Source organism: Aeromonas sp. S2(2024), assembly GCF_041402505.1.
Taxonomy (GTDB): Bacteria; Pseudomonadota; Gammaproteobacteria; order Enterobacterales; family Aeromonadaceae; genus Aeromonas; species Aeromonas media.
Map to the genome: position 1 here is coordinate 170346 of NZ_JBGLRL010000004.1, position 56876 is coordinate 227221.

52 protein-coding genes and 9 tRNA genes (1 of these 61 only partly in view) are annotated in these 56876 nt (G+C 60.7%); 32 read left to right on the plus strand and 29 right to left on the minus strand.

The window, feature by feature from the left end; all coding sequences use genetic code 11:
- The 15 genes from ACB039_RS06465 to ACB039_RS06535 form a co-directional block, all read left to right on the plus strand.
- Positions 1-197: the end of a pilus assembly protein PilP gene (locus tag ACB039_RS06465; RefSeq protein ID WP_041206835.1), read on the plus strand. Its footprint begins 331 nt before the window's first position; only the last 197 of its 528 coding nucleotides appear in the window; the start codon falls outside the window, past its left edge; it ends in the stop codon at positions 195-197.
- Positions 198-213: 16 nt separating this feature from the next.
- The gene (locus tag ACB039_RS06470) at positions 214-2439 is read left to right on the plus strand and encodes a type IV pilus secretin PilQ (RefSeq protein WP_371165333.1); all 2226 of its coding nucleotides are present in this window, start codon (positions 214-216) and stop codon (positions 2437-2439) included.
- Positions 2440-2630: 191 nt separating this feature from the next.
- Complete coding sequence (gene aroK, locus ACB039_RS06475; RefSeq protein WP_005329951.1) at positions 2631-3149, plus strand: shikimate kinase AroK; 519 nt, start codon at positions 2631-2633, stop codon at positions 3147-3149.
- Between the two features lie 16 nt (positions 3150-3165).
- Positions 3166-4248: a 3-dehydroquinate synthase gene (gene aroB, locus ACB039_RS06480; protein ID WP_371165334.1), complete on the plus strand. Its 1083-nt coding sequence runs from the start codon at positions 3166-3168 to the stop codon at positions 4246-4248.
- Positions 4238-5776, plus strand: coding sequence for an SPOR domain-containing protein (locus ACB039_RS06485; protein ID WP_371165335.1), 1539 nt, complete (start codon positions 4238-4240; stop codon positions 5774-5776). Before aroB ends, ACB039_RS06485 begins: the two co-directional genes overlap by 11 nt.
- 70 nt (positions 5777-5846) lie before the next feature.
- Positions 5847-6719, plus strand: coding sequence for a Dam family site-specific DNA-(adenine-N6)-methyltransferase (locus tag ACB039_RS06490; protein WP_042649565.1), 873 nt, complete (start codon positions 5847-5849; stop codon positions 6717-6719).
- Between the two features lie 438 nt (positions 6720-7157).
- On the plus strand, positions 7158-7829 hold the full coding sequence (rpe, locus tag ACB039_RS06495; RefSeq protein WP_041205203.1) for a ribulose-phosphate 3-epimerase: 672 nt from the start codon (positions 7158-7160) through the stop codon (positions 7827-7829).
- A complete protein-coding gene (locus tag ACB039_RS06500) occupies positions 7819-8484 on the plus strand; it encodes a phosphoglycolate phosphatase (RefSeq protein WP_043129422.1) in 666 nt (221 codons plus the stop codon). Before rpe ends, ACB039_RS06500 begins: the two co-directional genes overlap by 11 nt.
- Before the next feature lie 17 nt (positions 8485-8501).
- Positions 8502-9506, plus strand: a complete 1005-nt coding sequence (gene trpS, locus ACB039_RS06505; RefSeq protein WP_041205201.1) for a tryptophan--tRNA ligase — start codon at positions 8502-8504, stop codon at positions 9504-9506.
- Between the two features lie 123 nt (positions 9507-9629).
- On the plus strand, positions 9630-9845 hold the full coding sequence (locus ACB039_RS06510; RefSeq protein ID WP_005329964.1) for a hypothetical protein: 216 nt from the start codon (positions 9630-9632) through the stop codon (positions 9843-9845).
- Positions 9846-10214: 369 nt separating this feature from the next.
- Positions 10215-10796 carry an aminodeoxychorismate synthase component II gene (locus ACB039_RS06515; RefSeq protein ID WP_371165336.1) on the plus strand — a complete coding sequence of 194 codons (582 nt, stop codon included), beginning with the start codon at positions 10215-10217 and terminating at the stop codon, positions 10794-10796.
- Positions 10797-11074: 278 nt separating this feature from the next.
- Complete coding sequence (locus ACB039_RS06520) at positions 11075-12292, plus strand: aspartate aminotransferase family protein (RefSeq protein ID WP_371165337.1); 1218 nt, start codon at positions 11075-11077, stop codon at positions 12290-12292.
- 75 nt (positions 12293-12367) lie between these two features.
- The gene (gene astA / locus ACB039_RS06525; RefSeq protein ID WP_025326162.1) at positions 12368-13387 is read left to right on the plus strand and encodes an arginine N-succinyltransferase; all 1020 of its coding nucleotides are present in this window, start codon (positions 12368-12370) and stop codon (positions 13385-13387) included.
- Between the two features lie 65 nt (positions 13388-13452).
- Positions 13453-14922 (plus strand): succinylglutamate-semialdehyde dehydrogenase, encoded by a 1470-nt coding sequence (astD, locus tag ACB039_RS06530; protein ID WP_371165338.1) that lies wholly within the window; start codon positions 13453-13455, stop codon positions 14920-14922.
- Positions 14923-15071: 149 nt separating this feature from the next.
- On the plus strand, positions 15072-15869 hold the full coding sequence (locus tag ACB039_RS06535) for a DUF1338 domain-containing protein (RefSeq protein ID WP_371165339.1): 798 nt from the start codon (positions 15072-15074) through the stop codon (positions 15867-15869).
- Positions 15870-15960: 91 nt separating this feature from the next.
- Here the strand turns inward: ACB039_RS06535 and ACB039_RS06540 are convergent, their stop codons facing one another.
- Complete coding sequence (locus ACB039_RS06540; protein ID WP_371165340.1) at positions 15961-16557, minus strand: HAD family hydrolase; 597 nt, start codon at positions 16555-16557, stop codon at positions 15961-15963.
- 171 nt (positions 16558-16728) lie between these two features.
- Here ACB039_RS06540 and ACB039_RS06545 point away from each other — a divergent pair, with 171 nt between their 5' ends.
- Entirely contained in the window at positions 16729-18093 is a 1365-nt protein-coding gene (locus ACB039_RS06545; RefSeq protein ID WP_371165341.1) for an MDR family MFS transporter, read from the plus strand.
- Positions 18094-18197: 104 nt separating this feature from the next.
- Here ACB039_RS06545 and ACB039_RS06550 read toward each other — a convergent pair whose 3' ends face one another.
- The 3 genes from ACB039_RS06550 to yqfB form a co-directional block, all read right to left on the minus strand.
- Complete coding sequence (locus ACB039_RS06550; protein WP_371165342.1) at positions 18198-18584, minus strand: DUF1622 domain-containing protein; 387 nt, start codon at positions 18582-18584, stop codon at positions 18198-18200.
- A gap of 61 nt (positions 18585-18645) precedes the next feature.
- Positions 18646-19566, minus strand: a complete 921-nt coding sequence (locus ACB039_RS06555; RefSeq protein WP_371165343.1) for an alpha/beta hydrolase — start codon at positions 19564-19566, stop codon at positions 18646-18648.
- 87 nt (positions 19567-19653) lie between these two features.
- Positions 19654-19986 (minus strand): N(4)-acetylcytidine aminohydrolase, encoded by a 333-nt coding sequence (gene yqfB / locus ACB039_RS06560; RefSeq protein WP_268419890.1) that lies wholly within the window; start codon positions 19984-19986, stop codon positions 19654-19656.
- A gap of 269 nt (positions 19987-20255) precedes the next feature.
- Here yqfB and ACB039_RS06565 point away from each other — a divergent pair, with 269 nt between their 5' ends.
- Entirely contained in the window at positions 20256-22088 is a 1833-nt protein-coding gene (locus ACB039_RS06565) for an SLC13 family permease (protein WP_371165344.1), read from the plus strand.
- Between the two features lie 195 nt (positions 22089-22283).
- Here ACB039_RS06565 and ACB039_RS06570 read toward each other — a convergent pair.
- The 15 genes from ACB039_RS06570 to lolB all read right to left on the minus strand — a co-directional run bounded on the left by ACB039_RS06570 (position 22284) and on the right by lolB (position 30073).
- A tRNA-Leu gene (locus ACB039_RS06570) sits at positions 22284-22367 on the minus strand.
- A gap of 8 nt (positions 22368-22375) precedes the next feature.
- Positions 22376-22452, minus strand: a tRNA-Met gene (locus tag ACB039_RS06575).
- Positions 22453-22490: 38 nt separating this feature from the next.
- Positions 22491-22565: transfer RNA gene (locus ACB039_RS06580), tRNA-Gln, on the minus strand.
- A gap of 47 nt (positions 22566-22612) precedes the next feature.
- Positions 22613-22687 (minus strand) — tRNA-Gln (locus tag ACB039_RS06585).
- A gap of 17 nt (positions 22688-22704) precedes the next feature.
- Positions 22705-22781, minus strand: a tRNA-Met gene (locus ACB039_RS06590).
- Between the two features lie 35 nt (positions 22782-22816).
- Positions 22817-22891 (minus strand) — tRNA-Gln (locus tag ACB039_RS06595).
- A 47-nt stretch (positions 22892-22938) separates the two neighbouring features.
- A tRNA-Gln gene (locus ACB039_RS06600) sits at positions 22939-23013 on the minus strand.
- 13 nt (positions 23014-23026) lie between these two features.
- Positions 23027-23103 (minus strand) — tRNA-Met (locus ACB039_RS06605).
- A 235-nt stretch (positions 23104-23338) separates the two neighbouring features.
- Positions 23339-24430 carry a redox-regulated ATPase YchF gene (gene ychF, locus ACB039_RS06610; RefSeq protein ID WP_005330171.1) on the minus strand — a complete coding sequence of 364 codons (1092 nt, stop codon included), beginning with the start codon at positions 24428-24430 and terminating at the stop codon, positions 23339-23341.
- 91 nt (positions 24431-24521) lie between these two features.
- The gene (pth, locus tag ACB039_RS06615) at positions 24522-25118 is read right to left on the minus strand and encodes an aminoacyl-tRNA hydrolase (protein ID WP_005330168.1); all 597 of its coding nucleotides are present in this window, start codon (positions 25116-25118) and stop codon (positions 24522-24524) included.
- Positions 25119-25299: 181 nt separating this feature from the next.
- The gene (locus tag ACB039_RS06620) at positions 25300-27330 is read right to left on the minus strand and encodes a bifunctional UDP-sugar hydrolase/5'-nucleotidase (protein ID WP_371165345.1); all 2031 of its coding nucleotides are present in this window, start codon (positions 27328-27330) and stop codon (positions 25300-25302) included.
- Positions 27331-27423: 93 nt separating this feature from the next.
- Positions 27424-28371 carry a ribose-phosphate pyrophosphokinase gene (locus ACB039_RS06625; RefSeq protein WP_042652671.1) on the minus strand — a complete coding sequence of 316 codons (948 nt, stop codon included), beginning with the start codon at positions 28369-28371 and terminating at the stop codon, positions 27424-27426.
- Positions 28372-28544: 173 nt separating this feature from the next.
- Positions 28545-28619 (minus strand) — tRNA-Gln (locus ACB039_RS06630).
- A complete protein-coding gene (ispE, locus tag ACB039_RS06635; RefSeq protein WP_371165373.1) occupies positions 28599-29495 on the minus strand; it encodes a 4-(cytidine 5'-diphospho)-2-C-methyl-D-erythritol kinase in 897 nt (298 codons plus the stop codon). The genes ACB039_RS06630 and ispE overlap by 21 nt, the downstream gene beginning before the upstream one ends.
- On the minus strand, positions 29495-30073 hold the full coding sequence (gene lolB, locus ACB039_RS06640) for a lipoprotein insertase outer membrane protein LolB (protein ID WP_043133024.1): 579 nt from the start codon (positions 30071-30073) through the stop codon (positions 29495-29497). The genes ispE and lolB overlap by 1 nt, the downstream gene beginning before the upstream one ends.
- 125 nt (positions 30074-30198) lie before the next feature.
- On the opposite strand from lolB, the gene hemA reads away from it, so the two are divergent.
- The 7 genes from hemA (at position 30199) to ACB039_RS06675 (ending at position 37149) form a co-directional block, all read left to right on the plus strand.
- The gene (gene hemA, locus ACB039_RS06645) at positions 30199-31458 is read left to right on the plus strand and encodes a glutamyl-tRNA reductase (protein WP_226171907.1); all 1260 of its coding nucleotides are present in this window, start codon (positions 30199-30201) and stop codon (positions 31456-31458) included.
- A 51-nt stretch (positions 31459-31509) separates the two neighbouring features.
- Positions 31510-32598, plus strand: coding sequence for a peptide chain release factor 1 (gene prfA, locus ACB039_RS06650; protein ID WP_041205238.1), 1089 nt, complete (start codon positions 31510-31512; stop codon positions 32596-32598).
- Positions 32598-33431, plus strand: a complete 834-nt coding sequence (gene prmC / locus ACB039_RS06655; protein ID WP_371165346.1) for a peptide chain release factor N(5)-glutamine methyltransferase — start codon at positions 32598-32600, stop codon at positions 33429-33431. Before prfA ends, prmC begins: the two co-directional genes overlap by 1 nt.
- A gap of 42 nt (positions 33432-33473) precedes the next feature.
- Entirely contained in the window at positions 33474-33857 is a 384-nt protein-coding gene (locus ACB039_RS06660) for a SirB2 family protein (RefSeq protein ID WP_182788140.1), read from the plus strand.
- 11 nt (positions 33858-33868) lie between these two features.
- Positions 33869-34669: a SirB1 family protein gene (locus ACB039_RS06665; RefSeq protein ID WP_182788143.1), complete on the plus strand. Its 801-nt coding sequence runs from the start codon at positions 33869-33871 to the stop codon at positions 34667-34669.
- A 37-nt stretch (positions 34670-34706) separates the two neighbouring features.
- Positions 34707-35561: a 3-deoxy-8-phosphooctulonate synthase gene (kdsA, locus tag ACB039_RS06670; protein WP_182788144.1), complete on the plus strand. Its 855-nt coding sequence runs from the start codon at positions 34707-34709 to the stop codon at positions 35559-35561.
- Between the two features lie 304 nt (positions 35562-35865).
- Positions 35866-37149 (plus strand): dicarboxylate/amino acid:cation symporter, encoded by a 1284-nt coding sequence (locus ACB039_RS06675; RefSeq protein WP_171273417.1) that lies wholly within the window; start codon positions 35866-35868, stop codon positions 37147-37149.
- A 100-nt stretch (positions 37150-37249) separates the two neighbouring features.
- Here the strand turns inward: ACB039_RS06675 and grcA are convergent, their stop codons facing one another.
- Positions 37250-37630, minus strand: coding sequence for an autonomous glycyl radical cofactor GrcA (grcA, locus tag ACB039_RS06680; protein WP_005330139.1), 381 nt, complete (start codon positions 37628-37630; stop codon positions 37250-37252).
- A 591-nt stretch (positions 37631-38221) separates the two neighbouring features.
- Between grcA and ung the strand changes: the two genes are divergently transcribed.
- Positions 38222-38908 (plus strand): uracil-DNA glycosylase, encoded by a 687-nt coding sequence (gene ung, locus ACB039_RS06685; protein ID WP_268434397.1) that lies wholly within the window; start codon positions 38222-38224, stop codon positions 38906-38908.
- Between the two features lie 183 nt (positions 38909-39091).
- Positions 39092-39640, plus strand: a complete 549-nt coding sequence (locus ACB039_RS06690; RefSeq protein ID WP_041205240.1) for a hemerythrin domain-containing protein — start codon at positions 39092-39094, stop codon at positions 39638-39640.
- A 95-nt stretch (positions 39641-39735) separates the two neighbouring features.
- On the opposite strand, the gene ACB039_RS06695 is transcribed toward ACB039_RS06690, so the two are convergent.
- Positions 39736-39915, minus strand: a complete 180-nt coding sequence (locus tag ACB039_RS06695; RefSeq protein WP_025326190.1) for a DUF3545 family protein — start codon at positions 39913-39915, stop codon at positions 39736-39738.
- A gap of 192 nt (positions 39916-40107) precedes the next feature.
- A complete protein-coding gene (gene tal / locus ACB039_RS06700; protein WP_226171915.1) occupies positions 40108-41058 on the minus strand; it encodes a transaldolase in 951 nt (316 codons plus the stop codon).
- A 744-nt stretch (positions 41059-41802) separates the two neighbouring features.
- On the opposite strand from tal, the gene ACB039_RS06705 reads away from it, so the two are divergent.
- From ACB039_RS06705 to yidZ, 4 genes are all read left to right on the plus strand, one after another.
- Positions 41803-43242 (plus strand): sodium:alanine symporter family protein, encoded by a 1440-nt coding sequence (locus tag ACB039_RS06705; protein WP_041205244.1) that lies wholly within the window; start codon positions 41803-41805, stop codon positions 43240-43242.
- Positions 43243-43490: 248 nt separating this feature from the next.
- Positions 43491-44642, plus strand: coding sequence for a CMY-1/MOX family class C beta-lactamase (gene blaMOX / locus ACB039_RS06710; protein ID WP_371165374.1), 1152 nt, complete (start codon positions 43491-43493; stop codon positions 44640-44642).
- Positions 44643-44912: 270 nt separating this feature from the next.
- Positions 44913-46082, plus strand: coding sequence for an MFS transporter (locus ACB039_RS06715; RefSeq protein WP_371165347.1), 1170 nt, complete (start codon positions 44913-44915; stop codon positions 46080-46082).
- 13 nt (positions 46083-46095) lie between these two features.
- Positions 46096-47115 (plus strand): HTH-type transcriptional regulator YidZ, encoded by a 1020-nt coding sequence (gene yidZ, locus ACB039_RS06720; RefSeq protein ID WP_005330566.1) that lies wholly within the window; start codon positions 46096-46098, stop codon positions 47113-47115.
- 27 nt (positions 47116-47142) lie between these two features.
- Here the strand turns inward: yidZ and ruvX are convergent, their stop codons facing one another.
- The 7 genes from ruvX to metK form a co-directional block, all read right to left on the minus strand.
- The gene (gene ruvX / locus ACB039_RS06725) at positions 47143-47565 is read right to left on the minus strand and encodes a Holliday junction resolvase RuvX (RefSeq protein WP_025326196.1); all 423 of its coding nucleotides are present in this window, start codon (positions 47563-47565) and stop codon (positions 47143-47145) included.
- A gap of 452 nt (positions 47566-48017) precedes the next feature.
- A complete protein-coding gene (locus ACB039_RS06730) occupies positions 48018-48572 on the minus strand; it encodes a YqgE/AlgH family protein (RefSeq protein ID WP_005330563.1) in 555 nt (184 codons plus the stop codon).
- 207 nt (positions 48573-48779) lie between these two features.
- On the minus strand, positions 48780-49730 hold the full coding sequence (gene gshB, locus ACB039_RS06735) for a glutathione synthase (RefSeq protein ID WP_042650729.1): 951 nt from the start codon (positions 49728-49730) through the stop codon (positions 48780-48782).
- Positions 49731-49781: 51 nt separating this feature from the next.
- Positions 49782-50513, minus strand: coding sequence for a 16S rRNA (uracil(1498)-N(3))-methyltransferase (rsmE, locus tag ACB039_RS06740; RefSeq protein WP_371165348.1), 732 nt, complete (start codon positions 50511-50513; stop codon positions 49782-49784).
- Positions 50514-50715: 202 nt separating this feature from the next.
- Entirely contained in the window at positions 50716-51408 is a 693-nt protein-coding gene (locus ACB039_RS06745; RefSeq protein WP_005330560.1) for an endonuclease, read from the minus strand.
- Between the two features lie 73 nt (positions 51409-51481).
- On the minus strand, positions 51482-52009 hold the full coding sequence (locus ACB039_RS06750; protein WP_218409424.1) for a SprT family zinc-dependent metalloprotease: 528 nt from the start codon (positions 52007-52009) through the stop codon (positions 51482-51484).
- A 68-nt stretch (positions 52010-52077) separates the two neighbouring features.
- Positions 52078-53229, minus strand: coding sequence for a methionine adenosyltransferase (gene metK, locus ACB039_RS06755; RefSeq protein ID WP_371165349.1), 1152 nt, complete (start codon positions 53227-53229; stop codon positions 52078-52080).
- 341 nt (positions 53230-53570) lie between these two features.
- Here metK and tkt point away from each other — a divergent pair, with 341 nt between their 5' ends.
- Together tkt and ACB039_RS06765 are read left to right on the plus strand one after the other, a co-directional pair.
- Entirely contained in the window at positions 53571-55562 is a 1992-nt protein-coding gene (gene tkt / locus ACB039_RS06760) for a transketolase (protein WP_371165350.1), read from the plus strand.
- 560 nt (positions 55563-56122) lie between these two features.
- A complete protein-coding gene (locus ACB039_RS06765; RefSeq protein ID WP_139435597.1) occupies positions 56123-56803 on the plus strand; it encodes a site-specific DNA-methyltransferase in 681 nt (226 codons plus the stop codon).
- Positions 56804-56876 lie beyond the last annotated feature (73 nt).

Below are 56876 nucleotides of genomic sequence, written 5' to 3' on the forward strand. Positions count from 1 at the left end.
TATGGGCGCTGATCAGGACCCCGGACGGGCAAGCCGTGCGTGTGGGGCTCAATCAGTACATGGGACTGGATCAGGGCAGAGTCATCAAGATAACGAATACTCATGTTGACTTGATGGAAACGGTACCGGATGGCAAAGGATGCTGGGTCACCCGAGAAACTCAGCTGGCCATGGCCAATCTCGACGCAAAACTATGATCAGGGATGAGCAGAGATGAGAACAACAATAAGAAGGATGAGCGGTGTGGCGCTGTTGTGGCTGGGCGCATGCGCTCAGGTGTGGGCGGTGCCAGCGTTGCAGGAGGTCAGGGTAAATCCGCTGTTGGCCGATCAGCTCTTGCTCGAGCTGAGTTTCAGCGAGCCTGTGAGCGGATTTACCGACAGGCTGTCGTATGAACCCAATCAACTCTTGCTGCACGTGCCCGGAGCCATAGGCGCGCTGACGGTCAACCCGCTGCCCATCAAGCAGCAAGGGGTGGACAACCTCAAGGTGGAGGGCAAGGGGGAAGGGCTCGATATCAAGATAGCGCTCGATCAGCTGACCCCTTACCAGGTCCATCAACAGGGCAACAAATTGCTGGTGTCATTGGGAGAGAAGGCCGGTCAGCCAGTGGCTGCGACGACGACCTCTCCAAGTGCCAGTCCGTCAGCGCTTGTCAGGAGCCAGCCAGTGACCCAGTCGGCGCTGATTGATACGCAGCGGGTCGCTCAGAACCAGTCTCAATATCAGGCCCAGCCCGTCTCTGTCTCCTCTCCCGTTGCTGTTCCCGTCCCCGTTGCAGCCAGCAAACCCGTGCTGTCCGTCTCGCAGGCAAACGCGGGAGGTGCCTACTTCAACTCGGTCAAGGGGGTGGATTTTCGCCGTGGCAAGGAGGGGCAGGGGGAATTTCTCGTGACCCTGGATAACAGTTCGGCTGCAGTGGATGTGAGCAGCCGTGGCCAGAAGGTGCTCGCCAAGTTCCATGGTACCCGGATCCCGGATGAGCAACTCAATCTTATCAATGTGCAGGATTTTGCGACCCCGGTCTCCCAGGTGGAGGTGTTCCGTCAGGGCAATGACACCCTGTTTGAACTTTCGGTCAATGGTCAGTTTGATTATCGCTACGACCAGGCCGACAAGATGTTCATCATAGAGGTGAAAAAACGCGTCGCCACCACGACCGCGAAACAGTATCAGGGCAAGCCAATCTCGCTGAACTTCCAGGATATTCCTGTTCGAACCGTGCTGCAGATCATCGCCGACTTCAATAACCTCAACCTGGTGACCACGGATTCCGTTTCCGGCAACATCACCCTGCGCCTTGATGGCGTGCCCTGGGAGCAGGCGCTCGACATCATCCTCAAGGTCAGAGGGCTCGACAAGCGGCTGGACAACAACATCCTGCTGGTGGCCCCGGCGGACGAGATTGCCGCACGAGAGAAACAGCAACTGGAGAGCCGCAATCAGGTGGCCGATCTGGCGCCGCTCTATACCGAATATTTGCAGATCAACTATGCCAAGGCATCCGAAGTGGCGGCCCTGCTCTCCTCCGAGAGCACCAAGCTGCTCTCTCCCAGAGGCGCAGTGAGCGTGGACGAACGCACCAACGTGCTGGTGGTCAAAGACACGGCGGATGTCATCGGCAACGTCAAGCGGATGCTGGACATCCTCGATATCCCGGTCAAGCAGGTGGTGATCGAGGCGCGCATGGTGACCATAGACGACGGCTTCGACGAGGCATTGGGCGTGCGGTGGGGGGTGACCAAGACGGATGGTCATGGCAATGGCACCTCTGGCACCATAGAGGGCAATGATGGCGCGGGTAATAATGACGGCAGCTCCACCATCACGCGCCCCGGCGTGGAAGACAGGCTCAACGTCAACCTGCCGGTGACCAACGCCGCCGGTACCCTGGCCTTCCAGGTTGCCCGTCTCGCCAATGGCACTCTGCTCGACCTTGAACTGTCGGCGCTGGAGAAGGAGAGCAAGGCCGAGATCATTGCAAGCCCTCGGGTCACCACGGCGAACCAGAAACCGGCTTTGATCGAACAGGGGACCGAGATCCCCTATGTGGAGTCCTCTTCCAGCGGGGCGACCTCGGTCACCTTCAAGAAGGCGGTGCTGAGTCTCAAGGTCACGCCACAGATCACCCCCGACAACAGGGTCATCCTGGATTTGACCGTGACCCAGGATACCAAGGGGGAAACCGTCCCGACCGGTACCGGGGATGCAGTCTCCATCAACGCCCAGTCCATCACCACCCAGGTGCTGGTCAACAATGGTGAGACCCTGGTGCTGGGCGGCATCTATCAACAGACCATCAAGAACGACGTCAGCAAGGTACCGCTGCTGGGGGATATTCCCGGCCTCGGTTATCTGTTCAAGAAAACCACCAGTGAGAACAAGAAGCGTGAACTGCTGATCTTCGTGACCCCGAGGATAGTCACCGACGCCCTCTGAAAACTTTACATGTGAGGGTAAAACACATATAACCTTACGCCCCGATGAGGCTGGGGCGTAAGGGCTGCGGTTGCCAGTCCTGGTTTCTATTGAGATAATCCCCCTCCTGATCCATCGCAAGATAAGGTTCATAGGTACCCCGGTCGAGTAGTTACCGGGGCCATACAGTTTGTAATTACTAACGAAAAGACATGGCTGAGAAACGCAATATTTTCCTGATAGGTCCCATGGGTGCGGGCAAGAGCACCATAGGTAGACATCTGGCAGAACAACTGCACATGGAGTTTTTCGACTCAGATCATGAGATTGAGCGCCGCAGTGGTGCCGATATCGGCTGGGTGTTCGATGTTGAAGGCGAAGAGGGTTTCCGGATCCGCGAAGAGAAGGTGATCGGTGAACTCGCCGAGCAGCAGGGTATCGTGCTGGCAACGGGCGGCGGCGCCATCAAGAGCCGTGAAACCCGCAACAAACTCTCTGCGCGCGGTATCGTGGTCTACCTAGAAACCACCATTGAAAAGCAACTGGCGCGTACCCAGAGAGACAAGCGTCGCCCCCTGTTGCAAACCGAAGAGCCGCCCCGCGAAGTGCTGGAGCGTCTGGCCCTCGAGCGCAACGCCCTGTATGAAGAAGTCGCAGACTTTGTCATCCAGACGGATGATCAAAGTGCAAAAGTAGTAGCTAATCAAATCGTTAAGTTGATTGGTATGTAATCAATAGAGGACGTCCATGGAAAGGTTGAAGGTCGAACTGGGTGAGCGCAGCTACCCGATTGAGATAGCTGCTGGTCTGTTGCAACGCCCCGAGGTGCTGACGCAGACGATCAAGGGCAAGCGGGTCATGATAGTGACCAACACCGTCGTCGCCCCCTTGTATCTTGAGCAGATCATTCAGTTGCTGCCCGGTTTTCAGGTTGAACACCTGATCTTGCCGGATGGCGAGGCCTACAAGACCCTGGCTACCTTCGAGCGGATCATGTCTGCTCTGCTGGAAACCAGTCATGGTCGTGACACCACCCTCATCGCCCTGGGGGGCGGCGTGATAGGCGACGTTGTCGGCTTTGCTGCGGCAAGCTATCAACGAGGCATTCCGTTCATTCAGGTGCCTACCACACTGCTTTCCCAGGTTGACTCCTCCGTCGGCGGCAAGACCGCCGTCAACCACCCTCTTGGTAAAAACATGGTGGGCGCCTTCTATCAGCCCAAGCATGTGATCATCGACACCGATTGCCTCAAGACCCTGCCTGCGCGGGAATTTGCAGCCGGCATTGCCGAGGTGATCAAGTACGGCATCATCTGGGATGAGGCCTTCTTCTCCTGGCTCGAAGTCAACATGGCGCGGCTGCAACGCCTTGACGCAGATGCCCTTTCTTACGCCATTCGCCGTTGCTGTGAAATCAAGGCCGACGTGGTCGGTCAGGACGAGACCGAGCACGGCGTCCGTGCCCTGCTGAACCTGGGCCACACCTTCGGCCATGCCATCGAGGCCGAGAAGGGCTATGGCAACTGGCTCCATGGTGAGGCGGTGGCGGCGGGCATGATGCTGGCGGCCGAGACAGCCCTGGCCCGTGGCGACATGACGGCGCAAGAGGTGGCTCGAGTCCGCGACCTGTTGCTGGCGGCGGACCTGCCGGTGCTGGCGCCGCCCGAGATGGATTTTGCCGCCTTCATTCGCCACATGCGCCGTGATAAGAAGGTGCTGGAAGGCAAGCTGCGGCTGGTGTTGCCAATCGGGATCGGACAGGCCCAGGTAGTGGCCGATGTGACGGATGCGCAATTGATGGCGGTGATCGAGTCTGGTCGTGACCAATAACAAATTGCTGAAATTGCCTTCCCAGCGGCAGCTGGTTGACCGGCTGCTGCATCTGATTGAGTTCAATCACCCCTTTGTTTTTCTCTCCGGCAAGCCCGGCAGCGGCCGTGGCACCCTGTGTGAATCCCTGCTTGCCCAACTGCCTGACCAGGTGCGGGTGGTGAGCCTCATCGGCAGTCCGGCCATGAAGATGGCAGACGTGCGCCAGTTGCTGCTTCAGCAGGTGGTGGCGCGCCCCCTGTTCAATGCGCAGGATGCGCTGGCCGACAGCTTCTTCCGCATGCTGGAGGGCAAGCCTTCCACCCTGCTGCTCATGATCGAGCGTGCCGACACTCTGCCGACCGAACTGGTGGGGGAGCTGTGGGCGCTCGGTCGCCACAACGATACCCTGGCCTCTCCCCATAAACTGGCCATTCTGCTCTCGGGTAGTGACGTCTGGTGTCGCGATCAGAAGAACGCCCTCAAGGGGCGTGCCATGCCCGCGCTCGAGCTGGAAGTCGCGCCACTGAGCGCACCGGAGCAGCGCATCTTCTTGTATGAGAAGGCCAAGGAGCTGAAGATCCCGGCGGCCCTCTTGCCCAAGCCCAAAGTGGAAGAGATCCTGAAGGAGGCGGGGGGACACCCTTCCGCCATCATGCAGTCATTGGAGGATGTCATGACCGACAGAAGGCCCAAGAAACGTCAGGCCGAGTTGCCCGTCAAGAAGATTGCGACCGTGCTGGCCCTGGCGGCCGCCGGTTTGCTGGCGCTGAGTTACCTCCCTCTGTTCGAGGAGGCGGGCAAGGAGCAACCCCAGACCTCGACCCAGGGGATGGCGTTGCCCGACCCCGTCGCGACCGATCCGCTGAGCGTCGGCGCGGCGAGCGGTGCCCAGGGGAGCCAGGCGAGCAGTGGCGCCGAAGCCAGCGTCTCAGGCAACCAGGTCGCCCGGGATTGGCAGCCCGATGCCAAGACTTTGCCCAAGAAGGTCGAGAGCGAGACGGTCACCACGGAGTCGAGCAATTACGAGGGGCGCCGGGTCGTCATCTCCGACGAAGTGGTTGAGAAATTGATGACACAGCCCAACGTCAGCGGTGCCCTGCCGACGGCCGTGGTGGACGAGCTGGTCGGAGGGAGTTCCCGTGCTGCTCCGACCGGGGCGGCGGCACAGGCACAGAGCACGGCGCCCGTTGTCAAGGCGACGCCCACTCCTGCCGCGACTGCGCCCGCCGCAGCGCCGGCTCCCAAGGTGGCCCTGACGCCGGTAGCGACCCTCAACAAGAAGGCGAAGAACCACTACAGCATCCAGCTGATGGGGGCCAGCAACACCCAGGCGGTTGACAGCTTCGTGGCCGAGCATGGGCTGGCGGGCAAGGTCTGGGTCTACAAGACCCGCTTCCGTGGCAGCCCCTGGTACGTGGTGGTGCAGGGTGACTATGCCAACAGCACCCAGGCCAAGGCGGCGATCCGCAAGCTCACCCCCGCCTTGCTCAAGGGACAACCCTGGCCCAAGTCATTTGCCCAGATACAAAAAGAATTGAAGCAATAGCCAGTCGCCTGGGGAAGGGGGTAGAATCGTCCCCCTTTTTTGGGCATTGCCTTCTTAACACCGGACTTCCATGAAAAAAACACGCGCGTTTTTAAAATGGGCCGGGGGAAAATACTCCCTGGTCGAAGAGATTGCCGAGCGCTTGCCGGCCGGGCGTGTGTTGCTGGAGCCTTTCGTCGGAGCGGGCTCGGTGTTTCTCAACACGGATTACGATGCCTACGTGCTCAACGACATCAATCCGGATCTGATCGGTCTCTACAATCATCTCAAGCGGCAGCCGGACAACTTCATCCGCGAGGCGCGCAAGTTGTTTGTGGCCGAGCACAACCACAAGACCGCCTATTATCGGCTGCGCACCCAGTTCAACCAGACCGAAGCCGGGTTCGAAAGGTCTCAGCTGTTCCTGTTTCTGAATCGCCACGGGTTCAACGGCCTGTGTCGTTACAACAAGAAGGGCGGTTTCAACGTGCCGTTCGGCTCGTACAAGAAGCCCTATTTCCCGGAGAAAGAGCTGTGGGCCTTCGCCGAGAAGGCACAGAAGGCCACCTTCATCTGCGAGAGTTATGCCGATGCCATGGCCAGGGCGGAGGAGGATTGGGTGATCTACTGCGATCCCCCCTATGCGCCGCTCTCCACCACGGCGAGCTTCACCACCTACTCGGCCGGCGGCTTCACTCTGGATGACCAGGCGCTGCTGGCCAGGCTGGCCCGTCATACCGCCGCCCACAAGGGGGTGCCAGTGCTCATCAGCAACCACGACATCGAGCTGACCCGGGAGCTCTACCGCGGGGCCCGGCTGGACGAGATCCTGGTCAAGCGCACCATCAGCCGCAACGGCGGCAGCCGCAACAAGGTAGCCGAACTGCTGGCACTTTACCCGCCCGGCATCGCTCCCGAGCAGGGCCATTACCCCGGTGAGGCCGAACTGGTCTCAGTCGGTTGAATCATGAACGGTCCCTGCGGGGACCGTTGTCGTTTCTGACTGGGCGAGAGCGAGATCCGGGTCGGCTGTACGAGCGGGTCATTGTCATCGCGTGTATTGCGGCAGGACTCGCGGTCTGCGTCTTCTGCACTTGCGGGTCGTTTTCATTCCACGTTTGCGGTGAGACTCGCGGTCCGCATCTTCTGCAGGTGCGGGTCATTTTCATTCCGTGTTTGTGGTGAGACTCGCGGTCCGCGTCTTCTGCACTTGCGGGTCGTTTTCATTCCACGTTTGCGGTGAGACTCGCGGTCCGCATCTTCTGCAGGTGCGGGTCGTTTTCATTCCGTGTTTGTGGTGAGACTCGCGGTCTGCGTCTTCTGCACTTGCTGGTCGTTTTCATTTCACGTTTGCGGTAAAATTGCGCCGCTTTTTCTGCCACGCTGCCAATGGATGACGCTGATGAAAGACTTTCTGATTGCCCCCTCTATCCTCTCCGCCGACTTTGCCCGTCTGGGTGAGGATGTGGCCAAGGTGCTGGCCGCCGGGGCCGACGTGGTGCACTTCGACGTGATGGACAACCATTATGTCCCCAACCTGACCATAGGCCCCATGGTCTGTCAGGCCCTGCGTGACTACGGCATCGAAGCCCCCATCGATGTGCACCTGATGGTCAAGCCGGTGGATCGCATCGTGCCCGATTTTGCCAAGGCGGGTGCGAACCTGATCACCTTCCACCCGGAAGCCTCCGATCACGTGGATCGCACTCTGGGTCTCATCAAGGAGCAGGGTTGCCAGGCCGGTCTGGTGCTGAACCCGGCCACGCCGCTCACCTGCCTCGAGTACGTGATGGACAAGCTGGACGTGATCCTGCTGATGTCGGTCAACCCGGGTTTCGGTGGTCAGAGCTTCATCCCCGGCACCCTCGACAAGCTGCGTCAGGTGCGTCGCCTGATCGATGAGAGCGGTCGTGACATTCGCCTCGAGATCGACGGTGGCGTCAAGGTGGAGAACATCCGCGAGATCGCCGCCGCCGGGGCTGACATGTTCGTGGCGGGCTCCGCCATCTTCGGCAAGCCGGATTACAAGGCGGTGATCGATCAAATGCGGGCGGAGCTGGCTCATGTCCGTTGAACGTCCCTTCGATCTGGTGCTGTTCGATCTGGATGGCACCCTGATCGACAGCGCTTCCCAACTGGCGTTGGCGGTCAACCGCACCCTGACCGATCTGGGGCTGGCCGAGGCCGACGAGGCAGTGGTGCGCACCTGGGTCGGCAATGGCGCCGACAAGTTGATCCAGCGTGCGCTGGACTATCGCGAGGCGCCCGAGCTGTTTGCCAGGGCCCGCCCCCTGTTCGACCAGCACTATCAGGCCTGCCTGCTGCAAGGGCTGGCCATGTATGACGGTGTGGAGCAGAGCCTGCGCCGCCTGCAGGCGCTCGGCTACCGGCAGGCCGTGGTGACCAACAAGCCGAGTCACTTCGTGCAGCCCATTCTGGATGCCCTCGGCATCGGTGACTGTTTCGCTCTCTGGCTGGGGGGCAACTGCGTGCCCGTCAAGAAACCGAGCCCGGATCCGCTGCTGCACGCCTGCCACGAGCTTGGCGTCAGCCCGTCCCGCACCCTGATGGTGGGGGACTCCGAAAATGATGTGCTGGCCGCCCAGGCCGCCGGCATGAAGGTGGTGGGGCTCACCTACGGCTACAACTATGGCCGTCCCATCGCGGATTCCCGCCCTGACTGGGTATGCGAGCAGTTTGCAGAGCTCGATGCCCTGTTGGCTGAATAACAAGGATCAACACATTCATGGCTAAACCAATCGTATTGAGCGGGGCCCAACCCTCGGGCCAGCTGACCATAGGCAACTACATGGGCGCCTTGCGTCAGTGGGTCAACATGCAGGATGACTTCGACTGCCTCTACTGCATCGTCGATCTGCACGCCATCACCACCCGCCAGGAGCCTGCCGCCCTGCGCAAGGCGTGCCTGGATGCCGCCGCCCTCTATCTGGCGGTCGGCATCGATCCGGCCAAGAGCACCGTCTTCATCCAGTCCCACGTGCCGCAGCACGCCGAGCTCGGCTGGATCCTCAACTGCTACACCCAGATGGGCGAGCTGTCGCGCATGACCCAGTTCAAGGACAAGTCCGCCCGTTTCGAGAACAACGTCAACGTCGGCCTGTTTGGCTATCCGGTGCTGATGGCGGCGGACATCCTGCTCTATCAGGCCAACCAGGTGCCGGTCGGCAACGACCAGAAGCAGCATCTGGAGCTGACTCGCGACATCTGCACCCGGTTCAACAACCTGTACGGTGAGGTATTCACCCTGCCTGAGCCCTTCATCCCGACCGACGGTGCCCGGGTGATGAGCCTGCAGGATCCCACCAAGAAGATGTCCAAGTCTGACGACAACGAGGCCAACTTCATCGGCCTGCTGGAAGATCCCAAGCAGATCGTCAAGAAGATCAAGCGGGCGATGACCGATTCCGACGAACCGGCCGTGGTGCGCTTCGATCCCGAGAACAAGCCGGGGGTCTCCAACCTGCTGACCCTGATGTCCGGTGTGACAGGCCGCTCCATCCCCGAGCTCGAGCAGCACTTCGAGGGCAAGATGTACGGCCACCTCAAGAGCGAGACGGCCGATGCCGTGGTCGCCCTGCTGGAGCCCATCCAGGCACGCTTCCGCGAGCTGCGTCAGGATGAGACTCATCTGCAGGCCATTTTGGCGGCTGGCGCACAAAAGGCGCGGGAAAGGGCTGAAAAAACCCTGACCAGCGTATATGATGTCGTCGGCTTCGTTCCTCGAGCCTGACATACTGGGAAGGTGTAGTCGTAGAGAGCTGGGTATTTGCCTGGCTTTCTTTGTTTTACCCGACCCCTGGTTCGTCAATTCAACTTCCAATGTCAAACGCGGGTTCTTGCCCCAAGAGAAAGCATGTCTGTCGAATCACATACCCCGATTGAAGAACTGAGTGACAAGGGCAACTGGCTGCGCAAGTTTCGCAAGGCCAAGAACCTCAACACCCTGCAGCTGATGGTCTCCAATGCCATCGACAAGCACCACAAGACCCCGGCCATCGCTGCCGCCATCTATCTGGCCGAGTGCCAGCGCGAGCGCGAGCTGGAGCAGGGACGTTATCTGGATCGCTGAGGTGCTCTCCCGGCTTCTGCCCATCTGCTGGGTTGCCATGCCACACCCCGCTTTCGGCACTTAAGCCGTGCCCGCCTTTCCCCCTTCCTGCTCCCGAGCCCAGCCCATGGGCTATCCGGTGTCTTCTGCCTGTTCTCGTCCGTTTCCCCGTCGAGGGGCACAGGTTGGTCAGCCTCATGGGGACAACGTCTTCGAGATGGCAGAGATGTTTTGCTGAGTAAAAACCAGAAGCTGCCATCCATGCCCGCGTGATGACCCCTCAGCGGTTTATTAACGGGGGCAGACATGCCAGAATGCGCGGCGTTTGTCCGTGGACGGCCGGCAGGCGCAGTCTGCTTACCGTCTCTGTTCTATTCCCAGGGCTCTCTCATGCTGCTACTCATCGACAACTACGACTCCTTTACCTGGAACCTGGTGCAATATTTTGGCGCCCTGGGGCAGGACGTGGTGGTCAGGCGCAACGACGAGCTGAGTCTGGAAGAGATAGCCCGGCTTGCCCCAAGCCATCTGGTGATCTCTCCCGGTCCCTGCACACCGAACGAGGCGGGCATCTCGCTGGCGGCCATCTCCCGTTTTGCCGGTGAGATACCCATTCTCGGCGTCTGCCTCGGCCACCAGTCCCTGGCTCAGGCGTTCGGCGCCCGGGTGGTGCGTGCCCGTCAGGTGATGCACGGCAAGACGTCCCTCATCCGCCATACGGGGGAGGGGGTATTCAAGGGACTCAAGGATCCGCTGCGGGTCACCCGCTACCATTCGCTCATCGTGGCGCATGACTCCCTGCCCGATTGTTTCGAGATCACTGCCTGGAGCGAACATGACGATGGCTCCATGGACGAGATCATGGGGCTGCGGCATAAAACACTGGCACTGGAGGGAGTTCAGTTCCACCCGGAGAGCATTTTGAGCGAGCAGGGACACCAGTTGCTGGCCAACTTTTTGGCCGTTTCCTGAAAAAATCGTGATCCTCGTCTCATAATCGAAATGAGGCCAAAAAAATTTTCCCTGACACTTTATTCACCCTCCTTCCTGCCCAAATTATCTCTTGCCAACACCCCCTGAGCCGTTATGCAATGCGGTTGCCTAAAATCTCACAGGCAATCGAACATTGTTCCTCATTGGCGGTTAAGTTACAGACTTTTTACTTTTTTTCTGTGATAATTCCGCCACGTTTACACGGATTTAACTTTTGAGCGGTGGATTATTCTGCCGCGATATAGCAGGAGAGCAATATGTCAGAGTTGTTGGCAGTGACACGTGAAGTGTTTGATGAAGTGATGGTTCCCAACTATGCGCCGGCCAAGATCATTCCGGTACGCGGGGAGGGATCACGTGTCTGGGATCAGGAAGGCCGCGAGTATGTCGACTTCGCGGGCGGGATCGCGGTCAATGGCCTGGGCCATTGCCATCCCAAGCTGGTCGAAGCCCTGAAAACCCAGGGCGAGAAGCTGTGGCACCTCTCCAACGTGATGACCAACGAGCCGGCCCTGCGTCTGGCCAAGAAGCTGGTCGCCGCCACCTTTGCCGAGAAGGTCTATTTCTGCAACTCCGGCGCCGAAGCGAACGAAGCGGCGCTCAAGCTGGCCCGTCGTTACGCCATCGAGAAGTTCGGTGCCCACAAGACCCAGATCATCGCCTTCCATCAGGGCTTCCACGGCCGCACCTTCTTCACCGTCAGCGTCGGCGGCCAAGCGGTCTACTCCGATGGCTTCGGTCCCAAGCCGGCCGACATCACCCACGTCGCCTACAACAACCTGGAAGAGCTGGCCTCCGTCATCTCCGACAATACCTGTGCCGTGGTGATGGAGCCGCTGCAAGGGGAGGGTGGCATCATTCGTCCCACCGACGAGTTTGCCAAAGGGGTGCGTGAGCTGTGCGACAAGCACAATGCCCTGCTCATCTATGACGAGGTGCAATCCGGGGTCGGTCGTACCGGCGAGCTGTTTGCCTACATGGGTCTGGGGGTCACGCCGGACATCCTCACCAGCGCCAAGGCGCTGGGCGGCGGTTTCCCCATCGGTGCCATGCTGACCACCACCGAGATCGCGTCTCACCTGAAAGTGGGCACTCACGGCTCTACTTACGGCGGCAACCCGCTGGCGTGTGCGGTGGCCGAGGCGGTGATCGACGTGGTCAATACCCCGGAAGTGCTGAGCGGCATCAAGCAGCGCGAGCAGCTGTTCCGCGACGGTCTGGACGCCATCAACGCCAAGTACCACTGCTTCAGCGAAGTGCGCGGCAAGGGCCTGCTGCTCGGCGCCGTGCTCAACGATGACTTCAAGGGTCGCTCCCGCGACTTCCTGCTTGCCTCCATCGATCAGGGGCTGATGGCGTTGGTAGCGGGCACCAATGTAGTGCGCTTCGCTCCCTCCCTGGTGATCCCGGAAGCGGACATCAAGGAAGGGCTGGCCCGGTTCGAGAAAGCGGTTGCTCAGGTGGTTAACGCCTGATCCAAATTGAGGTGGGGAGCCCTCCCGGCAGGAGCCGGGACCCCACCTGTCGTCAATGAAAGGGAGTTGTCATTTATGTTGGTTATCCGTCCTATCGAGCAGCGCGACTTCGCCGGCCTCAAGACCTGTGCCATCGAATCCGGCACCGGCATGACCTCGTTGCCGGTCAACGATGAACTGCTGCAACGCAAGATCGATGCCTCGACCCAGACCTTCCTGGACAAGCCCGCCGGCAAGGGCGATTGCCTCTATTTCTTCGTGGCCGAGGATCTGGAGACCGGCGAGATGGTCGGTACCTGCGCCATCGACGCGGCCGTCGGCCTGTCCCAGCCGTTTTACAACTATCACATCGGCAAGGTGGTGCACTCCTCTCCCAAGCTCGGCATCTACAACGTGGTTGAGACGCTCACGCTGTCCAACGACTACACCGGCAACTCCGAGCTGTGCACCCTGTTTCTGCGTGAATGCGCCCGCGAGGGGCTCAATGGCCGCCTGCTTTCCAAGCACCGTTTCCTGTTCATGGCCGAGCACCCCGAGCTGTTTGACAAGACCGTCTTCGCCGAAATGCGCGGCGTCTCTGATGAGAACGGTCACAGCCCCTTCTACGAGTGGCTGCAAAAGCATTTCTTCTCGATGGACTTTCCCACCGTCGACTACCTCACCGGCATCGGCAAGAAGCGCTTCATCGCCGAGCTGATGCCCAAGTACCCCATCTACGTCAATCTGCTGAGCAACGAGGCACGCGCCGTCATCGGTCAGACTCACGAGAAGACCCGTCCGGCCATCAAGATGCTGCAGGACGAGGGCTTCGTGAACCGTGGTTATGTCGACATCTTCGATGCCGGCCCCACCGTCGAGTGTGATGTGAAACACATCCGCAGCGTACGCCGCAGCCAGAAACTGGCGGTGCTGGTGGGTGAGCCCATCGGCGGTCACACCTATCTCGTCTGCAACGCCAGGTTTGAACAATACCGCGCTTGCTACGGCAACATCCGGGTCGATCTGGACAAGCACGAAGCCATCATACCGCCCAAGATGGCGGCCGCCCTCAAGGTTGAGAGTGGCGACATGGTTCGGGTCGTCGATCTGGAATAACGGATCCATATCACCGCATTGAAGCAGGCTGCCAAGGCGGCCTGTGCACCACAGGGAGTGAATTGATGATGTCTTTAGTCCAGTTTATCGATGGCCAGTGGCTGGCCGGTGAAGGCAAGCCGTTCGAATCAAAAGATCCGGCCAGGAACGAAGTGATCTGGCGCGGGAAGGCGGCGAGCGCTGCTCAGGTGGATGCCGCCGTCAAGGCGGCCCGCACGGCCTTCTACCATTGGTCTGATCTGGCCCTCGAGGATCGTCTGGCCATAGTGCGCCGTTATGCCGATCTGCTCGGTGAGCACAAGGAGGCGCTGGCCCTGACCATAGCCCGGGAAACCGGCAAGCCGCTGTGGGAGACTCGCACCGAAGTGGCGGCCATGCAGGGCAAGATCGCCATCTCCATCCGCGCCCATGACGAGCGCACCGGCACGGTGGAGAACCCCATGCCGGGCGCCAAGGCGTTCGTGCGCCACAAGCCCCATGGCGTGGTCGCCGTGTTCGGCCCCTACAACTTCCCGGGCCACCTGCCCAACGGTCACATAGTGCCTGCGCTTATCGCGGGTAACGCCGTGGTGTTCAAGCCCTCCGAGCTGACCCCCATGGTGGCCGAGGCCATGCTCAAGGTATGGCAGGAGGCGGGGCTGCCCAAGGGCGTGCTCAACCTGGTGCAGGGCGAAGTGGAGACCGGCAAGGCGCTGGCGGGCAATCCGGACATCGATGGCCTCTTCTTCACCGGCTCGTCCCGCACTGGCCACTTCCTGCACCAGCAATTTGCCGGCCAGCCTGGCAAGATCCTGGCCCTGGAGATGGGTGGCAACAACCCTCTCATCGTCAAGGATGTGAGCGACATCGACGGCGCCGTCCATGCCATAGTCCAGTCTGCCTTCATTACTTCCGGCCAGCGCTGCACCTGCTCCCGTCGCCTGTTTGTCGAGCGTGGCGAGCGCGGCGATGCCCTGGTCAAGCGGCTGGTGGAGGTGGTCGGCCAGATCAAGGTCGGTCATTACGATGACGAGGCTCAGCCCTTTATGGGCGCCATGATCAGCGAGCGTGCGGCGCTTGGCATGGTCGAGGCGCAGGCCAAGCTGCAGCAACTGGGGGGCGAGAGCCTGCTCGCTCTCAAGCATCTGGAGGCGGGCACCGGTTTCGTCTCTCCGGGCATCATAGATGTGACCGCGGTCAAAGCGCTGCCGGACGAAGAGTACTTCGGCCCGCTGCTGCAGCTCATTCGCTACGACGACTTCGATGCCGCCATCGACCAGGGCAACGCCACCAGCTTCGGCCTCTCGGCTGGCCTGCTCGGTGACAACGAGGCGGACTGGAACCACTTCTTCAAGCGGATCCGTGCTGGTATCGTCAACTGGAACAGGCCCATCACCGGCGCCTCCAGTGCCGCGCCATTCGGTGGCATCGGTGCCTCCGGGAACCACAGAGCGAGCGCCTACTACGCCGCTGACTACTGTGCCTATCCGGTTGCCTCGGTGGAAGATAGCAAGGCCGCGATGCCGGATCAGCTGTCCCCGGGTTTGACCTTCTAATCGAGAAGGAGGGGGTTGATGTGGCAGGAGAGGCCCAACGCTGCCGACCACTGCGTCATACCCCCGGTCTGATCTTCTGATAGCAAGAAAATAAAAGAGGGGCACTGAACAGGTGCCCTTGTCTGTACCCGCAATCAAAGGAAAGAGAGATGCAAAAGGATATCGAGACCCTGTTTGGCCATCTGTGGGACAACTACATTCAAGTCACCCCCAGTGCCCACAAGGTTCACCAACTGCTGGGCGGCGGTGCCCCCATCATCAACGATCACGTGGCGTTTCGTACCTACAACCTGCCCAAGCTCGGCCTCGAGAAACTGGCGGCCCACTTCCGTGCCCTGGGCTACGAGGAGAAAGGCGAGTATGTGTTCAAGGCCAAGAAGCTCTATGCCAAACACTTCGAGCATAAAGATCCTGATGCGCCCAAGGTGTTCATCAGCGAGCTGAAGGTGGAAGAGCTCTCCGAAGGTGCCCAGGCCATCATCCACAAGCTGGTGGATCAGGTGCCCGATCACCTGACCGACACCCCGGCCTTCCTCTACGCCGGTGCCCCCTGGCAGGTTTCCCACGCCGACTACCAGACGCTGCTGGCAGAGAGCGAGTACGCGGCCTGGATGGCCGCCTGGGGTTATCGTGCCAACCACTTCACCGTCAACATCAACCGCCTGAAGGACTTCGATACCATCCAGCAGGTCAATGCAGCCCTGAAAGCGGCGGGCTTCGTGCTCAACACCGTCGGCGGCGAGGTGAAGGGGGATCCCGAGGTGATGCTGGAGCAATCCTCCACCATGGCGGACAAGGCCGAAGTCCCCTTCAGCGACGGCGTGCGCACCATCCCAAGCTGCTTCTACGAGTTCGCCCTGCGCTACCCCCAAGCAGACGGCGTGCTCTACCCGGGCTTCGTCGAAGCGTCGGCCGACAAGATCTTCGAATCTACCAACGCCATGTAAGCTGTGTGCCGGGTCATGCCTGCACCGCTTTATGAAAAACGCCTCCCTGTCGGAGGCGTTTTTGTTGGCGGCAGGGGCTCATTTGCCCACTCTAGCGAGGGTAAAGTGCGCCCTGATCGACCAGCAAGGTGGTCATGCCGGCGGCCTTGCCCGCCTCCAGACCTATTCGGGTATCTTCAAACACCAGACAGTTGGCCGGGTTGGCGCCGAGCTGTTCGGCCACTCTCAGGAAGGTGTCGGGATGGGGCTTGTGGTTGGTCACGTCGTCGGCACTCACCAGCACGGGGATGAAGGCATCGAGGCCGGTATTTCTCAGTATGTGCGTCGCATGATCCCGGGTTGAGCCTGTGCCTATACCCATGGGCACCTTGCCGTGGCAGCGCTTGACCAGCTCCCACATGGCGGGGAAGACTCGGACCTTGTCAATCCGCTCCAGATAGAGGGCAACCTTGCGGCGAGCGAAGGCCTCTATGTCGATGGCCAGCCCGTGCTGCTCGGCCAGCATGGCCACTATCTTGCGGGTGGGAATGCCGCCGTACTCGTTGAGCTGGGCCCGATCGAACGGCAAGCCGAACTCGGCGCTGGTGGTTTCCCAGGCATCCAGGTGCAGGGGCATGGAGTCCACCAGGGTGCCGTCCATATCGAAGATCAGGGCGTCGTATTGCTCAAACTGGAACTGCTCGGACATGGGGTACTTCCTCCTCGGCCAAAAGAGTACAGTACCAGATCCGCTCCCCGGATGCCGCGACCGTCGTCATGGCCTGGGCAGGCGGCGGGTTTGACCATGGGCTGCTGATTTATGAGACAATCATGCGCTCTGCGCCTCGGGTGCCGGCAACTCACAGTAGCGAGCCTCTCTATGTCCCCAAAAACCGTCTTCTCAAGCGTGGCCCTGGTGATCGCCCTGGGCTCACTGGAAAAGAGCATAGTCACCACCCCCTTGCCCATCATAGGAGCCGAGCTGAACGCCGGCGCTGCCCTCACCTGGGTGGTCACCGCCTACCTGCTGGCGGCCACCGCCGCCCTGCCCATCTACGGCAAGCTGAGCGATCTGTTCGGTCGGGTGCGAATGCTCAACATCGGCATAGGCCTGTTTCTGGCAGGGTCGGTGGCCTGCGCCCTGGCCCAGGATCTGCCGACCCTGCTGGCAGCCCGCGTGCTGCAAGGGTTGGGGGGCGGTGGCCTGATCGCGCTCGCCTTCACCGTCATCGCCGACTGCATTCCCCCGCGGGAGGTGGGCAAGTATCAGGGCTACATCTCGGCGGTCTATGCGGTCTCCAGCATCGCCGGGCCCCTGCTCGGGGGTTATTTCACCGAGCAGCTGAGCTGGCGCTGGATCTTCTGGATCAACCTGCCCCTCGGGGCCCTGGCGCTCTGGCTAGTGAACCGCAACCTGGGCCACCTCAATGTGCGCCGTCACAGCCGCTTCGACTGGAAGGGGGCGGGGCTGCTCATCACCGTCACCACACTCTCTCTGCTGCTGCTCTCGCCGGAAGCCACGCTGTCCGCCATCTGGCTGGCGGCGGGGCTGGCTCTGGCCCTGCTGTTGCTGATCCTGGTGGAGCGACGGGCTCAGGATCCCATACTGCCCGCCCATCTGGCCCGCTTGCCCGGTTATCTGGTGAGCGTGCTGCTGGCACTGGCCTCGCAACTGCTGATGTTCGCCGTACTGGTCTACCTGCCGCTGCAGATGCAGTGGCAGAAAGGGATGGGAGCCAGCGAGAGCGGCCTCTACATGGTGATCTTCATGGTCTGCATCACGGCGGGGGCCTTCGTCGGCGGCAAGCTCATCGGTCGCACCGGTCACTACAAGCGCTTCGTGGTGGCAGGCTTCGCCCTGGCAGCGCTGGCCCTGTGGCAAATTCACTTCGATCTCTTTGCCAATCTGGGGCTGGGCTTCGCCGGTCTGGGGCTGGGGCTGGTGCTGCCGGCCCTCTCGGTGGTGGTACAAAACGCCCTGCCGCGGGAAGATCGCGGCATCGGCATGTCCCTGTTCAACTTCGGCCGTGAGCTGGGGGGCGCGGTCGGGGTGGCCATCTGCGCCATGCTGTTCCACGGGGCTTTGCCGGCCGGGACCAGCCACAACCTGGCGAGCCTGAGCCCGGCCGAGCTGGCCCCGGGGTTCAGCGCCACCTATGTGGGCATGGCACTGATCGCCAGCGCCGCTCTGCTCATCACCCTGCTGGCCCTGAAACGCCACGAGCTGGCCAGCATGCCGGCCTGATGGCTGCTATCCGATACAAAGAGGGCTCCCCGCGGGGAGCCCTCTTCATTGGTGCAGGCTGGAGCCTTTCTTCCCGTTTCGCGGCCTTCTGCCAGTATGCCCGCTTATCGGGCGTCGGGGCGGGAGGGCAACCTGACAGGCTCGGGTCGCTGGCGTTCGGTCTGGGCGTCAAGCTCCTTGCCGAGGAAGTAGTTCAGGAAGGTGCGGATCACCGCGATGATGGCGAGACGCACCAGCTCTTCTTTACTCGGCGCCACCGTGGTGGCCAGGATGTCGGCGGCGAGCTGGAACTCCAGGGCCAGGATGAGCCAGCTGCCGAAGCAGAGGCGAATGCGCGGAAAACCGGGCTCGTGATCCTGCACCCGTGCCGCCAGCCAGAGGGTCTTGCCCAGCCCTGTCACCACGCAGGCGATGGAGATGATCTCCAGCAGCAGCTGGAACAGCTCCACCCCGTGCATCATGCCCTCTCTCAGGCTCGCTATCTCGAACACTCGGGTTACCTCCCTGATTCAAAAGAGACACTTTTAACACGGCATGGGGGCCGGATCCAACTCAGAGCCTCTTGAGCAGCGTGGCGATCTGCGCGATGGCATGACGGGCCGCAGGGCTGATGCCCGCCAGCTGGAAGAAACCGTGGATCACCCCGAGCTGCCGCTGACAGGTGGCGGCAACGCCGGCTTGCAGCAGTTTGCCATAGAGGGCCTCTCCCTCGTCACGCAGGGGATCGTACTCGGCCGTGAGGATATGAGTGGGCGGCAGCCCCGCAAGATCAGGATGGTGCAGCGGGCTCACCTCGGGATGGCTGGCGGGCAGCCTGCCCAGATAGGCCTGAAACCCACTGAGCAGCATGTCACGGGTGATAAGGTAGTCGTCGCCAAGGTCGCGATAGCTCTGGCTCTCTCCCAAGGCATCGAGCATGGGATAGATGAGGAACTGGGCGGCGGGCAGTGCCGCTCCCGCCGCCTTGAGCCGCAAGGTGGTGACCAGGGCGAGGTGGCCGCCGGCACTGTCGCCTGCGAGTGCGACCCGCCCGGGATCGCCGTGCCACTGCGGCAGCGCGGCCATGATGGCGAGGGTCGCTGCCAGCGCGTCGTCATGGGCGGCAGGATAGGGATGCTCGGGGGCGAGGCGTGTATGTACCGCAAACACCAGGGCATGGGCACTGTTGCACAGCATCCGCATCTGGCGATCGTGGGTCTCGAAATCCCCGCTGACGAAACAGCCGCCGTGGAAATAGATCAGCACCGGATAAGTGGTGGAAGGGGGGGATTTGGGCTGGTAGAGCCGGATGGCGTAGTGATCGGCCTGCCACTCTTCGATGGCGCCCACCTCTTCCCGCTCGCCCCCCAAGACGGCAGAGGCAAGATAGCCCTCACGCCTGGTCTGCCAGCTCAGCTTGCTTGCCTTGGGGCGACCTGCGGCGATGAAGTCCGCCACCATGGCGGCGATGGCAGGCTCAAGTTGTGTGTTCATGCTGCACCGTTATCTGTATATAAATACAGGTATTGTGCGCTTTTGGCCTGAGAGTGCAACCGGGGTTAGCTGAGGCAGCTCACAAAATCAGGCTTCAATCAGTGTGAATTCAATTACATAGAGCGGCGGCAGTGCGGGGTAGATGTCCCGAATGACGGTTTTGAGCTCGGCGAGGGTCATGTTCTCCTGGCGAGCGTGCTCGTCGGTCAGCTCATCGAAGGCCACGGGGGTGACCGAGAGCACCTCTATGGTACCAAAGGGCTGGTGCTCCGGGTTGGTGAAGAGCGCGAGGCGCTGGCCGGGCTGCCAGTTGGCCTCGCTCTCGTCGCGGATGGTGATAGTCTTGCGGCCGGACTGAATATCGGCGACGAAGCGGCTAAAGAAGGTGAATTCCGGGTAGATTGGGGTGTGAACAGACATTTTCTCTCCGAAGGACAAGGGGTGAGCAGGGGCCGGATCAGCCAGTGGCTGGCCCATTCTAGGTGTGCCGGGGAGGGCGCGCAGCACTTTTTGCCAGACGGGCGCTGGGGCGCTTGCTCTGCCTTGCAAAGTGGCTGCAAGTGAACCCGAATGTGCGATGATGTGGGCTCCTCTTTCTTGATATGTAACAAAATGGAGGGGGACTGGCTGTGGTCTGATGGCGTCTGGCGCGGTTCTCCGCCCGGCGGACATGAACGAAAGGAGCGAGTGTGAATTCCGAGTTGATCTGGGTGCTCAGCATGCTGGTGGGTGCCATCTTCCTGTTTATTACCAACAGGGTGCGCATGGATGTGGTGGCCTTGTTGATCATCATCCTGTTCGTGTTGAGCGGCACCCTGACCTTGCCACAGGCGTTGGCGGGGTTCAGCGATCCCAACGTCATCCTGATCGCCGCCCTGTTCGTGGTGGGGGATGGCCTGGTACGCACCGGCATCGCCTATCAGGTAGGGGATGCCCTGGTGAAGGTGGCGGGCAGCAGCGAGACCCGGTTGCTGGTGCTGCTGATGGTGGCGGTGGCGACCCTGGGGGCCGTGATGAGCTCAACCGGTGTGGTGGCCATCTTCATCCCCGTGGTACTGAGCGTGGCGAACCGGATGGGGATCCCTGCCGGACGGCTGATGATGCCCCTCGGCTTTGCCGGTCTCATCAGCGGCATGATGACGCTGGTGGCCACTCCGCCCAACATGGTGGTGAACAGCGAGCTGATGCGCCACGACATCCAGGGCTTCGGCTTCTTCGGTTTCACCCCCATGGGGGTGCTGATCCTCGGGCTGGGGGTAATCTACATGCTGCTGATGCGTAACCGTCTGGTGCGCGAGGGGGAAGAGGGCAAAGGCAAGCAGGCGGGGCGCAGCACAATGCGCGATCTCATCCGCGACTATCGCCTGGCCGGGCGGGCGCGCCGCCTGGCGATCCGCCCCGACTCTCCCCTGATAGGCCAGACCCTGGACGAGCTGCAGCTGCGTGCCCGCTTCGGGGCCAACGTCATCGGGCTGGAGCGCTGGCGCAAGTTTCGACGGGTGATGGTGACCGTCTCCGGCGTCACCGAGTTCCAGGCCAAGGACGTGCTGCTCATCGACATGTCCGATCCCGAGGTGGATGTGCGGGAGTTTTGCAGCGAGGCGCGGCTCGAACCCATGATATTGCGCGGGGAGTACTTCTCGGATCAGGCGCGGGAGGTGGGTATGGCCGAGGTCTCCCTCATTCCCGAATCCCGTCTGCTCGGCAAGAGCATCCGGGAGGTGGGGTTTCGTTCCCGCTACGGCTTGAGCGTGGTGGGGATCCGCCGCAATGGTGAGGCGCTCACCGGCAAGCTGGTGGATGAGCCGCTGCTGATGGGTGACAGCCTGCTGGTGGTGGGCAACTGGAGCCTCATTCGCCAGTTGCAGACCCACCACCGGGACTTCCTGCTGCTCGGCCTGCCCGCCGAGGTGGACGAGATGGCGCCGGCCCGCAGCCAGGCCATCCACGCCTTGATTGCCCTCACGGTCATGATAGTGCTGATGGTGACGGATCCCGTGCCCAACGTCATAGCTGCGCTCATCGCCTGCCTGCTGATGGGCAAGTTCCGCTGCATCGACATGGAGAGCGCCTACAAGTCCATCCACTGGCCGACCCTGATCCTGATCGTCGGCATGTTGCCCTTTGCCCTGGCGTTGCAGAAGACCGGCGGGGTGGATCTCATCGTCGGCGCGCTGATCTCGGCGGTGGGGGAGATGGGGCCCCGTGTCATGCTGGCCAGCCTGTTCGTGCTCTGCGCGGCCATCGGGCTCTTTATCTCCAATACGGCCACCGCTGTGCTGATGGCGCCCATTGCGCTCGGCACGGCCCAGCAGATGGGGGTCTCCCCCTATCCCTTCGCCATGACCATCGCCATTGCCGCCTCGGCGGCCTTCATGACGCCTGTCTCCTCACCGGTCAATACCCTGGTGCTGGGGCCCGGCAACTACAAGTTCATGGACTTCATCCGTGTGGGCGTGCCGTTTACGGTGCTGGTGATGGTGGTGAGCGTCATCGCCATTCCCTGGTTCTTCCCGTTCTGAGCACGTTTGAGGGAGACAAGGAGTGCAAGCGGCCTGCGGGCCGCTTTTTATTGACTATCCCTCCCGACGCTGTGGGATGAGGTTCGGGTTGACAAGGTAGTGAGCAGGGAAAACGGCAGGGAAGGAGAGGAGGCAAGGGCTGAAATCCGGGCACAAAAAAACCAGCATAAGCTGGTCTGTTTGGTACTGCCTTGATGGTGCGGAAGGAGAGACTCGAACTCTCACGCCTAGGGCGCCAGAACCTAAATCTGGTGCGTCTACCAATTTCGCCACTTCCGCAATATTAATGGTGGCTATGACGGGATTCGAACCTGTGACCCCCGCATTATGAGTGCGATGCTCTAACCAACTGAGCTACATAGCCGTTTGTTATCGACCACCAAGTGGAAGAGAACAAAATAATGGCTGGGGTACTAGGATTCGAACCTAGGGATGGCGAGATCAAAACCCGCTGCCTTACCGCTTGGCGATACCCCAACAGTGCTCCTCGACAGTCATGAGACTGGCCAAAGAACTTTTAAAAATGGCTGGGGTACTAGGATTCGAACCTAGGGATGGCGAGATCAAAACCCGCTGCCTTACCGCTTGGCGATACCCCAACTGAACAACTTGTAAATGGTGGCTATGACGGGATTCGAACCTGTGACCCTCGCATTATGAGTGCGATGCTCTAACCAACTGAGCTACATAGCCGTCTTGTATCCGACATTGTCGATTACAAGTAAAAATGGCTGGGGTACTAGGATTCGAACCTAGGGATGGCGAGATCAAAACCCGCTGCCTTACCGCTTGGCGATACCCCAACAGTGCTCCTCGACAGTCATTAGACTGGCCAAAGAACTTTTAAAAATGGCTGGGGTACTAGGATTCGAACCTAGGGATGGCGAGATCAAAACCCGCTGCCTTACCGCTTGGCGATACCCCAACTGAATGATTAATGGTGGCTATGACGGGATTCGAACCTGTGACCCTCGCATTATGAGTGCGATGCTCTAACCAACTGAGCTACATAGCCAACCGTGCTTCCAGTGAGTCGTTGCCTCGTCACTGTGCGGCCGGAATTATGCGTATCTGGCTCTGGGGCGTCAACCCTTTTTTTGCCAGAAAAACCGAATTTGGGTGCGTTTGGCGAGTTATTGGACGCTGTCGCGCAAAAGCCCAACAATCTGGTTTTTTTTGCGACATTTGGCAGCTGATCCGCAACCTGCGCCCATAACAAAGAGGCCAGCAAATGCTGGCCTCTCATGGGGTTAGACGTTGAACAGGAAGTTCATGATATCGCCATCCTTGACGATGTAGTCTTTCCCTTCGGCGCGCATCTTGCCCGCTTCCTTGGCGCCTTGCTCACCCTTGTAGGTGATAAAGTCGTCGAAGGCGATGGTCTGGGCGCGAATAAAGCCTTTTTCAAAGTCGGTGTGGATCTTGCCCGCCGCCTGCGGGGCGGTGGCGCCGACCGGAATGGTCCAGGCGCGCACTTCCTTCACCCCGGCGGTGAAGTAGGTCTGCAGGTTCAGCAGCTCGTAACCCGAGCGGATCACCCGGTTCAGACCCGGCTCTTCGATCCCAAGGTCTGCCATGAACTCGGCGCGGTCGGCGTCGTCCAGCTCGGCGATGTCCGCCTCGATGGCGCAGCAGACCACCACCACAACGGCGTTCTCGGCGGCGGCGATCTCACGCACCTTGTCGAGGAAGGGGTTGTTGTCGAAGCCATCTTCTGCCACGTTGGCGATGTACATGGTGGGTTTCAGGGTCAGGAAGTTGAGGTGGGCAACGGCCGCCAGCTCTTCCTTGTCCAGCTTCATGCCGCGGATCATCTGGCCGTTTTCCAGGGCAACCCGAATCTTTTCCAGGGTTTCCACTTCCAGCTTGGCATCCTTGTCGCCGCCCTTGGCGCGCTTGGACTGACGGTGGATGGCGCGCTCGCAGGCGTCCAGATCCGACAGGGCCAATTCGGTATTGATCACCTCGATGTCATCGGCCGGGGAGACCTTGCCCGCCACGTGGATGATGTTCTCGTCCTCGAAGCAGCGCACCACGTGACCGATGGCTTCGGTCTCGCGGATGTTGGCCAGGAACTGGTTGCCCAGACCCTCGCCCTTGGAGGCGCCCGCCACCAGACCGGCGATGTCCACGAACTCCATGGTGGTCGGTACCACGCGCTGGGGGTTGATGATGGCCGCCAACTGGTCGAGGCGGGGATCCGGCATGGGGACCACACCCGTGTTCGGCTCAATGGTGCAGAACGGGAAGTTGGCGGCTTCGATGCCGGCCTTGGTCAGCGCATTGAACAGGGTGGATTTGCCTACATTGGGCAGGCCCACGATACCGCATTTAAAACCCATGAATTGTTACCTTACGTGATGGATGCTGTGAGGGGCCACGCGGGCAGCCCTGTCATATTGTGCGAGCCTGACCCAGGTCAGGCATCTGTATTCAGACTTTCTCGGCCTTGAAGCTGTGCAGCCGGTTCATGGCCTTGGTCATGTCCTGCTTGAACAGGATGTCGGTGGCGCGCAAAGACTCATCCAGTGCGGCCTCGATCAGGCTCTGTTCACTGCTGGGCGCCTTGGTCAGCACGAAACCGGCGACCAGCTCCTTGGCACCGGGATGACCTATCCCGAGGCGCAGCCGGAAGAAGTTATTGTTGTTGCCCATCCTGGCGATGATGTCTTTCAGGCCATTGTGGCCGCCGTGACCGCCGCCCTGCTTGAACTTGGCGATGCCGGGGGGCAGGTCCAGTTCGTCGTGGGCCACCAGTATCTCCTCCGGGACTATCTGGTAGAAGCGGGCCAGGGCCGCCACCGCCTTGCCGGAGAGGTTCATGTAGGTGTTCGGGATGAGCAGCCGCACATCCTGCCCCTCCACTAGGAAGCGGGCGGTGTGGCCGAAGAACTTGGGCTCTTCGCGCAGGCTGACATTGTGCCAGCGGGCTAGCTGCTCCACATACCAGGCCCCCGCGTTGTGGCGGGTCTTGGCATACTCGGGGCCGGGATTACCCAGCCCGACAATCAGTTTGATTTGATGGGTCACGCTTGATGTCTTCACTCGCTACTTGCCATGAGCGGATGGCCCGGGGCAATGGGACGCAATATTCTAGCCGCCGAGTGGCGATCACTCAACCAAAGCTCGGCGAGCGGGGGGAATAACCCGGGAACCGGGTGCCAACGATCGCCAAACCGGGCCTGGTCAGGCCCGTTTCTGACGCAGCGGCTCAAGGGGCGTTGGCTTGACCGGCACGCAGCAGGGTCACCGTCTCTTCATCCAGGGCGGTCACCAGGGGGCGGGCATGACGCACATAGTCCACGAACGAGGCTGCGTCTGTGCCGCAATCCACCTTGGCCGCCTTGCAGTCGAGAGCTTTGCCCGGCCCATAGACGGCGCTGAGCTGCTCGCCGCGCTGTGCCACTGCCAGCACCGGGAAGGCGGTCAGCTGGCCCGCGACCCAGGCGAGATCCACGCGCTCGGCACTCTTGTTATCTGGACTCTGACTCTCTGGACTCTGGCGCTGGGCCCGTGCCAGGGCCTGCCAGCCGTCGTTGCCGTTGGCGCTGTAGGCGTTGGTCACCACCCGGTAGCGCTTTGTATCCACTAGATCCTGCCACTGACCCCCGGCCGTTTTCCACTGCAGCCGGGTCAGCTGGCCCGCCTTGCCTGCGTTGGTCTCCTGGAAGCTGTAACGCAGGTGGCCGCCATAAGGGAACTTGCCCGCATGGGCGCTGGCGGGCAGGGTGGCGGTGATGGTCTCGGTCAGCAGGGCCCGCACCTCGGCGCCGGAGAGGGTCAGCACGCTGAGCGGGTTCTTGAACGGCAGCAGGCTGAGGGCCGCCTCCCCTTCACGCAGTTCACCGGCGGGCAAGTCGGCGCGCACGCCCCCCACCGCCAGCAGGGCGAAGTCGACCGGGCCGCCGGTCAGGGCCTGCACCTGCGGGCTATTGGCCCAATAATATTGGCCTTCCGCCACCAGGGGCGCGACGTCGGAGCCGTGGTTGTCACTGCCGTTGTCGCCGGGGCGGCGGGCATTTTGCAACGGCGCGGGAAGGGTGCCGATGACGGGGCCGTAGGCCTGCTCCAGCGCCGGTTTGTAGTGGCTGTCGATGATGCCGCGCAGGCGCGGATCCTCATCCACCGTCACCAGGTTGGGCTGGGCGTCGATGAACTTGCCGGCCTGCTGGCTGCGGGTCTTGTCCAGCGTCTGTTGGCGGGCCGGATCGGCGAAGAAGTCGCGGCTGGCCAGCAGCTGGTTCTGACCCTTGCAGGCGATGACCCGGCCCTGGGCGTCGAAGCTGACCCGGGCAAGGCCGATGGTCTGGGCGTAGGATCCCGCCTGCACCACGCAGGTCAGGCCGACGCCGTCCGGATTGGTGACCAACTGGGCGTATTCCCCCGTCTTGCCCCAGCCGATGTTGCGAAAGTCACCGAGCAGGCTGTGGGAGTGGCCGCCGACGATGGCATCAAGGCCGTTTACCTTGGCCGCCAACGCCAGATCCCGCGCGTTGCCGATATGGGTCAGGGCGACGATCCGCTGGATCCCCCTGGCTTGCAGCAGGTCGACCGTGGCCTGGGCCGAGGCCACCTCCTTGGCAAAGCGCAGCTTGCCGACGTTGGGGGAGATGTTGGCCATGTCCTCCAGCACCAGCCCGATGACGGCGACCAGCTGTTTGTCTGCTGGCAGATGGTCGAGATCGGTGACCGGGCTCTTCTGGTTGCCGTCGAAGGCGTAGATGACGAACGGCTTGAGGTTGCTTGCCCGACTCAGATCCGGATCGTCGCGGCTGTCCAGGTTGGCGGCCAGCACAGGGAAGTTCACCCCCTGGATGAAGCGGGCCAGCTTCTGGCTGTCGAGATCGAACTCGTGATTGCCGAGCGCCATGGCATCGAAGCCGAACTGGCTCAGCAGCTCGGCGTTGGCCATCCCCTCGTTGAGCTTGAAGTAACCGCTGCCCTGCCAGGCGTCGCCCCCGTGCAGCAGCAACAGTGGCTGATTCTTGGTGAGCGCCTCCGCCTGGTAGGCCTTCGCCATGGTCAGCAACCGGGGGTAGCCGCCGAAGCGGCTGTAGAGGGTATCCGTACTCTCCTTGCCAAAGATGGCTCCCTTCAGCTCGGCGTTGACCGGGTCGAACTGGGAGTGGGTGTCGTTCATGTGCGCCAGGGTCAGCGTGAAGGGGGCGCTGTCCTTGCCGGGCAGGCAGGCGGCGAGCAGAGTGCAGAGGGGGAGGAGTAGCAGGAGACGCGAGCACTTCATGGGGGATCCTTAACCTGTCGGGGCAGGGCAATACCGTACTGGGCTAGAAAAACAAAAACCGCCAGTCGGCGGTTTTTGTTACAACAGGGTCTATCAATGCTCAAACATGGCAGAGATGGACTCTTCGTTGCTGATCCGGCGGATGGCTTCGGCCAGCACGGTGGACAGGGTCAGCTGCTTGACCTTGCCGATCGCCTTCATCTCCGCGGTGAGCGGGATGGAGTCGGTGATGATCAGCTCGTCGATGACCGAGTTCTTGATGTTTTCCACGGCGGTGCCGGAGAAGACAGGGTGAGTCGCATAGGCGAACACACGCTTGGCGCCGCGCTCTTTCAGCGCTTCGGCCGCCTTGCACAGGGTGCCGCCGGTATCGATCATGTCGTCGACGATGACGCAGTCACGGCCAGCCACGTCACCGATCAGGTGCATGACCTGGGAGACGTTCGGGCGGGGACGACGCTTGTCGATGATGGCGATGTCGGTGTCGTCCAGCAGCTTGGCGATGGCACGGGCACGCACCACGCCGCCGATGTCCGGCGATACAACCACGGGGGATTCGAGGTTCTTGGACAGCATGTCTTCCAGCAGCACAGGGCTGCCGAACACGTTATCCACCGGGACGTCGAAGAAGCCCTGGATCTGCTCGGCATGCAGGTCAACGGTCAGCACACGGTCCACACCCACGCTGGAGAGGAAGTCGGCGACGACCTTGGCGGTGATGGGCACACGGGCGGAGCGGACGCGGCGGTCCTGACGGGCATAACCAAAGTAGGGGATAACGGCAGTAATACGGCCAGCTGAAGCACGACGCAGTGCATCCACCATGACGATCAATTCCATCAAATTGTCGTTGGTCGGGGCACAGGTGGATTGAATGATGAAGATATCGCCACCACGTACATTCTCATTGATCTGTACGCTGATCTCGCCGTCGCTAAAGCGACCTACGGCAGCATTGCCGAGTTTGATAAACAGGCGATCTGCGATCTTCTGGGCTAGTTCCGGCGTTGCGTTACCAGCAAACAGCTTCATGTCAGGCACGGTTTGAAACCTCGGGGTTGCATCCAGTATGTGGGGAGTCTGATTCAGACCCGTATCGTTTGGGGGCAAACGATTTATCAAGAGAACGGACAAGGTCTCTGGAAGCTCTGTGGTGGCGCCGGATTATCCGGGCGGACGGTAGAACCGTCACCTTCAGCGTCATCACGTCAGATTGGCTGGGGTACTAGGATTCGAACCTAGGAATGGCGAGATCAAAACCCGCTGCCTTACCGCTTGGCGATACCCCAATCACTGACTTGTTGCAAAGTGGCGAAGAGTGGTGATATGTTCTCGCCCTTGGCGACAAACCCATCCCAGCCTTCCGGCACCCTTGCCAACACCTTCCGAGCAGCCACTTCGTCTTCAAATTGAGCAAAGACGCAGGCACCAGTGCCCGTCATTCTTGACGGCGCGTATTCTAGCAACCAGCCGAGCGCATTGGCAACCTCGGGGTGGCGCTTTTTCACCAGCAATTCGCAATCGTTTTTCCACACCCCTTCCAGCAGGTTGTGCAATGTCATCCTGGGGGTGTTGCGAGGCAGCTCGGGATCCTGAAAAACCGCCGCCGTTGCCACATGGCAATCGGGTTTGAGCACCAGATACCAGGCGCTCGGCACCTCGACCGGTTGCAGCTTCTCGCCAACCCCTTCCGCAAACGCGGCCCGGCCGCGCACGAACACAGGCACGTCGGCCCCTAGCTGCACGCCGAGCTCCGCCAGCTCGTCTTCGCCGAGCCCCGCCTGCCAGAGATGATTCAGGGCCACCAGGGTGGTGGCGGCGTCAGACGAGCCGCCGCCGATGCCGCCCCCCATGGGTAACACCTTCTCCAGCCGGATATGGGCCCCCATCGGGCTTGGCAGCCTCCCCTGCAACAGGCGGGCGGCACGGATGATGAGGTTCTGTTCATCCGGCACGCCGGGGATGGCCGGGCTCAGGGTGAGCAGGTCGGTATCGGCGAGCGGCTCGAATTCCAGCCAGTCGCCGTGATCGAGGAAGATGAACAGGGTCTGCAGCTCGTGATAGCCGTCGGGACGGCGGCCGTTGACGTGCAGGAAGAGGTTGAGCTTGGCCGGCGCCGGCCAGCGGAGCGGCGTCTTCGGCGCGCTCTGGTCTGGGAGGCTCATCATGGCGCCAGGGTCCATTGGTTGATCTGCAACTTGAGGCGGCTGCCCTGGCCGGTCATGGTCAGCAGGTGGGGCAGCCGGTAGTTGTCCTGATCCCGGTAGTCCCCATAGACGATCTGCCACTGACCGTCGCGCACCGAGGCCAGGCTGGCATCGGGGTTGAGCTCGAATTCGGCCTGGCCCGGCAGCCCCTTGATCCACTCCGGCAGCCCGGTGACCGGAATATTCCAGCCGGTGAGTTGATAGACGAGGGCCTCGGCATCCTGGCTCTGGTGCACCTTGCCCTCGTTGTCGGTCAGGGTGATCTCACCCTTGCTGCGGGAGAGCTCCAGGATATGGGTGCCGATGAGGCTGGTGAGGTTGAGGCGATAGTCATCGCCGTTCTGCTGCCAGTTGAGGCGGGCGCTGCCCTTTTGGCGTGCCGTGATGATGGCCATCTTGCCCGACAGTTCCCAGTGGGTCAGCTGTTCGAGACGGGCCCGTTCCTGCTGCCAGTTGACCTGATCCCGCTGGGGTTGAGTGGTGGTACAGCCGGCCAGTGCCAGCAGGCAGGCGAGGGAGAAGATACGCAAGAACAAGGTCGTGCTCCGGATAAGAGGTTTGCCACAGTATAAGGGGCGGCCGTATCGCTTTTAAAGACTTACCCTTTCTCGTACAATTGTCGGCCTTCATACCCTGTGCACGAAACGATCATCACCCACCCATGAGTCTGCTTGCCCTCGGAATCAACCACAACACCGCCAGTGTCGCCTTGCGGGAACGGGTCGCATTTGGCCCGGACTGCATCGATCGCGCCTTGCGTGAGCTGGTGGAGCAGCCCGGCGTCAGCGAGGCGGTGATCGTCTCCACCTGCAATCGCACCGAGCTGTACTGCAGCCTGGAACAAGGGCAAGGAGAGCAGGTGCTGAGCTGGTTGCAGCGGTTCCACGCGCTGGAGGCGAGCGAGGTGCTCTCCGCCATCTACCGCCACCAGGACGAGGAGGCGGTGCGCCACCTGATGCGGGTCGCCTGCGGGCTCGACTCCCTGGTGCTGGGCGAGCCGCAGATCCTGGGGCAGATCAAGCAGTCCTACGCCCACGCCCAGCAGGCGGAAGCGGTGAAGGGCTCGCTGGAGCGTCTGTTCCAGAAATCCTTCTCGGTGGCGAAACGGGTGCGTACCGACACCGAGATCGGCGCCAGCGCGGTGTCGGTGGCCTTCGCCGCCGTCAGCCTGGGGAAACGCATCTTCTCCGATCTCTCCCAGACCAAGGTGTTGCTGGTAGGGGCGGGCGAGACTATCGAGCTCGTCGCCCGCCACCTGCGCGAGCAAAGCGTCACCCAGATGATGGTGGCGAACCGCACCCTGCAGCGGGCCCAGCTGCTGGCCGAGGAGTTCGGCGCCCAGGTGATGACGCTGGAAGAGATCCCGGACTACCTGCACGAGGCGGACATCGTCATCAGCTCCACCGCCAGCCCCCTGCCCATCATCGGCAAGGGCATGGTGGAGCGCGCGTTGAAGGCCCGCCGCTTCAAACCCATGTTCCTGGTGGACATCGCCGTGCCACGGGACATCGAAGCCGAGGTGGACGAGCTCTCCGATGCCTATCTCTACACGGTGGACGATCTGCAGGGGATCATCGAGCAGAACCTGGAGACCCGCAAGCGGGCGGCCGCCGAGGCCGAGCTCATCGTGCAGGAAGAGCGTGACGACTTCATGGGCTGGTATCGCAGCCAGCACTCTGTGGATCTCATTCGCGATTACCGCCACCAGGCCCAGCAGGTGGCGGATGAAGAGTTGCAGCGTGCCCTGCTGGCCCTGCAACAGGGCGAGAATGCCGAGCAGGCGCTCAAGGCCCTGACCCATCGCCTCACCAACAAGTTGATCCACGCACCGACCCAGGCCCTGCGCCAGGCCGCAGCTCAGGGGGACAGCCACAAGCTGTCCCAGCTGCGTCAGGTGCTGGGGTTGTCACAAGAGTCATAGTTTGGGGGTGGCCAGCCGGCTGCCCCTACCTCCATCGAGAACACAAGATTTATGAACCCGTCATTGATCAGAAAGCTGGAAGGCCTCATCGAGCGCCACGAAGAAGTACAGGCCCTGCTCGGCGAGCCCGGGGTCGCCTCGGATCAGGACAGATACCGTGCCCTGACCCGGGAATATGCCCAGCTCGAAGACATAGTGCACGCCTTCCAGCGCTTCCGTCAGGCCGAGGAGAACCTCGAGACCACCAAGATGATGCTGGAAGAGGATGACGCCGACCTGCGCGAGATGGCGCAGGAGGAGCTGCCGCTGGCCAAGGCGACCTTCGAGGAGCAGGAGCAGGCGTTGCAGGTGATGCTGCTGCCGCGCGACCCCAAGGATGACAACAACTGTTATCTCGAGATCCGCGCCGGTGCCGGTGGCGACGAGGCGGCCATCTTCGCGGGGGATCTGTTCCGCATGTACTCCCGTTACGCCGAGCGCCAGGGCTGGCGCGTCTCCATCGTCAGCTGCAACGACGGCGAGCACGGTGGCTACAAGGAGGTGATCGCCAAGGTGGACGGCGAGCACGTCTACGGCCGCCTCAAGTTTGAATCCGGCGGCCACCGGGTGCAGCGGGTACCCGAGACCGAATCCCAGGGCCGGGTGCACACCTCCGCCTGTACTGTCGCCGTGCTGCCGGAAGTGCCGGAAGCCGAACAGATCGAGATCAACCCCTCCGAGCTGAAGATCGACACCTTCCGCGCCTCCGGGGCCGGTGGTCAGCACGTCAACAAGACCGACTCCGCCATCCGCATCACCCACCTGCCCACCGGGCTGGTGGTGGAGTGCCAGGATGAGCGCTCCCAGCACAAGAACCGCGCCAAGGCGATGTCTGTGCTCTCTGCCCGCCTGCAGGCGGCCGAGGACGAGCGTCACCGCGCCGCCGAGCAGAGCACCCGCCGCAACCTGGTGGGCTCAGGCGATCGCTCCGAGCGCATCCGCACCTACAACTACCCCCAGGGTCGCCTCTCCGAGCACCGCATCAACCTCACCCTCTATCGGCTGGGGGAGATCCTCGAAGGGGATCTGGATTGCGTCATCACGCCTCTGGTGCAGGAATACCAGGCGGATCAGCTCGCCTCCCTGGCCGAGAGCAACTAATGCAGATCCAGCAGGCTCGTGCCCACATCATGGCGACCCTGGCCTTTGGGGAATCCCCCCGTGCCGACGCCGATGCGCTGCTCTGCCATCTGCTGGATTGCCGGCGCAGCTACCTGATGACCTGGCCTGAGCGCGAGCTCGATGCCGCCCAGCAGGCCACCCTGCAAGGGTGGCTTGACCGTCGGCTGGTCGGAGAACCCATCGCCCACCTCATCGGCGAGCGGGAGTTCTGGTCCCTGCCGCTCAAGGTGAGCCCGGCCACCCTGATCCCGCGCCCCGACACCGAGGTGCTGGTGGAGCAGGCGCTGGTGCGCTTGCCGGCCGGCCCCTGCGCCCTGCTGGATCTCGGCACCGGCACCGGCGCCATCGCGCTGGCGCTCAAGTCCGAGCGGCCCGATGCCGATGTATGGGCGGTGGATCGGATGCCGGACGCCGCCGCCCTGGCCCGCGCCAACAGCGCCGCCCTGGGGTTGCCCATCGAAGTGCGGGACGGCAGCTGGTTCGAGCCCCTGGCGGATGCACCGCGTTTTGCGATGATCGTCTCCAACCCGCCCTATATCGACGGGGCGGATCCCCATCTCGACGAGGGGGATGTGCGCTTCGAGCCGCGCTCCGCCCTGGTGGCGGACGAGCAGGGGCTGGCGGACATTCGCCTGATAATCGCCGGTGCCCCCGCCCATCTGTGCCCGGGGGGCTGGCTTCTGCTGGAGCACGGTTGGGAGCAGGGGGCAGCGGTGCGTCAGCTTCTGCTGCAACAGGGCTACTGCCAGGTGGAAACCGTGCGGGATTATGGGGATAACGAGCGGGTGACCCTGGGTCGTCTGGCGCCGTGATGATGACGGGCGGAGCTGTCCGCCCCTGTGCAAGGAAACCATATGTATGTTGTTCTCAAACATCTGCACCTCACCCTGATTGTCGGGGCCGTGCTGATGTTCATGCTGCGCTTTTACTGGGCCCAAACCAGCTCCATTCATGCCCGTAACGGCCGGGTGCTACAGGCCAGCGGCTGGCTCAATGGCCTGGTGGTGCTCTCCGGCGTGCTGCTCTGCATGGTGCTGGATCTCAACCCCCTCAATAACGGGATCCCCTGGCTCAGCGAGAAGCTGAGCGCCGTGCTGGCGGTGGCCTTCCTCGGCATGATGGCGCTGCGCCTGGCGCGCAGCAACAGCATCCGCTGGTTTGCCTTCCTGGGCGCCCTGGGGTGGATCTTCTTTATCGCCAAGCTGGCGGTGCAAAAGCAGGCCAACCTGTTCGGTTAGGGATGACGACGATGATACGTGTGGATGAGTGGACCGACTTCGAGGCCCACGACCTGGCCGAACTGGCGCTGTCGGTGAGCGACGAGATCCTGGGCCATGGTGGCACGGGAGAGGCCGAGCTGGCCCGCCTCGATACCTGGCTGGACGAGGCCATAGTCGAAGGGGACTGTGACGAGGTGCGCCGTCAGCTGCTGCAGGGCTTCTACCAGACCTTAGGGTTTCGGGGCGACTGGCAGGATTATTTCTCGAGCGCCAACTGCGACCTAAACCAGGTGCTGGTGCAGCGCAAGGGCATACCGGTGAGCCTTGGCATCCTCATCATCCAGCTGGGTCGCAAGATTGGCCTGGATGTGGAGGGGATCTGCTTCCCGGGCCATTTCTTGGTGAGCTTCGCCGGCCTGGAGGGGGAGGTCTATGTGGACCCCTTCAACGGTGACGAGCTGAGCCTGCACCGCATCGAGCTGCTGCTGCGCGGGGCCCTCGGCAACCTGGCGACCCTGAGCGATGACCATCTGCAGCCTGCGGGACAGTGGGAGATCATCGAACGCCTGCTCAACGTCAACAAGGGGGCCCTGCTGCGGGAGGAGCGCATGACAGAAGCATTGCGCTGCAGCGAGCTGCTGCTGCGCATGAAGCCCGGTGATCCGCTGGAGACGCGGGATCGGGGCTTCATCTACGAGCAACTCGATTGCCCCCGCTTCGCCGCCGACGATTTTGAATACTTTATTGAACAATGCCCGGACGATCCTGTGGCCGATGTGCTGAAAACCCAGCTGGCCAGCCTGGATCTTAGCCCCAAGCCCCTCCATTGAGGGGTCTGGGGAAGCCTCTTTACTTAAGGATGCCGAGATGGAACAGAAGAATATCAAGATCAACGCGATCGACGTCGCCAACGACAAACCCTTCGTGCTGTTTGGCGGCATGAACGTGCTGGAATCCCGCGACATGGCGATGGCGGTGTGCGAGAAGTACGTGGAAGTGACCAGCAAGCTGGGCATCCCGTTCGTGTTCAAGGCGAGCTGGGACAAGGCCAACCGCTCCTCCATCCACTCCTACCGCGGTCCGGGCCTGGAAGAGGGGATGAAGATCTTCCAGGAGCTCAAGGCGACCTTCGGCATGCCGGTCATCTCGGATCTGCACGAAGTGCATCAGGCCAAGCCGGTTGCCGAGGTGGTGGATGTCATCCAGCTGCCCGCCTTCCTGGCGCGCCAGACCGATCTGGTGGAGGCCATGGCCCGCACCGGCAACGTCATCAACATCAAGAAGCCGCAGTTCCTGAGCCCGAGCCAGATGAAGAACATCACCGACAAGTTCGAGGAGTGCGGCAACGATCAGCTGATCCTGTGCGAGCGCGGTGCCAACTTCGGTTATGACAACCTGGTGGTGGACATGCTGGGCCTGGGGGTGATGAAGAAGACAACAGGTGGCTATCCGGTGATTTTCGACGTGACCCACTCCCTGCAGTGCCGCGACCCGCTGGGTGCGGCCTCAGGCGGTCGCCGTGATCAGGTGACCGAGCTGGCTCGTGCCGGCATGGCGGTCGGTCTGGCCGGTCTCTTTATCGAATCCCACCCGGATCCCAAGATCGCCCGTTGCGATGGCCCGAGCGCCCTGCCGCTGGAGAAGCTGGAAGGCTTCCTCAAGCAGATGAAGGCCATCGACGACCTCATCAAGGGCTTCGAACCGCTGGATACCTCCGTCTGATCCAGCACGCCGGTTTAGTGATGCCAGGTGCCCCGCCATGCGGGGCATTTTTATATCCAGAATGTTTTCATTGGGGTCTTAAATGCATCGCCGATCAAATACATTCAGGTTGCTGTGGTGTTAATGATGTTAATTATGTTGTGTGATTGATGTCTCTTAATTGCTTCTTATAACGTGTGAAAGTGGCGCCGTTGCGATGACGAAATAGCATGGCGCCAGCGAGATAAGGATATTGTCTCGTGACGGCTCCCTGCATGCCTATTTCTGCCATATGAGTTGTCAATTAATTAACAGGACGTTAATCATGCACAAGAAAGTATTTAGCAGCCTTTATTTCCAGGTGCTGCTCGCGATCACCCTGGGGGTATTTCTGGGACATGTCTATCCCGACCTCGGGGCTGATATGAAGCCGCTGGGTGATGGCTTCGTGAAATTAATCAAGATGATCATTGCCCCCGTTATTTTCTGCACCGTGGTGACCGGCATCGCCGGCATGGAGAGCATGAAGGCGGTGGGGAAAACCGGTGCCATCGCGCTGCTCTACTTCGAGGTGGTGAGTACCATAGCCCTGGTCATCGGGCTGTGCGTGGTCAACCTGCTGCAACCCGGGGTCGGCATGAACGTGGATCCCGCCACGCTGGATGCCAGCGCCATCTCGGCCTATGCCGAACAAGCCAAGTCCCAGGGCATCATCGCCTTCCTGCTGGACGTGATCCCGGCCAGCGTGATCGGTGCCTTTGCCAGCGGCAACATTCTTCAGGTGTTGCTGTTTGCGGTGTTGTTTGGCTTCTCCCTGCATCATATCGGCGAGAAGGGGAAATTAGTCTTCAATATGATCGACAGCTTCTCCCAGGTTATTTTCGGCATCATCAACATGATCATGAAACTGGCACCGGTTGGCGCCTTTGGTGCCATGGCGTTTACCATAGGGAAATATGGTATCGGTTCGCTGGTTCAGCTCGGCCAGTTAATTGCCTGCTTCTATGTGACTTGCCTGTTATTCATCTTCATGGTGCTGGGCAGCATTGCCAGGGCAAATGGCTTCAGCATAGTGCGCTTTATTTCCTATATTCGGGAAGAGCTGCTGATCGTACTGGGCACTTCCTCTTCCGAATCCGTATTGCCGCGCATGCTGGTGAAGATGGAGGCGCTCGGCTGCAAGAAGTCGGTGGTGGGCCTGGTGATCCCGACCGGTTACTCCTTCAACCTGGATGGCACCTCCATCTACCTGACCATGGCGGCCGTCTTCATCGCTCAGGCGACCAATACGCCGCTGGATCTGTTCCAGCAATTCACCCTGCTGGTGGTGCTGCTCATCTCCTCCAAGGGGGCGGCCGGGGTCACCGGCAGCGGCTTCATCGTGCTGGCGGCCACCATCTCGGCGGTGGGGCACCTGCCGCTCGCCGGACTGGCGCTGATCCTGGGGATAGATCGCTTCATGTCGGAGGCCCGTGCCTTGACCAACCTTATCGGCAACGGTGTGGCGACCCTGGTGGTGGCGCGCTACTGCGATCAGCTTGATGAGCAAAAGATGAACGAGGTACTCGCCAATCCGGTCACGGTGCAGAAGGTCAATCAGCACGGATAGCTGCCAGGCGTTACCCGGGGAGGGGGTAATCCGCACTTCTGCTCATAAAAAAACGGCCCGCGTGGGCCGTTTTTCATGGTGCAGATGACCGCAGAGGGTATTACAGGCTCTGGGTGAAGGTACGGGTGACCACGTCACGCTGCTGTTCCGGGGTCAGGGCGTTGAAACGCACGGCGTAGCCGGAGACGCGGATGGTCAGCTGCGGGTACTTTTCCGGGTTGGCGATGGCGTCTTCCAGGGTCTCGCGGCGCAGCACGTTGACGTTCAGGTGTTGACCCCCCTCGACCACGGGTTCGGTCTGGACCGGCAGTTCACGGTATTCGAACTGGCCCAGGTCAGAGACGCTGACTTCCTGATCGGCGGCGAAGCTGTCGCCCTTGGCGCAGATGCAACGAGCCTGTTGCTTCTCTTCGTCCAGCAGCCAGAAAGAGTTCAGCAGTGCGGCGTTGGCGGACTGGGTGATTTGGATGCCCTTGATCATGGTATGACTCCTCATAGGAAAGCGGATTCAACGGTAAGCACATTACCCTGATGTTTTTAAACCACCTTGATGACGGGATGATTTAACGGGGCCTTGCCTTACACCTTTACTTCGTTGGGGTCATATATACCACGATGGTAATAATACGAAAATTGATCCAAATCAATAAAGGCGCATTCTGCGCGCAACTAAAGGGATTAATTCATTGAGATTAATCAAAAATAGATCATTTTTATGATTTAGTAAGATATATTAATTATGCATTTTTTATTGGGTATATCTAGTAATTTAACTACATCTTTAGCCGTTATTTCCCTTACAAGGTCAGAGGTGGGTGTCTAATCAGATCAGGGTAGGGCGCCGCTGGGTGGCCAGGTGGCGTGGCCGCCAGTGCGCCGATGGCTGCGGCCATCGATCGTCATCTCGATAGACAGGGCGCCAGGGGGGGAGGCGGACACTGGGCCGGCCATCTCCCATAGCCGAGCCACGGTTGCGTCTTGCTGCCTGGCCCCCTATCCTGAGCCCCTTGCTGCATTCATTGAGGATATTGGGGTGTCAGAGGTAGTGGATTCACAGAGAGAGGAGACTGGCGTGCTGACCTGGAAGGATGTGATCGGCTCGGAGAAAGAGCAGGACTATTTCAAGGCAACCCTGGCGACCGTCAGGGAGGAGCGGGAAGCGGGCAAGGTCATCTATCCTCCGGCGACCGAGGTGTTCAATGCCTTCAAATTGACCGAGCTGGACAGTGTCAAGGTGGTGATCCTGGGGCAAGACCCCTATCACGGACCGGATCAGGCGCACGGCCTCTGCTTCTCCGTGCTGCCAGGGGTGCGTACGCCCCCCTCCCTGGTCAACATCTACAAGGAGATGCAGCGGGATCTGCCGGGATTTGTCACACCCAGTCACGGTTTCCTGGAATCCTGGGCAACCCAGGGGGTACTGTTGCTCAATACGGTATTGACGGTGCAGGCGGGCATGGCCCACTCCCATGCCCATCTGGGCTGGGAGACCTTCACCGACAGGGTCATAGAGCGGATCAATTCCCACTGTCAGGGGGTGGTCTTCCTGCTGTGGGGAGCTCATGCCCAGAAGAAGGGGCGCTTCATCGACCGGGCGCGTCATCATGTGCTGACGGCCCCTCATCCCAGCCCATTGTCCGCTCACCGCGGCTTCATCGGGTGTGGCCACTTTTCGGAGGCAAACCGCCTGCTGGTGCAGCAGGGGATGAGCCCCATCGACTGGCTCTCTGTCTGCCATAGCCAGCCCGTGCCGGTCTGACCGCCTTTCCCGCCTCTGGGGGGCAAGGGCGTGCAGGGTTGCCAGGTCGCCTGCGTCGCTTGGGCTGGTACCGGCGGTCGGGCGAGGATTGTGTGCATCTGACTTGATTGAGTGCAAAGTTCGCGTAATAAATGACCGTATACTCGAGACAGGATCTTTTTCAATTCAGTGCAAGGAGTGCCCATGTTATCCAGTTTGCATAAGGACCATCTCAACATCGCCAGGCTGCTGACGCTGCTCAAGCACAAGCTGGCCGCCATCCGCCATGAACAGCAGGTGAGCTATTTCCTGCTGCGGGACGTGGTGGACTACCTGCGGGAGGTCTCCGACAAGCACCATCACCCCAAGGAAGACATGATCTATGACTACTACCTGAAATACAGGGTGGTGGAGGGAGAGGTCGCCAACCGCCTGCATGAGGAGCATGCCAGCCTGCTGGTGGCCGGCACCGAACTCAAGGAGATGGTGGAGATGATCCTGATGGATGCGGTCATTCCGCTGGAGCAGTTTACCGCCAAGCTGGAGCAGTTCATCGAGCAGCAGGAGGCGCACATGAACTACGAGGAGGGGGTGATCTTCCCTCATCTGCGTGACTCCCTGACCGAGGATGACTGGCGCCATCTCGAGCAGCTCTGGCAGAACAGGGCCATCAATGATCCCCTGTTCGGGGTCGAGGTGAGCCAGCACTTCCAGGCGCTGGCCAAGCAGCTCTCGTTGCCCCCCTCGTCCTGAATGGCAGGTGGACTAAAAAACAAACGCCCCGGCTTGGCCGGGACGTTTGTTTTATGTGTCAGCACGTCTGTGCCGTCATCGTGACGGCGGTGGCGCTACAGCTCCAGTTCTTCCGAACCTTCATAGGCGATATCGATGGCTTGCAGCTCCTTCTGCAGGCGGTGCTTGTCTTTGAGCGCCTCGATCTCACGCCATTTACGTTTCTTTCCCGTTGTCCCGCGGCTACGTGAACCCAGCTCAACGACCTCGTCAAAATCGAAGTTGAACATGTCCATGGCTCCCTCCTTGGTTTTATGGTTTTCACCATCCGTATAACACGACGCATTTGAAAATAAAACGTTTTTATGACCAAGTTGTGACAAACGGGAAGGCAGATAAAAAAAACCGGGCTGCCCTTGCGGGAGCCCGGTTTTATCGGTGCAACCCCTCCTGTGGAAGAGGCTGCCCGAGATGGCTTAGGCCGTCTTTTACAGGTGGCTGGCCAGCATGGTTTCCAGTTTGCCCTGATCGACGGCGAACAGACGGATGCCTTCTGCCAGCTTCTCGACCGCCATGGCGTCCTGGTTCAGCTCCCAGCGGAACTGCGCTTCGGTCATGGGGGTCGGCTTGGCTTTGCGCTCACCGGTGTAGTTCAGCTTGCGCACCACGGTACCTTCGGTCTTGCTGAGCTCTTCCAGCAGGGCCGGGCCTATGGTCAGGCGGTCACAGCCAGCCAGTTCCAGGATCTCGCCAGTGTTGCGGAAGCTCGCACCCATCACCACGGTCTGGTAGTCGTGCTGCTTGTAGTAGTCGTAGATGGCGGTGACGGAGACCACGCCCGGATCTTCGCTCGCGGTGTAGTCACGGTTGTGCTTGGCCTTGTACCAGTCGAGGATGCGGCCCACGAACGGGGAGATCAGGAAGGCGCCAGCTTCGGCACAGGCGCGGGCCTGGGCGAAGGAGAACAGCAGAGTCAGGTTGCACTGGATGCCTTCTTTCTCCAGCACTTCGGCGGCGCGAATGCCTTCCCAGGTGGAGGCCAGCTTGATCAGGATGCGATCGTTGCTGATGCCGGCTTCGTTGTAGAGGCGGATCAGCTTGCGGGCCTTGGCGATGCTGGCGTCGGTGTCGAAGGAGAGACGGGCATCCACCTCGGTGGAGATGCGGCCCGGAACGATTTTCAGCACTTCCAGACCGATGTTGACCGCCAGCTTGTCGCCCGCGTCGATGATTTGCTGTGCCTTGTCCTGGCTCTGGGACTTGGCCCAGCTGATGGCGTCTTCGATCAGCGCCGCGTACTCGGGGATCTCGGATGCCTTCAACACCAGGGAGGGGTTGGTGGTGGCATCGATGGGCTGGTAGCGCTTGATGGCTTCGATATCACCGGTATCGGCGACAACTGTGGTCAGGGCTTTCAGCTGGGTTAATTTATCGGCCATGGCAAATATCATCTCTTTATGAGGGCGCACTCTCTTGGCGAGGGCGCAGGCTCGGGGGTGGCGGGCGTGAGACGGCCGTTCTGAAATTAAATTACAAAATCCCGGCGACTCAGGCTCAGAAAAGCACGATGGGGAAGGCCCATCGCCACTGCCTGCCTAATTAATACGGATGTGGCGCTTCCTGCAATAGGGGGGCTTGTATGCGAATTACCCAGGTGGTGGAAGGGGGGGGCGTGATGGGATGAAAGTGTATGATAAAAAACGATTTTTATTAATTTTATACCAGCGGCCGGCGACCGGCAAAAAAGCAACTTTTTTAGTTGATTCTCCATTCTGTGCAGTGCGTCACACAAATACTATTGTCAGCTACTTGAAATTTAATTACGTGTAAAACGTTTGGCGTGACACCCCCCTGTCTGGGTGGCTTCAGAGGCAAACGCTTGTCTTCCCGGGGTCTTTTCTTTCATCCATTTTTACTGCCATGGGAGTCATGGTAGAATGATTCTCCTTTGGGTCTTCATTGTCGGATGTGGAGTGATGCATCAAGTTTTGTTGATTATTTGCGTGCTAAATGAAGCTTTTTTGCATCAAACCGCTCGTTTTTTGTCTTTCCAGTGAGCCCTATCACTATTCTGAATTCCCTCCCTATGCTAGATTCCGCCCCTTCGGCGCAATGCTAATTCGGAAATTGACAGAGAGCGGTCAGCGCAGACTGACCATGGATGTGATAACAACGAGAGAATTATGGACACCTTGATTGCAATGATTAACGACCTGATGTGGGGAGCCGTGCTCATTTACCTGCTCATCGGGGTCGGACTCTTCTTTACTTTCCGCCTGGGGTTTATCCAGGTCCGTCACTTCGGCCACATGTTCTCGGTATTGCGCAATAGCCGCAAATCCGACAGTGCCGGCATCTCCTCCTTCCAGGCCCTGTGTACCAGCCTGGCTGCCCGTGTGGGCACCGGCAACCTGGCCGGTGTGGCCGTCGCCATCTATCTGGGGGGGCCTGGTGCCATCTTCTGGATGTGGCTGATCGCCTTCATCGGCATGGCCACCGCCTTCGTCGAGAGTACCCTGGCCCAGCTCTACAAGGTCAAGGATGAAGACGGCAACTATCGCGGCGGTCCGGCTTACTACATGGAGCGCGGTCTCGGCATGCGCTGGATGGGCGTGGTCTTCTCCCTCTGTCTGCTGCTGGCCTTCGGTCTGGTGTTCAATGCGGTGCAGGCCAACTCCATCAGCCTGGCCATGAACGTCGCCTTCGGCATCCCTGACTGGGTGAGCGGCCTGGCACTGGTGGTGCTGTCCGGTCTCATCATCTTCGGTGGCATCCGCGGTATCGCCCGCTTCGCCGAACTGGTGGTGCCTTTCATGGCGCTGGCCTACATCCTGATGGCACTGTTCGTGGTGGCCATGAACATCAGCGAGCTGCCCGGGGTCTTTGTCCTGATCATCAAGTCTGCCTTCGGCATCGAGCAGGCGGGTTCAGGGGCCATGGGTTACGCCATCTCCCAGGCGATGATCAACGGCATCAAGCGTGGTCTCTTCTCCAACGAAGCCGGCATGGGCTCTGCGCCCAATGCCGCCGCGACCGCGACGCCCTATCCGCCGCACCCGGCGTCCCAGGGTTATGTGCAGATGCTGGGGGTCTTCCTCGACACCATCGTCATCTGTACCTGTACTGCCGCCATCATCTTGATGTCCGGCCAGTTTGAGCCAGGTTCAGGGGTCACCGGGGTCGAGCTGACCCAGCGTGCGCTCTCCTCCCAGGTCGGTGGTGGTGGCAACATCTTCATCGCGGCGGCCATCTTCTTCTTCGCCTTCACCTCCATCGTCGCGAACTACTCCTACGCCGAGACCAACCTGGTGTTCCTGGAGCACAACCACAAGGGCGGCTTGATGCTGTTCCGGATGTTCGTGCTGGGCATGGTGATGTTCGGCTCCGTGGGTGAGCTGCCGACTGTGTGGGCCCTGGCGGACGTTTCCATGGGGCTGATGGCCATCGTCAACCTGATCGCCATCCTGCTGCTCTCTGGTGTCGCCATCAAGCTGGCCAAGGACTACAACGATCAGCTCAAGGTGGGTCGCGTTCCCACCTTCGATGCCAACAAGTACCCCGAGATCCGCAGCCAGCTGGAAGCAGGGATCTGGGACAACCCACCCAAGAGCAAGCAGGCCTGAGCCCTGCGTTGATCTGGTTGGATAATGAAAGAGGGGAGCCATTGGCTCCCCTCTTCTATATGGCTTGTGCCTGCCCGAGGCGGTGGCATGGGATGGCTGGACTCACAAGGGGGGTTGGCTGAAAGCCTTCCTGGCAACAGCGACGATACTTCACGCCACTTCACATCCAGCACACCTTGGCTCGTTATGCTGGCCCCATAGCTCGTCGCTGGTGCGGCGAACCAAAACAACCGAGAGGACAAATGACCATGCAACAACAGGTGCGGATGACATTGCTGATGGCGAGCACGCTGCTCTGGGCCGGTTTGGCCCAGGCCACGGCGGACACCCAGGCCGATCCCCTGCGCCCCCTGGTGGATGCCAGTATCCGGCCCGTGCTCAAGGAGCACCGGATCCCGGGCATGGCGGTGGCGGTGCTGAAAGATGGCAAGGCCCATTACTTCAACTACGGGGTGGCCAACCGGGAGAGCGGCGCCCGTGTCAGCGAGCAGACCCTGTTCGAGATTGGATCGGTCAGCAAGACTCTTACGGCAACGCTTGGGGCTTATGCCGTGGTGAAGGGGGCGCTCAAGCTCGATGACAAGGTGAGTCAGCATGGGCCCTGGCTGAAGGGATCGGCTTTTGACGGTATCACCATGGCCGAGCTTGCCACCTACAGCGCCGGGGGCTTGCCGCTGCAATTCCCCGATGAGGTGGATTCCATCGACAAGATGCGTGCCTACTATCGCCAGTGGACGCCTGCCTATCGGGCGGGCAGCCATCGCCAGTACTCCAACCCCAGCATCGGCCTGTTCGGCCATCTCGCGGCCCAGAGCCTGGGCCAACCCTTTGAACAGTTGATGAGCCAGACCCTGCTGCCCGGGCTCGGTCTCGAGCACACCTATCTCAAGGTCCCTGCCGAGGCCATGGCGAACTACGCCTATGGCTACTCGAAAGAGGACAAGCCTATCAGGGTCAACCCGGGGGTCCTGGCGGACGAGGCCTATGGCATCAAGACCAGCTCGGCGGATCTGCTGACGTTTGTCGGTGCCAACATGACAGGCACCGGGGACGAGGCGATGCAGCAGGCGATTGCCCTGACCCACAAGGGGGTTTACTCGGTGGGTGCCATGACTCAGGGGCTCGGCTGGGAGAGTTACACCTATCCCGTGACCGAAGAGACCTTGCTTGCAGGCAATTCGGCCAAGGTGATCCTCGAGGCCAACCCGACGACGCCCGCCCCCAACGAGACGGGTAGCCAGGTGCTCTTCAACAAGACCGGCTCCACCGGCGGCTTTGGTGCCTATGTGGCCTTTGTGCCAGCCAAGGGGATTGGCATTGTCATGCTGGCCAATCGCAACTATCCCATCCAGGCCAGGGTAGAGACGGCCCACGCCATCCTGAGTCAGCTGGCCGAGTGACAGCTCGGCCCCGTTGATTGAAGCGAGTACGCCGGGATTGCCCGGCGTACTCTTTGGCGTCGCCGGCGCCGTCACGCCTCATCTGATGGCCACAATGGCACACCACTTGCCATAGAATTTCCAAATTGGAATCTCCCGATCGCCATCTCTTCACTAGGTACGAAGGGAGGCCCCCCCTATAGTGCTCCGCATATTCATCCGGTCCCCCATGCCGTCAACGGTCGTCGATCAATGGTCTGCGTGGGCGAGGCCCTCTGCAATGGAGCATCCATGGGTATTTTCCTGCTGTGCAGTTTCCTGATGATCATCCTCTATCCGGTCGGGATCGATCTCTATCTGGTGGCGGTGCCCCAGATAGCGCAGACCCTGCAGGCGAGCGAGGCGCAGATCCACACCGCCTTCTCCATTTACCTGTTCGGCATGGCGGCCACCGTACTGCTGGGTGGGATCATTGCGGATCGCCATGGCCGGCGCTGGGTGGTGCTGGGGGGCGCCCTCATCTTTGTCATCGCCTCCCTGGTGGCGGCCAATGCGACGGGGATCGGTCAGTTCTATCTGGGCCGTTTCTGGCAGGGGGCTGGGGCGGGGGCGCTCTATATCATGACCTTTACCGTGCTGCGGGATGTGCTGAACCAGGCGCGGCTGGCGATGGCGCTCTCCATGATCAACGGGGTTATCTGCGTCATCCCGGTGCTGGCGCCTGTGCTCGGTTATCTCATCCTGTCCCGCTTCGACTGGCGCGGGATCTTCGTGGCGATGGCGCTGGTGGCCGCCGTCAGCGGCCTGGTCAACCTGCTGCTGCTCAGGGAAACCCGCCCGGCACGCCAGCAGGGGGGAACAACCCGGCCCTTTGCTCTGCTGCGATCCTCACGCTTCATGCTGCACTCGCTGCTGACCAGCGCCAGCGTGACTGCCATCCTGGTCTATGTGAGCGTCTCGCCGCTGATCCTGATGCAGGGGCTTGGCTTCACCACGGAGCAGTACGCCATCGTGATGATGGTGATGGCCGGGGTGAGCATGTCAACGTCCTTCCTGACACCGTTGCTGCTGCGCTGGCAGGGCAAGCACAGGGTGCTGGCGCTTTCCCATCTAGCCTATCTGCTGGCGGCCTGCCTCCTGCTCGGCCACTGGCAGCTGGGAGGCAACATTCGCTTACTGCTGCCGGGCTTTGCCCTGGTCTGCATCGGCTTCTCCTGCGGTTTCGGGGTGGCGATGGGGGAGGCGCTGGCGGAGTGCCAGCACCAGGCGGCATTTGCCAGTGCCCTGCTCTGCATCATGCAGATCAGCCTCTCCGGCCTCTATATCTGGCTACTGGGCCAGCTTGGCGTTGCCCCATCCGGGATGCTGATCTCTGCCCTGTTGCTGACCCTGCTCAGTTACCTGGCCGTCAAAGGGCTGTTACCATGGCTCGCGCTGCGCAAAGCGCGGTCGCGGGGATAAGGGGAGAGGAAAGATGCGCAACCTGGGTGAACTGGATTTGAACCTGCTGGTGGTCTTCAAGCACCTGATGCAGGAGCGCAGCGTGTCAGGGGCGGCCAAGAAGCTCTGCGTCACCCCCTCGACGGTGAGCAAGGCGCTCGCCAAGCTGCGGGACTGGTTTGACGATCCCCTTCTGGTGCGGGTGCGGCAGGGGCTGCAGCCGACCCAGCTCTCCCTGACCCTGGAGGAGGAGCTCAAGACCTGGTTCCAGCTCACCGAGAGCATCAGTACCCTCAACAGCGAGGCGATCCCCGAGGGGGCCCGCTTCAGCCTGGTGATGGAGTCTCCCTTTGGCATCAGCTTCCTGAGCGAGTTGCCCATGACCATCTACCAGAAGTACCCCCACTCTGTGGTCAGGATGCTGGGGTGGGATCACCACTCCCTCAACGACATCGTCAACGGGGATGCGGATCTCGGCTTCTGCGCCCGGGAGACCCATGGTCGCTCCCAGGCCAGGGTCAACCGGCTGCCCTATTACATCGACCACGAGGTGCTGTTCACCGATCGCCCCGTGGTGTTCCTGCGCAAGGATCACCCCCTGCTCGGGCGGACGTGGTCGCTGGAGAACTTTCTGGCCTGTCCCCAGATAAGCGTGGTGTGGGAGGCCAGCGACAGCTGGGCGCTGGACGATCTGCTGGAGGACGAGGGGCAAAGGCGTGAGGTGCCCATCATGGTCGCAAGCTTCGAGCAGGCCCTGCACATCGCCTCCCAGTCGTGTCACGAGCTGATTGCGGTGGTGCCCTCCTATTGCGCTGGCTATGCCGCCCGCCACCACGGCAACCTGATCGCCATGCCCCTGCCGCTCCCTGAGGCACTCTATGTTCAACTGGAGATAGCCTTCATCCTGCTGTGGCACAAGCGCCACAACCAGGATGCCAAGGTGATGTGGCTGCGCAATGAGACGAAGCGGCTCTATGGCATGGCGGCGCAGGGACTGGCCCTGTTCCCGTGGGGCGGGGGAGGGGCGGCGCTGGCGCCGGCGGGAGATGCCTGATGCAGGGGGCCTGGCCGGCCCCCGGGTTCAACCGTATTGTTCTTCCATCCAGGCTTCGACGATTAGCTGGGCGGAGACCCCGTCCACGCTGCCCTTGTCCAGCGCCTTGTAGCCGCCGCGCTCGAACAGGCGGGCGCGGGCGTCCGTGGTGGTGAGCCGCTCGTCCTTGAACTCCACCGGCTTGCCGAAGCGGCCATGGAGGCGGTTGCCGAACTTGCGGGCCCGCACCGTGATCTCCTGATCCGTGCCATCCATGTTCAGTGGCAGGCCGACGATGAGCAGATCCGGCTGCCACTCCTTGAGCAACTTTTCAATTTCGTCCCAGTTGGGAATGCCGTCGTTGGCCTTGAGGGAACGAAGGGGTTGGGCCGTGCCCGTGAGCTCCTGGCCGATGGCGACGCCGATGCTCTTGGTGCCGTAGTCAAAGCCCATGATGCTGCGTGATGACATGGATGTCCTCGAAAAAAGATGAATAAAAAGATGTCGTATCCCCTCACCCTAGCCCTCTCCCGAAGGGAGAGGGCTAGGGTGAGGTTATGCTCGCTCGAATCTGGCTAACTCCGTTTTAGCTGACAGGTTGCCGCAGATATATCCGAAACGTGCCGATTTACCCCCTTCTCCCCTCGCGGGAGAAGGGCTGGGGATGAGGGGCACTAAATGGGAACTGCACCAACTAAAGAGCGTGACAAGGGATCTAACTGTGCCCCACCTGGCTGGAGAGATGCAGAGGGTTGACGCCTATGCTGATGACGACAATGGCCTGCTGCCAGCGCTGGTGAATGCGCGTGTCAAACATCATCAGCTGTGTCCCACCTGGTTGGAGAGATACAGGGGATTGACGCCTATGCTGATGACGACAATGGCCTGCTGCCAGCGCTGGTGGATGTGCGTGTCAAACATCATCAGCTGTGCCCCACCTGGCTGGAGAGATGCAGGGGATTGACGCCTATGCTGGCGGCGGCCTGCTGCCAGCGCTGGTGAATGGGGGTGTCGAACACCAGCCTGGGGTTGGGGGGGATCACCAGCCAGGCGCCATCCACCAGCTCCTGCTCGAGCTGCCCTGCGCTCCAGCCGGCATAGCCCAGCGCCACCAGCCAGTGGTCAGGGGCCTCGTCCGTGCCCAGGGTCTCGAGGATGTCCTTGGAGGTGGTGACCATCATCTCGTCGCTCACCTGCAGGGTGGAGTTGAAGCCGGGCCTGAAGCTGTGCAGCACGAAACCGCGATCAGCATGGACCGGGCCGCCCTGCAGCACCGGCTGTTTCATCTCGGCGGTGGCGGGCGGGTTCAGCTTGAGCTTGGTCAGCATGGCGTCCAGGGACATGTCCACCGGGATGTTGACCACCAGTCCCATGGCTCCCTCGCTGCTGTGCTCGCACAGATAGACCAGGGAGCGTTCGAAGTAGACGTCCGTGAGGCTCGGCATGGCGAGCAGAAAATGGTTTTGCAGTGTTTGCATAGATATCAAAGAGTGCAAAGGTATTTGGGGTGATTATGGCAGTTGACGGCGGCGGGCAAAACCGCTTTTTCGCGCAGAGAAACCGGAAGTCCGGGCGCTGGCTCACATCGTCACGCAACCGAAAAGAGCAGGGGCCGCGTTGGCCCCTGTGGTGTCACTGTCTGGGTGACGGCCTCGAGAGGGCATTCCCCGGCCCGTCAATCAGGGTCACTGTCCCAGCCGGCGTTCGATGGCATCCATCAGCATGCCGGTGATATGCACCGGGAAGGCCGCCTCGATTTCGCGGATGCAGGTCGGGCTGGTGACGTTAATCTCGGTCAGGCGATCGCCTATGATGTCGAGCCCGACGAAGATCAGCCCCTTCTCTTTGAGGGTGGGGCCGACCGCACGGGCAATGGCCCAGTCAGCCTCGCTCAAGGGGCGCGCCTCGCCGCGGCCGCCGGCCGCCAGGTTGCCACGGGTCTCCCCCTGGGCCGGGATCCGGGCCAGGCAGTAGGGCACGGGCTCGCCGTCCACCACCAGCACCCGCTTGTCGCCGTCCTTGATGGCGGGCAGGAAGGTCTGGGCCATGCAGTACTGGCTGCCGTGGGCGGTGAGGGTTTCGATGATGACCCCCACGTTGGCGTCATCTTCCTTCATGCGGAAGATGGAGGCGCCGCCCATGCCATCCAGGGGCTTCAGGATCACGTCCTTGTGCTCGGCGTGGAAGGCGCGCAGCTTGTCGGCGCGGCGAGTGACCAGGGTGGTCGGGGTGTGCTCGGCAAACCAGGCGGTGTAGAGCTTCTCGTTGGCGTCGCGCAGGCTCTGGGGCTTGTTGACGATGAGGCAACCCTCGTCCTCGGCTCGCTCCAGCATGTAGGTGGCGTAGATGAACTCGGTGTCGAAGGGGGGATCCTTGCGCATCAGGATCACGTCCAGGCTGGAGAGCGGCTGATCGATCACCTCGCCCAGGCTGAACCAGTGGGCGTAGTCATGCTTGACGGTCAGCGGGCGCATGGTGCCAAAGGCGCGACCGGCCTGCATGTAAAGATCCTTCATCTCCAGATAGAAGAGCTCATAGCCACGCTTTTGCGCCTCTTCGAGCATGGCGAAGCTGGAGTCCTTCTTGATGTTGATGGCCGAGATGGGGTCCATCACGATGCCGAGTTTGATGGTCATCCGAGATTCCTTCTGGTGGCTCGATTGCGAGTGAGATTCTTAAAACCTGTTTCAGGCGAGATCGCCGAAGCGGCACTGCAGCGCAGTGATGGCGGTCAGGGCGGCGGTTTCGGTGCGCAGCACCCGCGGCCCCAGCAGCATCTCCTTGAAATCCTCTTGCACGGTACGGGCGATCTCGTCGCTGGACAAGCCCCCTTCCGGGCCGATCAGCAGCCGCACCCCGTGCTCGGGGACCGGCAGGGTGTTGATGCTGTAAGGGGCGCGCGGGTGCAGGTTGAGCTTGAGCTCCTGGGTCTCTTCCGCCAGCCAGGCGTCCAGCTCCATGGGCATGCGTACCTTGGGCACTAGATTGCGGCCGCACTGCTCGCAGGCGCTGATCACCACCTTCTGCCACTGCTCGCGTTTTTTCTCCAGCCTGTCCGCGGGCAGCTTGACGCCGCAGCGCTCGGAGAAGAGCGGGGTGATGCAGGTGACGCCGAGCTCCACGGATTTCTGGATGGTGAAGTCCATCTTGTCGCCACGGCTGATCACCTGGCCCAGATGAATGGCGAAGGGGGATTCCACCGAGCGGGCCTCGCAGCTGTCGATGCGCACGTCCACCGACTTCTTGCCGACGGCAGTGATGGTGGCGGCATATTGGTTGCCGTCGCCGTTGAACAGCTCGAGCTGCTGACCCGGCTGCATCCGCAGCACCCGGCCGATGTGGTTGGCACCGTCTTCCGACAGGGCGAGAGTCTGGCCCACCTGCAGGGCGGCCGGTTCATAGATACGTGGAATGCGCATGGCTGATCACAGTCTCTTGCTTGGAAACGCTTCAATATCTTACTGCGAGGCAGTGATCAAGGCTCATGTGCTGCTCGGAATCCTCATGTATTCACATACACTCCGGTTCCTGCGCTGCTCTTTACCTTGCTGACAGCCTCTCGCGACAGATATTGAAACGTTTCATGATAGGAAGGGGGTGTCCCTTCCCTGTCAAATGGGGCTATTGGCACTGCTTTTCAATGAAGGGGTTGGTATTGCCCTGCAGTTTGCCGATGCGGCTGTTGCGCTCGCACTCCCAGCGGTCGGCCGGGTACTGCCTGTCCCAGGCCTCGAACAGTTTACGCTGTTGGGCGGCCAGGCGCAGCCCATACTGCTGGCCCATGTAGAGGTAGGCACGGGCTATCTGGCCGCGCACCGGCCCCTTGGGCGGCTGCACCCGGCGATCCTTGAAGTCCACCAGCATCTGGCACTTGCCGTACTGGTTCGGCTTGCCGTTCCAGTCGGAGAAGCGGTAGTTGGCCCGATCGCCGTTCACCTCGCCGATGGCGGGGAAGAGGTTGTGCATGTCCCCCTCCATCTTGTTGAACTCGTCGCTCTTGCCGCAGTTCTTGCGCCCGCCCTCTTGCCAGCACTGGAGCTGGTGGCCGAACTCCCAGGCGGGTACCACGTGCTCCCACTCGATGCGAGAGGCGCGATTGGCCTGCTTGCGCGGCAGGTAGCCGCAGCTCTCCCAGTCCGGGGCCATCTGTTTGCCGCTGAACTTGATGTTGCAGCCGCAATAGAAGGTGGTGGGGTGGCTCTGATAGAGCTTGTTCAGATCCTGCTTGGCGGCGCGAAAGGTCTGGGGGGCCTGGGCATGGGCCGGGGCACTGACCAGCAGGGCCAGGCAGAGGGAAATCAGAGGGCGAAACATGAAGATCCTTGGCAATGAAACGAGTGAATGAAGAAGCCGCGTACCCTATCACAGGGGCGCGACACGGGTTGACTCAATCCGCTGTCAGCACCAGGGGCTGGCGACAGCGGCGGCAGTGATAGCGGGCCTCGCCGCGCACCACCTTGTTGTGACGACGCACCGAGAGCTGATGCTGCTGGCAGGCACAGGCGTAGGCATGGGTGCGCTGGGCCAGCACGGCGAGATCGAAGCTGTGGGTGGTGTTGGGGGCGAGCGCAAACACCTCCCGCATCACTGACTGCCACTGGCGGCCGTGGGGCAGCACCCGCGACTTGCCGCGTCCTTCCCCCCAGAGCGCATAGACCAGCAGGTGCGCCACCTCATGGGGCACCACCTCGGCCAGAAAGGCCTGTTGATTGGCCTGATAGAGGGCGGGGTTGAAGCGCAGCTCCCAGGTTTGCAGCCGTGCCGACCCCGCCGCTCGGCCCCGCATGTTGCAGTGCACCTGCGGGCGCGGGAAGGGGCGGCCAAGGCGTGCCTCCGCCTGCACTAAGCAGGCGTCGACCCGCTGGTGCAGCAGCTGGAGCAGGGAAGCGTCGAGTTGGGCTCTGGTGGCAGACATCGAGGTCTCGTCGGGTAGCGGATAAGCAAAAGGGGAGCCAGGCTCCCCTTTTATCACAACGGCCAGCCTTACAGACCGGCGGCGTCGCGCAGCAGAGCGGCCTTGTCGGTCTTCTCCCAGGGGAACTCGTCACGGCCGAAGTGGCCGTAGGCGGCAGTTGCCTGGTAGATGGGACGCTTGAGATCCAGCATCTCGATGAGGCCGTAGGGGCGCAGCTCGAAGAACTCGCGCACCAGCTTGACCAGCAGCTCCTCGGCGACCTTGCCGGTGCCGAAGGTCTCGACGCTGATGGAAGTCGGCTCGGTCACGCCGATGGCGTAGGAGACCTGGACTTCACAGCGGGCAGCCAGACCGGCGGCAACGATATTCTTGGCCACGTAGCGGGCGGCGTAGGCGGCAGAACGGTCCACTTTGGACGGATCTTTGCCGGAGAAGGCGCCACCACCGTGACGGGCCATGCCGCCGTAGGTGTCGACGATGATCTTGCGACCGGTCAGGCCGCAGTCACCCATGGGGCCGCCGATGACGAAACGGCCGGTCGGGTTGATGAAGTACTTGGTGTCCTTGTTGATCCACTCGGCCGGCAGCACCGGCTTGATGATCTCCTCGCGCACCGCTTCCACCAGATCCTTGTGGCTGATGGAGTCGCAATGCTGGGTAGAGAGCACCACGGCATCCACACCCAGGATCTTGCCTTCGCTGTCGTAGGCGAAGGTGAGCTGGCTCTTGGCATCCGGGCGCAGCCACGGCAGGGTGCCGTTCTTGCGCACTTCGGCCTGACGCTTCACCAGCAGGTGAGAGTAGGTGATGGGGGCGGGCATCAGCACGTCGGTTTCGTTGGTGGCGTAGCCGAACATCAGGCCCTGGTCACCGGCGCCCTGCTCCAGCGGGTCGGTACGGTCGACACCCTGGTTGATGTCCGGGGACTGCTTGCCGATGGCGTTCAGCACGGCGCAGGAGTCGGCATCGAAGCCCATGTCGGAGTGGGTGTAACCTATCTCGCGCACGGTGTCGCGCACGATCTGCTCGATGTCGACCCAGGCAGAGGTGGTTACTTCACCGGCCACCATCACCATACCGGTCTTGACCAGAGTCTCGCAGGCGACGCGGGCCTTGGTGTCTTGCACCAGGATGGCGTCCAGCACCGCATCGGAGATCTGGTCGGCAATTTTATCGGGATGGCCTTCGGAGACCGACTCGGAAGTAAACAGCTTTGCCATGATTGGTTCTCGATTCGTATGGGGTTATCGCCTTGGCCATAACCGGAAAATGACAGTATGTCTGTAGAGGTATCTACATCTGGACGTCTATTTTAATTAGGTCACAGGGTGATTGCCAGCACTATTTGGGGTTGGACCCGGCCGGGCCAAGGTGCAGCCTGGATCCACCTCCATGGAGGTAAGGGAGGGGGCGGATTGAATCGTTTTCCCGGGCCAGAAAAGCGATTGTGCTCCCAAAGCCACTTTATTCGCCCAGATAATATTTGCACCGCGCCCGCCCTGCTGGGACAATAACGCGCCTTAATCTTGGCCATCAAATGAAGCAATCGCAGGAGATACAGATGCCTTCTCGTAAAGAGCTTGCCAATGCCATTCGCGCATTGAGTATGGATGCCGTTCAAAAAGCCAACTCCGGTCACCCGGGCGCCCCCATGGGAATGGCAGATATCGCCGAAGTGCTGTGGCGTGGCCACCTCAAGCACAACCCGAATAACCCCAAGTGGGCCGACCGTGACCGCTTCGTGCTGTCCAACGGCCACGGCTCCATGCTGCTGTACTCCCTGCTGCATCTCTCCGGTTACGACCTCTCCATCGATGATCTGAAAAACTTCCGCCAACTGCACTCTCGCACCCCGGGTCACCCGGAGTACGGTTATGCCCCCGGCATCGAGACCACCACTGGCCCGCTGGGTCAGGGCATCACCAATGCCGTGGGCATGGCGATCGCCGAGAAGGCCATGGCCGAGCAGTTCAACCAGCCGGGTCACGACATCGTTGACCATTACACCTACGCCTTCATGGGCGACGGCTGCCTGATGGAGGGTATCTCTCACGAGGCTTGCTCCCTGGCCGGTACCCTGCAACTGGGTAAACTGATCGCGTTCTGGGATGACAACGGTATCTCCATCGACGGTCACGTGGAAGGGTGGTTCACCGACGACACCCCCAAGCGTTTCGAAGCCTACGGCTGGCACGTCATCCCGGCCGTTGACGGTCACAGCCCGGAAGCCATCAATGCCGCCATCGAAGCCGCCAAGGCCGAGATCGGCAAGCCGACCCTGATCTGCTGCCGCACCATCATCGGTTACGGTTCCCCGAACAAGTCCGGCTCCCACGACTGCCACGGCTCACCGCTGGGCAACGACGAGATTGCCGCCGCCCGTGCCTTCCTGAAATGGGACCACGCACCGTTCGTCATCCCGTCCGAGATCGCCGCCGAGTGGAATGCGCAAGAAAAGGGCACCAAGCTCGAATCCGACTGGGCTGCCAAGTTTGCCGCCTATGAAGCCGCGCACCCGACCCTGGCTGCCGAATTCAAGCGTCGCACCACTGGCGAGCTGCCGGCCAACTGGGCCGCAGAGTCCGCCAAGATCATCGAGACCCTGCAAGCCAACCCGGCCAAGATCGCCACCCGCAAGGCCTCCCAGAACGCCCTGGAAGCGTTCGGCAAGCTGCTGCCGGAGTTCATGGGTGGTTCCGCCGATCTGGCGCCGTCCAACCTGACCATGTGGTCCGGCTCCAAGTCCCTGACCAATGAAGATGCCTCCGGCAACTACATTCACTACGGTGTGCGCGAGTTCGCCATGTCCGCCATCATGAACGGCATCGCCCTGCACGGTGGTTTCATCCCCTACGGCGCCACCTTCCTGATGTTCATGGAGTACGCCCGCAACGCCCTGCGCATGGCCGCCCTGATGAAGCAGCGTGCCATCTTCGTTTACACCCACGACTCCATCGGTCTGGGTGAAGATGGCCCGACTCACCAGCCGGTCGAGCAGATCGCCTCCCTGCGTCTGACCCCGAACATGAGCACCTGGCGCCCCTGTGATCAGGTAGAGTCCGCCATCGCCTGGAAGCACGCCATCGAGCGTACCGACGGTCCGACCTCCCTGATCTTCTCCCGTCAGAACCTGCCCCAGATGGACCGTACCGCCCAGCAACTGGCCGATGTGGCCAAGGGTGGCTATGTGCTGAAGGATTGCGCCGGTACCCCGGAGCTTCTCCTGATCGCCACCGGTTCCGAAGTGGAGCTGGCCGTCGCCGCCTATGAGCAGCTGACCGCCAAGGGCCGCGCCGTGCGTGTGGTCTCCCTGCCGGCCACCGACGTGTTCGACGCCCAATCTGCCGAGTACAAGGAGTCCGTCCTGCCGTCCAGCGTCACCAAGCGTGTCGCCATCGAAGCGGGCATCGCCGACTACTGGTACAAGTACGTGGGCTTCGGCGGCAAGATCATCGGTATGACCACCTTCGGTGAGTCCGCCCCGGCCGAGCTGCTGTTCAAGGAATTCGGCTTTACCGTGGAAAACGTGGTTGCGACCGCAGAGTCCCTGTAATTACTGATTGCTTGGTACTGAATTGAAAAGCGCCTCCTTATGGAGGCGCTTTTTTTACACGACAAATCTTATACCTCGTCAGGGTTTCTGAATTTATATGATTCAATAAACATAATGACGAGGATCTCAAAGTAAGATAAAAAGGCTTCATACAAGACCCTTTTGACAGTAGGTTAGGCCTTAGTATTGATATGTTTAAAATCATTACTATGAAATAGAGATCAGAGTGCTGATGAACTCTGAATTTTTCAAAGCCTAAAATAGGGAGTATTTAGATGCCTTGCCAATGTTGTAGTAAACAATTGAATATCGGCGTTTTACATAAGCGTGATCAGTTGGGCCATGAATACAAGTCCTGCCCTCGGTGCTCTGACACACATGGTAGTGAACATGTTTTTCATCGCCATCCAGAGGCTTTTGGTCAAACCCCCGCACGCGTGACACCAACGAATCCTCAAGGTGATCAAAGTTACTGTGTTGATTGCCGGACATTAGAGCCTGGTGAACCATCAACGGTATACTTGAGTGGTAAACTTTGTAGTTATTTTTAAGTAGGGAAAATGAATCTATTTTGTAATGATGCCGTGAGTTGGTTGTCAACGCTTGCAGATGCAAGCGTTGATCTTGTTATCACAGACCCTCCATATGAATCTCTTGAAAAACACCGTAAAATTGGGACGACAACACGACTCAAAGTAAGTGATGGTTCAAATAATCAATGGTTTGATATCTTTCCAAATGAGAGATTTGAAAGCTTATTTATAGAGCTTTATCGAGTGTTAAAGAAAAACTCACATTTCTATTTGTTTTGTGATCAAGAAACAATGTTTTATGTCAAACCCATTGCAGAGAAAGTTGGCTTTAAGTTTTGGAAGCCCATAGTATGGAATAAAATGGCAATTGGGATGGGATATCATTATAGAGCAAAATATGAATTTATCCTTTTCTTTGAAAAAGGAAAAAGGAAATTAAATGACCTTGGTGTACCTGACGTTTTGGAGTGCAAACGCGTTCATCGTGGCTATCCCACAGAGAAACCAGTTGCATTAATAGAGACTCTTATATCACAGAGTTCAGGTCATGGTGATTTGGTAGTAGACCCATTTTTTGGTTCTGGTTCAACTTTAGTTGCAGCTGAAAATCTTGGTAGAAAAGCAATGGGATGTGATATTTCCAATGCAGCTCACGAGCATTTAAATAAAAGAGTGGAAGAGTATTTAAACTACGAGGAAGTCGTATAGTTATTACGTTTTCGAGCTTTTTTATAAAAATACAGTCTAAATTTATTTCAGATACGTTTTGAGTTTCAGTAAA

Bases quoted from the DNA above. Each gene is read 5' to 3' on its own strand.
- prmC (WP_371165346.1), top strand. From the start codon at position 32,598: ATGCAGATCCAGCAGGCTCGTGCCCACATCATGGCGACCCTGGCCTTT.
- yqfB (WP_268419890.1), bottom strand. From the start codon at position 19,986: ATGTCTGTTCACACCCCAATCTACCCGGAATTCACCTTCTTTAGCCGC.
- ACB039_RS06715 (WP_371165347.1), top strand. From the start codon at position 44,913: ATGGGTATTTTCCTGCTGTGCAGTTTCCTGATGATCATCCTCTATCCG.
- ACB039_RS06750 (WP_218409424.1), bottom strand. From the start codon at position 52,009: ATGTCTGCCACCAGAGCCCAACTCGACGCTTCCCTGCTCCAGCTGCTG.
- kdsA (WP_182788144.1), top strand. From the start codon at position 34,707: ATGGAACAGAAGAATATCAAGATCAACGCGATCGACGTCGCCAACGAC.
- tkt (WP_371165350.1), top strand. From the start codon at position 53,571: ATGCCTTCTCGTAAAGAGCTTGCCAATGCCATTCGCGCATTGAGTATG.
- ychF (WP_005330171.1), bottom strand. From the start codon at position 24,430: ATGGGTTTTAAATGCGGTATCGTGGGCCTGCCCAATGTAGGCAAATCC.
- ACB039_RS06660 (WP_182788140.1), top strand. From the start codon at position 33,474: ATGTATGTTGTTCTCAAACATCTGCACCTCACCCTGATTGTCGGGGCC.
- rsmE (WP_371165348.1), bottom strand. From the start codon at position 50,513: ATGCGCATTCCACGTATCTATGAACCGGCCGCCCTGCAGGTGGGCCAG.
- blaMOX (WP_371165374.1), top strand. From the start codon at position 43,491: ATGCAACAACAGGTGCGGATGACATTGCTGATGGCGAGCACGCTGCTC.
- prfA (WP_041205238.1), top strand. From the start codon at position 31,510: ATGAACCCGTCATTGATCAGAAAGCTGGAAGGCCTCATCGAGCGCCAC.
- ACB039_RS06690 (WP_041205240.1), top strand. From the start codon at position 39,092: ATGTTATCCAGTTTGCATAAGGACCATCTCAACATCGCCAGGCTGCTG.
- ACB039_RS06620 (WP_371165345.1), bottom strand. From the start codon at position 27,330: ATGAAGTGCTCGCGTCTCCTGCTACTCCTCCCCCTCTGCACTCTGCTC.
- ACB039_RS06545 (WP_371165341.1), top strand. From the start codon at position 16,729: ATGTCCCCAAAAACCGTCTTCTCAAGCGTGGCCCTGGTGATCGCCCTG.
- ACB039_RS06675 (WP_171273417.1), top strand. From the start codon at position 35,866: ATGCACAAGAAAGTATTTAGCAGCCTTTATTTCCAGGTGCTGCTCGCG.
- ACB039_RS06665 (WP_182788143.1), top strand. From the start codon at position 33,869: ATGATACGTGTGGATGAGTGGACCGACTTCGAGGCCCACGACCTGGCC.
- aroB (WP_371165334.1), top strand. From the start codon at position 3,166: ATGGAAAGGTTGAAGGTCGAACTGGGTGAGCGCAGCTACCCGATTGAG.
- ACB039_RS06765 (WP_139435597.1), top strand. From the start codon at position 56,123: ATGAATCTATTTTGTAATGATGCCGTGAGTTGGTTGTCAACGCTTGCA.
- ACB039_RS06470 (WP_371165333.1), top strand. From the start codon at position 214: ATGAGAACAACAATAAGAAGGATGAGCGGTGTGGCGCTGTTGTGGCTG.
- hemA (WP_226171907.1), top strand. From the start codon at position 30,199: ATGAGTCTGCTTGCCCTCGGAATCAACCACAACACCGCCAGTGTCGCC.
- ACB039_RS06520 (WP_371165337.1), top strand. From the start codon at position 11,075: ATGTCAGAGTTGTTGGCAGTGACACGTGAAGTGTTTGATGAAGTGATG.
- ACB039_RS06705 (WP_041205244.1), top strand. From the start codon at position 41,803: ATGGACACCTTGATTGCAATGATTAACGACCTGATGTGGGGAGCCGTG.
- astA (WP_025326162.1), top strand. From the start codon at position 12,368: ATGTTGGTTATCCGTCCTATCGAGCAGCGCGACTTCGCCGGCCTCAAG.
- ACB039_RS06555 (WP_371165343.1), bottom strand. From the start codon at position 19,566: ATGAACACACAACTTGAGCCTGCCATCGCCGCCATGGTGGCGGACTTC.
- grcA (WP_005330139.1), bottom strand. From the start codon at position 37,630: ATGATCAAGGGCATCCAAATCACCCAGTCCGCCAACGCCGCACTGCTG.
- ACB039_RS06540 (WP_371165340.1), bottom strand. From the start codon at position 16,557: ATGTCCGAGCAGTTCCAGTTTGAGCAATACGACGCCCTGATCTTCGAT.
- rpe (WP_041205203.1), top strand. From the start codon at position 7,158: ATGAAAGACTTTCTGATTGCCCCCTCTATCCTCTCCGCCGACTTTGCC.
- ACB039_RS06500 (WP_043129422.1), top strand. From the start codon at position 7,819: ATGTCCGTTGAACGTCCCTTCGATCTGGTGCTGTTCGATCTGGATGGC.
- metK (WP_371165349.1), bottom strand. From the start codon at position 53,229: ATGGCAAAGCTGTTTACTTCCGAGTCGGTCTCCGAAGGCCATCCCGAT.
- astD (WP_371165338.1), top strand. From the start codon at position 13,453: ATGATGTCTTTAGTCCAGTTTATCGATGGCCAGTGGCTGGCCGGTGAA.
- yidZ (WP_005330566.1), top strand. From the start codon at position 46,096: ATGCGCAACCTGGGTGAACTGGATTTGAACCTGCTGGTGGTCTTCAAG.
- ACB039_RS06510 (WP_005329964.1), top strand. From the start codon at position 9,630: ATGTCTGTCGAATCACATACCCCGATTGAAGAACTGAGTGACAAGGGC.
- ACB039_RS06730 (WP_005330563.1), bottom strand. From the start codon at position 48,572: ATGCAAACACTGCAAAACCATTTTCTGCTCGCCATGCCGAGCCTCACG.
- ispE (WP_371165373.1), bottom strand. From the start codon at position 29,495: ATGAGCCTCCCAGACCAGAGCGCGCCGAAGACGCCGCTCCGCTGGCCG.
- ACB039_RS06695 (WP_025326190.1), bottom strand. From the start codon at position 39,915: ATGGACATGTTCAACTTCGATTTTGACGAGGTCGTTGAGCTGGGTTCA.
- ACB039_RS06745 (WP_005330560.1), bottom strand. From the start codon at position 51,408: ATGTTTCGCCCTCTGATTTCCCTCTGCCTGGCCCTGCTGGTCAGTGCC.
- aroK (WP_005329951.1), top strand. From the start codon at position 2,631: ATGGCTGAGAAACGCAATATTTTCCTGATAGGTCCCATGGGTGCGGGC.
- trpS (WP_041205201.1), top strand. From the start codon at position 8,502: ATGGCTAAACCAATCGTATTGAGCGGGGCCCAACCCTCGGGCCAGCTG.
- gshB (WP_042650729.1), bottom strand. From the start codon at position 49,730: ATGACCATCAAACTCGGCATCGTGATGGACCCCATCTCGGCCATCAAC.
- ACB039_RS06535 (WP_371165339.1), top strand. From the start codon at position 15,072: ATGCAAAAGGATATCGAGACCCTGTTTGGCCATCTGTGGGACAACTAC.
- ACB039_RS06515 (WP_371165336.1), top strand. From the start codon at position 10,215: ATGCTGCTACTCATCGACAACTACGACTCCTTTACCTGGAACCTGGTG.
- ACB039_RS06490 (WP_042649565.1), top strand. From the start codon at position 5,847: ATGAAAAAAACACGCGCGTTTTTAAAATGGGCCGGGGGAAAATACTCC.
- ruvX (WP_025326196.1), bottom strand. From the start codon at position 47,565: ATGTCATCACGCAGCATCATGGGCTTTGACTACGGCACCAAGAGCATC.
- tal (WP_226171915.1), bottom strand. From the start codon at position 41,058: ATGGCCGATAAATTAACCCAGCTGAAAGCCCTGACCACAGTTGTCGCC.